A 56,252-nucleotide genomic window follows, 5' to 3' on the forward strand; every position below is an offset into this window, starting at 1 on the left:
CCTTCTCTCCTATTTCCAAAAACAACTCCATCTCTTCCACCATCTTAGAAATCAGTTCATCCTAATTTCAAGGATTGCTCAGATATGCAACAACTACAGAAAATCAACGTTCTAGCCATTCTAGCATTTGTCGACATTTTTCGTCAATCAATTCTCTATTAGCCAGCTGTTGAATCCATTTTTCTGGGATGCCTTCCAGTTGATAGTAGGCACCAGCCAAGGTACCTGTAATGGCACCGATGGTATCGGTATCCCCTCCAAGATTAACGGCTTTTAGAACAGCTTCTTCAAAACTCTTTGTTGTACCCAAACACCAGAGACAAGCCTTCAAGGTATCAACAACATAGCCTGTAGAAGCAATATCTTCCCTAGCTTTTTGATAAAATTCTTTGTCAAATATTTCTCTAAAATGTTCTTGATACTCTTCCCAGTATTCTGGGCTTTTCTTGAAGTAATCTTCAAGATAAGGTTTTGATTGACAAAGTAATTTTTCTAAACGAATGTTAAGAAGAAAACCAATTAAAAGCTGGACATACAGAATAGATGCCACAATAGACCTTGGATGAGCATGGGTCAGTTTAGTATATTGCTCAATTATTTTTGATCTATAACTGAAACCAACATTTTCATATAAGAGCAAAGCTAAGGGAGATATCCTCATCAGAGCTCCATTGCCATTATCTCTCTCACTAGTCCCTCCACATTTCTCTGGAGAGACTCCTGCCAGATACCGTTCAATCGCCTGATTAGTCGCAACACCAATATCAAAACAATATCCAAAAGGGGTGAGGTAGCCCTGACGATAAGCTACAAATTTATCCATCAACCCATTCAAATCAGAATCCTCACAGAGGTGTTCAATAAGTGCTAAGGATAAAGATGTATCGTCTGACCAGGTTCCAGCTGGTTGATTATAGGTTCCATAACCCACCATATCTGAAATATGATAGGTATCTCTAGCCCTGAACTCCACAGGAACTCCCAGTGCATCACCTATAGCTAGACCAAAGATAACCGAATTTATCTTTTGGTTAAGATTATATCTTCTATACTGATTTGAATCATCTTTCCATTTATCTCTTAATCTCACAAGCATTTCCTATTCTATTAAATCCATTTTTAGAATAATATTATCAGCAACCTCTTCCACACCCTTTATCAGGAATGTTGAATCCCTTGTCAACCAACATACTAAAAGAATTGACCCTGACAGCTTCAGAAGCACTGATTTTCCAAGTTATAAATTCGTTAAAATATAGAAATTTAGCAATCAATCCTCTTCATCAAACATAAGGGTATCTAGCTCTTCTATATCAGCCATAATCCCTTCATAACTAGAGATAATATTATGCAATACTCCCAAGGTGATGATGCCTGTTGAGTCCTTTATCGTAACCTCAGTGCCTATGCCGCTTAACTCATAAATTAACTCTCTAACCCTTCGAAGCTCGTCCAGCTTTAAGTCATCTACTACCATCACTGGATCATGATTTTCTATTCTTAGCTTTAGTTGTGAAAAAGGTAAAGCAGAATATTTTCTTAATATCTTGTATGTCATAGACTTAGTATCAATGGTCTCAATACGAATATCTAACACAAGCTCTACCCCTTTCTTTGATAATAACAGTCCAAGTGTTGTCCAATTCAATTATACCATACTGTAAGAGACAAAAAAGAGAGCGGAAATTCGCCCCCTTCATATCACTCCGGCAATTCTATCTTCAAACTCATATCTGTAGGTTGTAACACCTTCTGAACCGCTGCGAGAAAGGCTAGACCGTTGTCAGATGGGGAATACTGGAATGTGATATGAATGACTTTTTTGTCAAACTTATCACCGTATCGTTCCACATATTGCTTGCTTTCGAGGAAGTAGATGTAGTTGTTGAGTTTTTCTTGAAGAATTTCAAGATGGACTGCTTCTATCTCTTCCTGCCAGCCGACTGAATCCACCAGAAGTAGCTCTAAATGATTATCAACTATACCAATTTCATCAAGTTCAGTTGGATTTAGTTTTGAAGATATGGATTTATATAACAATTCTTCAAATTCTTGATCAGAGAATAGCTCTTTAATAGCTGAAGGATTTACTAAAATCCGAACAGGTGATGACCTAAAATAATTTTGTCTAGCTACTTCCTTACTTTTCTTTGTTACCCATTCTCCAGTCTCTAAGAATAGTTCTACCTCATAAGCATCCTGTTCTGACCTTAAAGCCTTGTCCACTAATTCTTTACTAACTGGATAAGTAACTTCTCTATCTTGAAAACCTCCTGTCATCCAGGACATTGTATAATTGCCATTTTCTTCAGTTATAATGAACCCATTTCCTTTTATTTGATTCATTTTGTAACACACCTTTCCCCTTCGTATAAGTATGCTCAGTGAAAAATATATCACTGTTTCTAATCAATTTCTGAAACATCTAACTGAATAAGAGGTTCTTTTATCCAAAATGTTGTTTTTATCAAACGATAAAGTCGATTTATTGCATCACTTTCATTTTTAAATTCGTCTCTTATCCAGATATTTTGTCGCTCATTAACCTCATATACTTTATATTGACTAGATTTCTCATCGTAATAGTATCCTAAGGTAAATGGACCTTCAGATCGTTCATCAAGTACAATATAAAATGTCCCTATTTTATCTCTATATTTATTAATGAAATTTGCTAGTTCTTGTTTCGTCATTTAAATTCCTCCAGAATCTTCTCTACCTTTTCTTTATCACACTGCCTGTATTCTGGGTTACGATCTAATACATTACACAACCCTTCATAGGTATACGTTCGTTTTTGATCATCTGATAGGTGGGAAGTGCTTTCTATAATATTTCTTACCAATTCATCTGTTTCAATAACAAAGGGAATATCATAATAATTCGTTACAAACCACTTTTGATTAGAAATATATTGAGTGACCTTCTTTAATTTCATTAGATCAGTAGATAAGCTAAAATATTTCAAGATTTCAAAAGTTCTTTTTGCTATATCCTCATCACCTTCCACATACAAAGGATATAAGCAATATTCCATTAATACTCCAATATCTGTACTATCCACTTCGTAAGAATCTCGTTGTCGAAAACAATACTTAGTTTCCGTCCCTAGAAAAACTTCAGCTTCTTTCCCCTCCTTCATTATTTCACGATAGTCTTTTACAAAATTTTGATAGTTTTCTTTATTTTTCAGTTTATATATCTGCATTTATTTACTCCATTGGTTAATTCTAAAAATTCCTTCAACTTGCTCAATTTCATTAGTACCAGGCTTATAGACACGTGGATTTTTGATTTCATAATAGCCTGGACGTTCAATCGCAGATAGAAAATCATCGTAGGAATGCCCCCTTGTGCCAATCATTGGCAAAAGTAGTTCGCTATTTTTACCTGTTGAATGAGAGTCTTAATTCTAGTCTCATTATAGCATAAAAAATATAAGTAGAATAAACATGAGAAAAATTTAAAACCATCTGGAAAACGTTTCAGATGGTTTTCTTCACACTATCTACTTCATTCTTTTCTAATCACATTCTAACATCTGAAAAAGCTAACTGAACAAGTATTTTTCTTAAAATCCTCCCTTTTTCAAGACAGCGTGCAGAGTTTCAGGAGAAATTGGGTCCACAAGAACATACTTGGCATCTAGCATATAGATGCCCTCAGTTAGCGATTCCAAGTACTGACGATAAGGAACTTCGGCTAGTTTTTCCCCATCGGCTGTCATGATAAATAGTCGTGCAACTGCAACCTTACTTCCTCTATACTGTTGCAAATATTGAGGTTCTAACTCTGGTTGAGATGGTAAGATTGTTCGTCCTTCACTATTTAGATAGTTGACAGGGATGATGATATCTTCACCATCCTGCTCTACTTTAAAAACTTGCTGCTCAGAGTAATAAGCATTCAGCTGTTGGGTAAAGCGCAAACGCTGGTCATAGCTATTCAAAAGTTGCTCGTCCGGAACATGGATAATCTGCCCTAGGTAGAGTTCATTGATGTAAATGGGACGTTTCACTCCCATAATTTCCACGATGGGATGAACTTTTACTTCCTTAGTCAATTCTGAAAGAGCTGATAAGAAAATATCTGTGAAATGAAATTCTAGAATAGAATCTTTATCATACGCCACACCATCATGTTCACATACAGTTACGTCTAAGAGAATGAGCAAGGTTTTCAAGAACATCAAGGCCCCAGTCCAGTCAGAAGCTGTCGCCAAATCTGGAACAGATACCTGATAAGCTTGACCATCAAAAGATAGACGGAACCCTAAACTAGACTTCTCTTTGACCCCAAACTGAACAGAATGGAAATCCGAAATAAGAGAGTCCGCAGATGGCTTTAATCCTGCATCCTTAGCGGAAACGCTGTAACATTCAAAGAGTTCTGCTTGAAGCACCTCACCAATTCTTAGTGATTGGTTGCTTTTTATTGTAAAAATAACTGATTTCATATTTTTCTCCTTCGGTCTACTGGCAAATCCTTTCTACGACGTAGAATCGTTACTTCGCTGACAGGGATTTTCCCTGATGCATACATGGTCTGGCCATATTTCTCATCCAATAATTCCGCATCATCAGCTAAATTGTTTTCAATTAGAAATTCTTTATCAAAAACCAGGAGTCGCACATAAGAATCGGGTGCTGTAAAATCATCATCCCCATGCTTGTGACCAGCAATTGTAAATTCATGTTCTTTATACAAAACACGATCATAAACCGAATACCTCTGACTAACCTCACTATAAGGCACAAGCTTCCCGTATAGACCTTCTTCTTCACCATCTACATAGGAACTATAGGGGAAATAGCCTTCTTTCAACATTGCCGGATCTTCTGAAAGAAGGATATAGTCATTTATATAATTCACAAAATTAGAGTATACTTTATTTTGGTAAACTAGAAATTCTTTATCCATTTTATCCCTCCACGTATTCCATTATACCACACAAGAAATTATAGGCGGAATGAAGTATACAATAAACTAAAAAAGAAGACAAATGTCTCCTCTGTGCATTGATCTCACTCCGGCAATTCTATCTTCAAATTCATATCCGTATCCTGTAATGTCTTCTGAGCAGCTGCTAGAAAAGCTAATCCATTGTCAGATGGGGAATACTGGAATGTGATATGGATGACTTTTTTATCAAAGTTATCACCGTATCGTGCCACATACTGTTTGCTTTCGAGGAAGTAGATATAGTTATTGAGTTTTTCTTGAAGTTTCAACAAATGTTCCTCCTCCAAAGCTTCTATCCATTTGTTTTCATCAATCAATAACAAATCAAGATGGTCATCTGAAACTCCCATCGCATCTATACTTGTAACATCTAGTACAATTGACCATACTTCTGTAACTGATTTAATTTTTCTTCTATTCTTATTTTCCTCTTTCTTTTGCTCTTTAACAATATATTCTACTTTCTCTTTATCACAGTTTTTGAAAAGCGCCATAGAATCAATTAAATTACAAATATTACGGTAATAATTCACCTTTTTCTCATTAGGAAGATTATAAATACTGTCAAGAACTATAGGTACTATGTTCTCCACATCAACGATAAAAGGTAAAGTATCATATTTTTCCAGTAAATCTTCTTGTTTTTTGATAAATGATACAACTTGATACAAATGTATAGTATCCTGACTAGAAGCCAACTCCTTTAAAATATCTAAAACTCGATCTGGAATATCAAAATCTCCGCCTACATAAATTGGATAAAGGCAATATTCTATCAAAATATGGGTATCCGTAATATCTTGATAATATGAATCTCGATGACCTATTCTATACTCGGGATCAATACCTAAGAAAGCTTCTATTTCTCTGTGATTTTCAATTGCTTTTTTATACCTCATAATATCCCACTCGGTATCTGTTTTTAGTCTATATGTCTTCATTTATTTACTCCATTGGTTAATTCTAAAAATCTCTAAACTTGTCTGATTTTTCAGCCTGATAGAACATCTTTATTGGAATTTAAAATCATATCAAAGAAGACTTCTCAAAAGATTTTTTATCAAACTTTTTAAATTCTGGCTAGTACCTGCTGTAAGGTCTCTGGCGAAATTGGTTCCACAAGAACATATTTGGCATCCAACATATAGCTGCCCTCGATCAACGACTCTAAGAACTGACAATAGGGAATTTTATTTGTTATTCTGTGATATCATCCCAGAGTGGGGAAGAATATTAAGATTCCCAACCATTGGAAATAGGGTAGTTGTTTCTTGAAATAGTATGTTCCAATAACTCTATATTCTTTTGCTTCTTTAAAAGTAAGTATACTCACAAATCCTCCCTTTCCCAGCTCTATCCCTAGTTAGATATACCTCATATTTTTCGGCTTCGTTATTGAACTCAATTCGTATTTCCCATTCTTTTAACTTTTGTTTGCTAAAAATAGGAAATTTTAAAGACTCGTAATATAAATTAGTAATTATTGGCATTAATTCAAAATTTTGTTATTTCCAAGTTTCCCATTGATTATTTCCTTCAATAATCTTATTTATTCTCTACTCCGAGGATACTTGAAAATGGATTTGCATTCATCCTATTTAACTAAACTTTCTTTTTAATCATCAAGAATTGAAAAATTATATTTATTTTTATAACGCTGATTGAACCGAGCAACTACTTTCATAGGTTCTTTTTTTGTCAATCCATTATTAAAAGTAATACTTTTCGTTAACTGTTCCCGAAATTTTTGAACTCCAGATACTATTTCATTTGCTATTTTTAGAGTATCAATTTTAAAGGTAGCAATACTTTTATCTTCCATAAAGAGTATAGAGTCGAAAAATAATATTGAAATGTACAAATCTGTAGCTGAGCTCTTTGTCAATTTCATTAAAGTGTTCTCTAATATTTCTTGGATATTTTTTATATCACTTTGTTTATAAAAATATTCAAACAGTACCTGATTAATATCTGTAGGAAAAACATCTGGAACAAAAGTTGAAGGTTCAATTCGATACTTTTGCCTTCCGCGTAAAATATCTTCAACATTTTCAACTTTTATAGCTTCTAAAAATTTTTTTCTAAAATTCATTGGTTCTCCTTTCAATTTATTTTATTCCTATTCTACTAACTCTTGTCCTATCTAATGGGACAGTATTTAAAATTGCTTCAGGAACTCCACCTGAAGTTTCTCCCTCAGGTATCCACAATGAATTTGCTCCTGTCTCATTCCCACTAGGGAGTCTTAAATTTAAATCACTCAAATCTTCTATATCAATTCTAACTAAACCACCTCCATATTTAAAATAACCTTTAGGAAACCCTAATCTTTAATGTCCTCACTGTCAAGGACAAATGGCTAAATATGACTTCCAGAAAGAGCCCAAAATCCTTTATCTAGAGTGCGCGGGATACAAAACGCTGATTCGCTTAAAGAAACGTCGTTTCCGATGTAGAGTCCTTAGAGATTATCACTTAATGTAAAAACAGGAACTTGCTTACAACTAAAAGTAAATAAACAAGTTCCTTACAAGCTATTTTAATGGCGATACATAATCATCTGGAAGTTTCCCCATTGATTCTAACCATTGCTGTTCGGCTTGGGGAATAAGTATTTCAAGTTCTTTCTTACTAAAAAGCAACTGATTTTTACGGTTGGAAATCAGCACAATTGGTTTTTCTCTAGCTCTATTTTTTCTTATTTCATTCTTTTCTTCTTCCGTTAGAGGCCAGCAATCGTGCTTAACCTTGCAAGATATTTCAAGTAGAGTCCGTTCTCCACTCTCTAGTAAGGTAAATAATTCTTGTGGTAATTCATAGACAACTAACCAAGAAGCTACGGTTCCCTCTTCTAAAACCAAATAATACTTGTCTTCATCTCTCCATATATGCTGACCGTAACCTTTTACTTCTTCGAACTGGATAACATCTTCCCATTGTAGCTTTGTTGGTTTCATTTGTATTCTCCTAGTGCAAGTTCTACTCTCAACATAAAACATCATAAATCAGGCTTCTATTTCTCTTCCTCAATAGGCTACGCCATCTTTTATCCATTTTTTAGTTTCTAAATCCAAATTAAAATAGAAATCTGTTCGACTTTTCCGACACATCAAAAGGTACTAATCGGAAATTTTACCTTTGCTTATTATAACATATTGGGACTTAGGTGGTGCTGAAAAAACAAAGTGCTCTAAAAAAGAGAAGATGATTATTTCCTCTATATTTCGCTAGTCTTTTCACTCCGGCAATTCTATCTTCAAACTCATATCCGTATTCTGCAATGTCTTCTGAGCAGCTGCTAGAAAGGCTAATCCGTTGTCAGAAGGGGAGTATTGAAAGGTGATATTGATGACTTTTTTATCAAAGTTATCTCCATATCGCTCTACATACTGCTTGCTTTCGAGGAAGTAAATATAATTGTTAATTTTTTCCTGCAGAATTTCCAGATGGACTGCCTCTATTTCTTCCTGCCAGTCAACTGGATCCACTAGAAGAAGCTCCAAATGATTATCAACTGTACCAATAGCGTCAAGTTCAGTTGGCTTGAGTTCTGAAGAGATGGCTTGAGTGGCGAGTTGTCTAAATTCTTCAGGAGAAAATATTTTTTATTATCAGATAAATCATTAAAAATTAAATCGGGATTATTTCGTATAAAAATTTTGTCCGACTCTTCTTGTGTAAATTGCTTTTTAGATTTCCAAAAACCATACTGCGCATAATTCATCAACTCTTTGCCAGTATGTTCTCCCGACATGTAACTATCTGCAGCTTCTTTGGGAATTTCTCTAATCACTTCTGGGCAAGTAATATTAAAAGTTGGATAACGCAAGAAATACTTATCACCATCTTGACAAATTTCCAACATGTCTTTTTGACTCACATAAATAGTTTCCATTCTCATCTCCTTTGCCATTTACCAAATGTCTATATTTATTCCCTATTTTGGGGCTGTTCTTATGATGTCATCCACTTTACTATAAAGGCCAGTGCCCTGTTTCAGCATAAATCATGACTTCATATGCTCCCCTAGAAGATTGAAATGCTTTATCCATTAGTTCCTTAGTAATGGGGTAGCATACTTCTGGGCCCATAGCTCCTCCAACTTCTTTAAAGAAGCTAATTTCGTAATAACCATCTGTTTCATATACAACAAATCCATCGCCTCTATGTACAATCGTATTGGAATGATTATAATCATCTAACTCATCTGCCTTTGGCCAACGATTATGTTCACAATAAAACATTACTTCTAAAGCATCTTTTTCTGATTTTGAAACACGATCGGCTAATTTTTGGCTAATGGGAAAGTTAAGCACTTCTTTCCCTCTACTCCACAGGATCTCATAATCATTATTGTTTTTTAATATCGTACAATTTTTGTATTGCTGAATTTCTGTTGTCATACAAACACCTATTCAAATACCTTTATTATTAGTTAAATTAAAATACTCTAAACTTCTGCCCTTTCAGCAACCAAATCATAAGGAAAATACGGAATCTCTTCCAATTCCTTGTAATTCAAACCTTTAATTTTGCAAATAGCCCCTGATTCAAAAGACCAATAACCTACATGATTTTTGACATTCTGCTTATGCAAATCATACCATCCTGCATCTCTACTCCCTTGATACCATTTCTTAGTCAAATATTCTTGCAACCGTTTAAGTGCCTGTTCAGAATTCTCTTCTTCAATAATTTTCCTAGTAAAGCCATAGGGTCTTGGAAAATTATAATTAATCCGAATCTTCCAAGCTGGATGACGATATTGAATCAGGTAGTCAATCAAATAATCCTCTGGATCATCTTTTTTTACCAAATCTACCAGCTGTTCAAAAATCTCCTCATCAATCTCTAACAGAATACCAATAGAAAGCGCCCATACCATTTGTTCATATCCCCATCCCTTATGCCATACTGGAACTAAACAAGCCACAAATGAGATGTATTCCTCTTTAAAAACTAACAAAGAAGCCCCACTAGAATAAGTTGCAAATAAAATATCTCTCTGATAAGACAATATAGTCGCTAAAGTTGAATGATACACTTCTATTGTTGGCTTCTTATAGTTTTCGATTCCATTATCTAAATCAATTTGAAGTTTTATTAATTTCTCTTGAAAATACTGCAATGCCTCTTTATTTGACATTAGGCCATCTTTATAATCCTTTTTTGTACTTAAAGTATCTCGTATTGCCATTTTATATCTCCTTTAATAAGGCCAAACAACCTTTATTTCACTTTACACCTCTTCAGTTGGAAGATGGTCTAGATTGATTGGTTTAGGATTTAAACGTTTCAATACTAATTCATAGAAAAAATTATTATTTAGCCTATTCGGTGAACTTAAAGTAAAGTTATTCATAATTAATAACGGAATAAATTCCGAACCAATTGTATTATAACCCGTCAAATACTCTAATCCATAATTTAAGTTTTTCGGATTCTCAGTGCCAACTTTCCAGTAGGCTCCTTTGGCTTGTAAACGGAAAACCTCACCAAGATAAACCCAGCTATTAAAGAAATCATCAATATTTTCAGGATCATTTTTGACATCATTCTCTCGAACGAATTGCGCCAAATCTTTCAAGCTCTCTAAGCTCATATCCAGATGATAACCTTGTTTACTAGCTTTTTTCTTTATTACATCCAAGGTGTCATCAATATAAAACATAAATTCCTCAAAATTTTTCTGTATTTTTTCTTTATCTAATGTCATGTAAAATCTCTCAATTATTCCAGCATTTAGCTTGCTATTCTCTCAAAACACTTTTCTACTTTAGCTGACAAATTCTCTTACTCTACATCATAAAGGCTTAGACGAGATACAAATGACACTCAATTAACAATTTCTTCGATTGTTGTTTGTCTATCTCTCACCAAATCATAAAATCCTACATGAACGCCTTCCTCATATAGCCAGCATAAGTCTGTACCGCATGGTGCTCCAAAAATTTCCAGCATAACAGGAGCAATTTTTACAATGCTATTTGCTCCTAAAATTGTGAAATTTTTTGAATTAGCTAGGTAAGCTTCATTATCTTCGATTGATAACAGTGTCCAGCCATTTAATTGTGGAATAGCAGATTCCTCGCGATAGGAATAGCGAATAGCTTTTCCATCAAGAATATTGTTTGAAACAACGAAACCACCAAAATCATTGTTATTAATTTCTACCATCTTCATACTCCTTTATTATATCAAGCAGACTACTTCTCCAAGAATATTCTTCCGCATAGTCTAGACACGATTTCCCAGATTTATTTTTTAACTTATAATCCGAACCAGCCTCTAGTAAAAGATTTCGGGATAAAATATTTACAATCTTTTCTCCAACACTTCTAGTTTTCAACAGGATGACCATAAAAATACTTCATGCCTTCTACCCAAAGTTTTTTGATTAGACGATCAATATAACTAATCATTAAATCAATTTCATCTCTTGAAATTACAACATTAGTGTCAACTGGAACTTTTTCGCCCGAATAGATAGACAAAAGTGACGATTGAAGATATAAATGATATTTTTCTTTCTTTTGAGCAGCGATGTGTAGAGCAGTCATAATTTCTTGTGTAAACAAACCAGGAAAAGCAAGAGAAGTATTATAATAATAACAATCTAAGTTTTTAGTTTTTACTACATCTATATATAGATTTCCTACTTCCTCTAACGTTGCGTTCTCTGATAAAACCGAGCGATATTCGAGAAAAGAATCCAACGCATCCTGTATAGCAATTTCTAAATCATTATCAGAATCTTCCCATTCTTGCCACAGCGTCAAAAGATATGGAATAACTTGATATGACATTGTTTCAACTGCACCAGTAACGAATGTAAAAGCTCCAAATTCCGATACAGAATCTAAAAAACGAAAATTATTAACATCTTTTAAATCATCATTTGTACACACTGAGCAAAATAATCTGATACATAAATTTAACACAGCTTCATCTTCTGTTTGATTCATTAAATCAATTAAAAGATTTTTAACGGAAAAATCTCCCTTTTTCATTATTTCAACAATTAACAGTATGCACTCACGCTCGTCTTGTACCGAAAGCAAGCTATTCTTTAATTCATCCAAACTTAATTGGCTTACCTCGCCATACCAAATTCCAGGCAGTAATACTTCACTCATCTATCAAGCTCCTATCTTAAACCTTGCTGTCTTTGCCATCTCAATACTTCATTTTGGAAATTAGTGACTTCAGTATGATTTGGATTATTTCCAAATACATATAGTCCACTTCTCTTTGATGTATTTTCAAAACCTTTGGATCCTTTTTACCATAAACATTTTCATGATAAAAACTAGTATCTAATCCTTCTAATTCTGAATGTCTAATCGTTGTTTCTCCAGTAAATTGAATATTTTCCGGAACATTCTCACCACCAAACGCCAACCCTTGTCTATTGTATCCTTTTGGCAGTTCACCTTTTCTAAGCATCTGTTGATAATGTGAGCGCGCTTTCTTCAACTCTTCTCCAGCGACAATCCTAGATGCATCAGGATCAGCCTACCATTTCGGATTATCTACATGACCTTTAACCGCTTCTTTGTAATACGGAACATAGACTTGTTGGCTTTATCACTGTCAATTTGTGCTTTTAAACTAGCATCACTCATTTTCTCCCCTTCTATTCTGCTTGCTGCTCTCCAGAATTTTGCTGCCTCAAGTCTTGTAAGGATTTATCAACCACCTTCTTAATCGTCTCGTCATCAGCTCCAGGGATATGGTAATGAGAGTTACTATTATCACTACTGGAGCTTTCCGTTTGAGCACTTTCTTCAATGGCAGTTGACGAATTAGACATAGAAGATGTTGATGTGGTAGATGTTCCCTCATTAACCTTGAGTGCATCATTTAGCTCTTTATAATTAATCTTCTGCTGCTCAACAGGTCTATAGAATACTGCAAAGGAGAGAAGCAAAGCTAAAGTTGCACCGATATCTGCTAATGTCCTTTTATTAGCCTCAGCCGTAGGAATCTTTACTCCTTTTGTACTAAGATCTTTCCATTCAGGATGCTCTTCTTCTATCGCTTTTTTCTGTTGCCAAAAAGGAACAAGCAGAAAATGATTGACAGGTATGACAGACGCCATGGCTGTTGCTAAAAATGGGATAAATCTGGAAGAACTAATTATTAGCATACAATCTAGTATGGCAAATAAAATGAAAAGGAAAATCACTAAAGCAAGACGAATTCTATACTCCTTTTAACCTGTAAATATTTCTCTTGGGACATCTTAAAACCTTCCTTATTTTTAGTTTCATTTGTAATTTTTAATAGAGATAGTCAATATTTCTGTAAATCGTTAATGCTATCACTTAATTATCTCTTAGTATACTTTAGACTTCTGCACCTTCAGCAACCAAATCATAGGGGAAATACGGGACACCTTCCAATTCTTTGTAATCCAAGCCCTTGAGTTTGCAGAGAGCACCAGATTCAAAGGACCAGTAACCATAATAATTATCAATATTCTCTTTATGCAGGTCATACCAACCTGTATCCCTATGTCCTGGATACCATTTCTTAGTTACATATTCTTTGAGTAGTTTGAGTGCCTGTTCAGCATTCTCTTCTTCAATAATTTTCCGAGTAAAGCCATAAGGTCTTGGGAAATTATAGTTTATCCGAATTGTCCACTCTGGATGACGAGACTGGATAAGGTAATCGATTAAATAGTCCTCTGGATCATCTTTCCTTACCAAATCTACCAATTTATCAAAAGTAGTTTCATCAATCTCTAACAAAATACCAATGGATAGAGCCCAGAGCATTGCATCATATCCTGAATTACTATACCAAATAGGGAGAAGGCTATCGACATATTTAAGGTACTCTTCTTTGAATCTCTCAATAGAATATCCTGCAGTGTAGGTGGCTATCATATTTTTTTCCTGATAATAAGAGATGTCACTTTGAGTTAGTCTAATAACTTCTTCAATTGGACGTTTATAAGGATTAATCCCTTGCTTAAGTTGGTCTAACTCTTGTAACCATTCCTTAATCATCATTTCATTAAATGTAATTAGTTCATTAATTTTTTCTTCTATAAATATATTATCTCTTTTCACCACTTATCCTCCTATGGCCATAAAGCGCCTTCTTATAGGTTAATGAATTTTCAGCATATTACCAGTTTTATTGATTATTCTGATTTTCTTCCAATCAGGATGTTCCTCTTCTATCGCTTTTTTCTCTTGCCAAACTGGGACCAGTAAAAAATGATTAAAAGGAATAACCGTCCCCATAACTGTTGAGCGGAGTTTCTTCCTTTGTTTATTTCCTTCTATTTCTTTATTTTCTTTACTCTATTCACTTGTTTTATTTTTGTCAAACACATTTTCCCCTATTTCCGTCCAAAACCAATATTCTCTTGGAATTAAATCTAGGAAATATTGATATTCCCCAATCCATGGAGCTGATAGATACTCTTCAAAAGAAATAGACTCTGCGTAATTTGAGTACAACAACAAATTATCCATATCAACAAATAAAGATGGGGCGAAATCATAAATAGCGTTCAGTTTATCCCTTTTATACTCATTAGTAAAGACTTGCCTTAACTCTGAAAGGTCGCAACTATATTTTTGCATATCCTCTAAAAAATAGAGGACATTCTCGGGCAATAAAAACGGGGAGCGCAATCTCTCTTTATCAATATGTTCTACACTATATCCCGCTTCTTCGTAATTAATATACCACAGCTCCAAGTCAGAAATATACCAAGAATACTGATTTTTGTACTTAAAAGCGACAACAATATTTTCACCATATTTTGCTCTAATCATTTTTTCTCCTTATTCAAATAAGTCTAGTTTTATAGCACTCAAGGAAATAGACTTTTGGAGCGCTATTCAAAACTATTTTTTAAAATTTCATATTCATGACATGCCAGTTCTACGAGCAAGATGCTCACGAGTGTTCCATCTTGAGAAAATCCTAATTTTACTCTCCCATTAGTCAGATACATAGTTTCCTTAGGATTAAGCAACTGTATTTTCAAAAAGTCTTTAGACAAAAAGACATCAAAGGACTGCCTCCTACCATGTAGTCCATTTGTAAACATGACAGTATCACGAAAAACAGGAATGCCTTCTATCTCTTCCACTTCTTCTAGACTCATGTCATCCATTAAAGTCACATTTGATACCTGGACAAGTATAATATTCATCAACCGAAAAGAATCTGGATTTATCCCAATCTCAAGTAGGCTATTATCACCTAGTAAACGGAAGTAAGCTTTTCGCATATATGAGGGGAAACTCGAACATTCAATAGTAAGAGGCGTATAATAGTCCACCTCTACATTGTAGGTATCTTCAATCACATGGCTTAATGTTAACATAGTCGACCCTCTCAATTCTAAATGTTATGAACTAAACCGATAGAGTAGTTCTCTTACTATATCAAGTTTTTTAGCCATTAATCAGAAAGCACTTTTTTACATTATACCATATTATAAATCTAGTCCAGAAAAGATTGCAAAGGCTTTTGAAGATTAGAAAAGAGAAGACAAACGCCTTCTCTTTTTCTAACTTACTCTGGCAATTCTACCTTCAAACTCATATCTGTATTCTGCAATACCTTCTGAGCAGCTGCTAAAAAGGCCAATCCATTATCAGATGGAGAATATTGGAAAGTGATATGGATGACTTTTTTATTAAAGCTATCGCCATATCGTGCCACATACTGCTTGCTTTCGAGGAAATAAATATAGTTGTTGAGTTTTTCCTGCAGCATTTCCAGATGAACTGCTTCTATCTCTTCCTGCCATCCAACTGGATCCACCAAAAGAAGCTCTAAATGATTATCAACTGTACCAATAGCGTCAAGTTCGCTAGGTTCCAGTTCTGAAACAATGGCTTGGGTGACGATTTGGTTAAATTCCTCTGCTGTGAAAAGACGACGGCTATTTTCAGGATTTTTCAAAATAAAGGAAGGATGGTCTTCGATGAAGAGCTTACCAGACTCATCTTGTGTATATTGCTTTTTAGATCTCCAAAAACCATATTGCGCATAATTCATCAACTCTTTGCCAGTATGTTCTCCCGACATATAGCTATCTGCAGCTTCTTTGGGGATTTCTTGAACTACTTCTGGCATGGTAATATTAAAAGTTGGATAACGCAAGAAATACTTATCGCCATCTTGACAGATTTCCAACATGTCTTTTTTGCTTAAATAAATTGTTTCCATTTCTATCCTCCGTCAATCGAGCTAGTTGACAAATAAGGGTCTGAGACAAAAAGCCCCAGACCCGTTATCTATATAAATGAGATCCTAAATCTTATTTCAAACTATTAGATCTTTGATTTATCGGAAGATGAAGAGGAGCTTGAGTCAGATTTAGAGCCAGAATCTGTTGATTTGTTTCCTTTACGGGTTTCCGCACCATTTGCTGAATACTCATTTACAAAAATTGATTTACGCAATTCAATAAAGTTTTCGTCATTGAGAATATAGCGACCCTCTTTTGTCTTCGTCAACTCCATTGTAAACTCACGTGGCGCAATGTAGCCAAAGTCTTCATTCATACGGTCAAAAGCGTAATAGAAGAGGAAGTTATTTACCAAAGCCAAACGCTTCTCCAGATCTGGATCCGTTGAGTCTTCCAAGGCTTTTACATCTTCAACCCCATTTTCAAAAAGACTCGCTTTAGTCATATTGATTAGATTGGCCAAATCACGTGTTGCAATCGCACGGCTCTTAAATGTTACAGTTGCAGTTTCTCCATCGTCTTCAACTTTAGTAATTTCAAAATTATCGCCAACCGTAGCTAAGACTTTAAAACGTGCTTGGTCAAATAACTCCAAGATTTTTGATGGAGGGAATTTTTCTGTCTTTAAGTCAAGCGTGTAGTTTTCTTCTGGCGTATATTTAGACAGGTTTTCATCAACGTAAGACTGAGTAATACCTTTCTTCCATTTGTCAACAGAAGTTCCCATCAAGGTCGTGAAACCTGAAGAATGATCTGTAAAGACTGCACGCAAGATAATATCTGCGTCTTTTTCAATCCGCTTTTCATTGGTTTCTTTTTCTGATGTAGAAGATGAAGATTGCTCTGTCTTCACGTTTTCAGCGTTCTTCTTCTGTGGTTTTGGCAGGGCCGAACATGCTCCCAACAAAAGAATACAAGCAGGCAATACGCCAAATTTCATCAATTTTTTCTATTTTTTCTCCTTTATTTATGTAAGAGTATAACCATTATACCAAAATATTATCAATTTGTTACAGTATTTGCTCGTATCGTAATAAAAATGTAATATTTTGAGATTCCTTAAAGAGCTAGAAATTTAAGAAAGGGCAAGTTTTTCTCTAACAACCTAATTTTTCGAGAACAGCCTGATAGTTTTCTTGGACTTGATCCAGTCCAACCAGCACTTCTTGGCGAGTCGCATTATTCTTCACAGTGACTTGGCCGCTCTCGATTTCACTTTCACCTAAAGTAATGATGGTCTTGGCTCCAAAAGCATCTGCTGACTTGAACTGAGCCTTGAGCTTGCGATTCAGATAATCCCGTTCAGCCGCAAATCCTTGATTGCGGAGAGCCTGCACCAGCTCCAAAGCGCTGCGATTAGCAGCCTCACCTAGAACGGCAATATAGGCATCCAAGCCTGTCTCAAATGGCAAAGCTGCTCCCTGTTTTTCCAAAATCAAGAGGAGACGCTCCATTCCCATACCAAAACCAAAGGCAGGGGTTTCTGGTCCACCGAAATAGTCAACCAAGCCATCATAACGGCCACCCGCACAGATAGTCAGTTCGCTGCCTGCCACATCAGTCGTAAACTCAAAAATCGTGTGATTGTAGTAGTCCAGACCGCGCACCATATTGGTGTTAATGACATAAGGAACCCCTAAAGACTCTAGCATTGAGCGGACAGCCGCAAAATGCTCCTGGCTCTCCTCGTCCAGGAAGTCCAAAATCGAAGGAGCCTGCTCAACAGCTGCTTTATCTTCTTTTTCCTTAGAATCCAGTACCCGCAGCGGATTTTCCTCCAGACGACGCTGGCTATCCTTAGAAAGACTGTCTTTCAGCGGAGTCAAATAATCAATCAAGGCCTGACGGTAGGCAGCTCGACTCGCTGCATTGCCCAAACTATTCAGTTGCAGCGTCACCTGTCCAATACCAATTTCCTTGAAGAACTGAGCCGCCATAGCAATCGTTTCTGCATCTGTCGCTGGATTTTCGGAGCCGAAGCACTCCACCCCGATTTGGTGAAATTCACGCAAGCGACCAGCCTGAGGCCGCTCATAGCGGAACATAGATCCCATATAATAAAGCTTAACTGGCTTTTGAACCTCTGGTGCAAAGAGCTTGTTTTCGACATAAGAACGAACGACCGGTGCAGTCCCTTCTGGCCGTAGCGTAATATGACGGTCTCCCTTATCGTAGAAATCATACATTTCCTTGGTCACGATATCTGTCGTATCTCCAACAGAACGACTGATGACCTCATAGTGCTCAAAAATCGGTGTCCGAATTTCCGCATAGTTGTATTTTTTAAACGTCTTACGAGCAAATTCCTCCAGATACTGCCATTTAGCAGATTCCTGAGGGAGGATATCCTGAGTTCCTTTAGGTTTTTGTAATTTCATTTTCTAATCCTCTGCAACTATATAATATCTATTATTTTACCATAAATCAGATATTTTGAGGAGTTAGAGCAAAAAAATTCCCTCCGAGAGACTAAATCCGTTTTCATTCGCCAGAATTTCTTGAAAAATTGTCAGAATTATGAGAAAATAAGACCACTATTCTATAAAGGAAGAAGGACTGAAGATGAGAGACGATATCAAAATCAATGACCGAGCAGCAGCTATCCAAGAAGAATTCATTAAGAAACTCGAAACGATTTACGATCCAGAAGTCGAGCTCGATGTCTACAATCTCGGGCTCATCTATGAAATCAATCTGGACGAAACGGGCCACTGCAAGATTGTCATGACCTTCACAGACACAGCCTGCGACTGTACCGAGACAGTTCCTATTGAAATTGTCGAGTCCCTGAAGCAAATCGAAGGCATCGAAACTGTCTCCGTTGAAGTCACTTGGTCGCCCGCGTGGAAAATCACCCGCATCAGTCGCTTTGGACGGATTGCGTTAGGGATTAGTCCTAGATAAAAAGATGCCTTGTTCATCTGCATTAAATAAATAGTAAACCCGCTAGAAAAACTAGCGGGTTCTTTTGTCATATATAGGCTATTTCTTCCCTGTTTCTTCTGGTTTCCAGAAGTCGGTAACAGCACCTTTAGCGGCAGAAGATACCATGTGGGCATATTTACCAAGTACACCGCGGCTATAAAGCGGTGGAATGGTTGTTTCTGCCTTGCGTTTTTCAAGTTCTTCTTCAGAAACTGCCATGGAAATTTCCTTGGTGTCTTGGTCAACCGTGACTATATCGCCTGTACGAAGGTAGGCAATCGGACCGCCATCCTGAGCTTCTGGAGCAATATGTCCGACAACGAGACCGTAGGTACCACCTGAGAAGCGGCCGTCTGTCAGAAGGGCCACCTTGTCTCCTTGGCCTTTCCCGACGATGATAGAAGAAAGTGACAACATTTCTGGCATACCAGGGCCACCCTTTGGACCAACATAGCGAACTACAACTACATCGCCATCCACTACTTCATCGGCCAACACTGCATCAATAGCAGCTTCTTCTGAGTCAAAGACCTTGGCTGGTCCTACGTGACGACGAACTTTAACACCTGATACCTTGGCAACAGCGCCGTCTGGAGCCAGATTCCCATGCAGGATAATCAGTGGTCCATCCGCACGTTTTGGATTTTCAAGCGGCATGATGACTTTTTGACCTGGTGTCAGATCTGCAAAATCTGCCAGATTTTCCGCGACTGTCTTACCTGTACAAGTGATGCGTTCACCGTGCAAGAATCCATTAGCCAAGAGATATTTCATGACGGCAGGCACACCACCGACATTGTATAGGTCTTGGAAGACATACTGACCGGATGGTTTCAAATCCGCCAAATGCGGCACGCGCTCTTGAATGACATTGAAATCATCCAAGGTCAGCTCCACATTAGCCGCATGAGCAATGGCCAACAAGTGCAGAGTGGCATTGGTAGAACCACCCAGAGCCATGGTCACTGTGATGGCATCTTCAAAGGCTTCGCGAGTCAGAATGTCAGACGGCTTAAGCCCCATTTCCAGCATCCGAACAACTGCTCGGCCAGCTTCCACGATATCGTCTCTTTTATCTTGGGATTCTGCTGGGTGAGAAGAAGAACCAGGCAAGCTCATACCTAGAACTTCAATAGCTGTCGCCATAGTATTAGCCGTGTACATACCACCACAGCCACCAGGGCCAGGGCAGGCATTACATTCGATACGGCGCACTTCCTCAGCAGTCAAATCGCCATGGTTCCACTTCCCGATACCTTCAAAGACAGAAACCAAGTCAATGTCTTTCCCGTCAAGATTTCCCGGTGCAATGGTTCCTCCATAAGCGAAAATAGCTGGGATATCCATGTTAGCGATAGCAATCATGGAGCCAGGCATGTTCTTGTCACAGCCGCCGATAGCGACGAAGGCATCCACATTATGTCCGCCCATGGCAGCTTCGATAGAGTCTGCGATGATGTCACGTGAAGTCAGAGAGAAGCGCATACCCGGTGTTCCCATAGCAATCCCGTCCGCAACCGTAATCGTACCGAACTGAACAGGCCAAGCACCTTGTTCCTTCACTCCTTCTTTGGCCAGTTTCCCAAAATCATGCAGGTGAATATTACAAGGCGTATTTTCAGCCCAAGTCGAAATCACTCCGACAATCGGAGTCTCAAAGTCCTTGTCCGTCATCCCTGTCGCACGAAGCATGGCGCGGTTAGGGGATTTGACCATACTGTCATAAATCTTACTTCTGTGGCGTGTATCTAGCTTATCTGTCATATCTTTCCCTTTCATTGCAGTTATCTTTGTGCTTTATTATACCACACTTAGGCTCTATTGGACAGAAGAAAATTTTTAAATTTTCAGAATTTTTCAAAAAATGAATTTTCCTCAAAAATCCTAAGCAATTAAAACATATCAGCTTAATTCCTGAAACAAATTCTCCTAAAAATAGTAAAACTCTAAAAAGCACTAAAAGTACGAACCAATTTACCCCCACGGATATCCAACACAATCACCTCAGAATTCCCGCCTATACCGCTACCAGAACGCTCTTTCAAATCATAGCCTACTAGGTAATAACCATCCCAAAAATGACTGTAGTCTAACTTTTTAAGCTTCTGGAAAAAGACTCCGGGGTACTTATCTATAGCTTTCTCATCATCATGTAAATCATCAACCAATAGCTCATAGTTCACTCGAAGCTGCAGAGTATGTTTTTGCAGATAAGACTCAATATCAACATTATAATAACCATTGAGAGGTAGGCCTTTCTGCCTGTTCTTTTGGAAATCCTGAACTAGCTCTGCCTGCCCAGCATCCAGCATTTCTAAGGTTATTTGATTGTCATCCTGATGAAGCACTTCCATTGTTTCACCTGAAATTTCTTTTAAAGTCAAATCCTCATCTTCTAGCTTCTTGAAGACCGACTTCATTTTCTTAAACTGCTTCTGAACATAAGGCTGCTGCCACATGGCTTCCAACTGAATGCTATCATCTAAGCCTGTCTCAGTTTCCTCAGGTACGGGACTTAATCTTGAAGCTTCGTATTGCTTGGTTGTCGGATCATAATCCACGTTATCTGAGAAGGTCAAAAGTCTTCCATCAATCTTTTCTTCATAGCTAAAGTCCATGCTCTCCCCATAGCCGGCAGGCCTATCGTAGTTTTTTACCGTCACTTTCCCCTTGTATCCCATGCTTTTGAAATCCGCAGTCAAATGATTTTCTACATCTTTCATAATTTGATAATCACGAAAACTTTTCACTCCCCAAAAGATTAAAACAATACACATGATCCCCAGCCAGAATAGACTAAGTAATTTTAATGCTGCTTTCATAGTTCGCCTCCTTGGTTCTTATTATAGCATACGGAAAAACCCGTTTCTTTTAAAAAAACCTAGGCAGAAAAGATTTTAAAAAATTCTGTCAAGTAACTTTACTTTACAAAAAAGTTTTGTTATACTGTTAAAGTTGATGAAAATCATGAGATTGCATCGAATTACATTCTAAAAGGAGAAACAAACAATGGCAGTACCTGCACGTCGCACTTCAAAAGCGAAGAAAAACAAACGTCGTACACACTACAAAGTAACAGCTCCATCTGTAAACTTTGACGAAACTACTGGAGATTACTCACGTTCTCACCGTGTATCACTTAAAGGATACTACAAAGGACGTAAAATCGCTAAAGCTGCAGCAGCTGAATAATAGAAGGGAGATACCATGCGCGTAAATATTACACTTGAACACAAAGAATCTGGTGAACGCTTGTACCTTACTTCTAAAAACAAACGTAACACTCCAGACCGTCTTCAATTGAAGAAATACTCACCAAAACTTCGCAAACACGTTGTGTTTACAGAAGTGAAATAAGGGTTCACTACGAATCAATACAGAAGAAAAACGCTGAGTTTTAGCGTTTTTTCTTTTTGTTTAATTCAGTACACCGCAATATATATCATTCAAATCACTACCTTTTTCACTATCTTTTATGAAATAAGGAACTGATAGTCTTCTATAAAAGCAATACCATTATCAAGAAAAAGCTTTTTAAACGCTTTCTCACTCAACTTCCCTAAGTACATGTATTTTGGGGCTTCATCTGTACCACCATCATGAAAATCATGCCCTCTAGAAGTGTAATCATGTGATTCCTCAGCATAATTTCTTGTTTCTTCTTTCATCCAATCTTCAATTTTAACAATTAATATGTTGACATAATATTTTATTATTAATATCGTTATTTTCCATTTTGACAAACTAAAAGTTTTCTTTAAACTCTTTAGCTTGTGTTCTTTTTTCGTTAATCAAATCTATTAAAACCATATAAACTTGATCATCCATTTCTAAAAGAGAGTGCAAAAGTAGACTTTTCAGAAATTCAGTTGAGATTCTTTCATTTTCACTTAGTTCTTGTGTATCAGCAATTGATTTAAAATACACTATCATATCACTTTTTGAAAAAGTTTGATTGAACTTAGCTAAGGTATCAATCATACTATTTAATACAGATATTCTTGCAATTTCCGAATAAGACTCGTTTAATTTGTAAACTTCTTCGTAAAAAAATTTCAACTTTTGGTATTGTAAATGTGTGATATCTAATTCCGACTCTGATTTTAAAAAAATATTTGTCACTAAATCCGACGATTTTACATAAATCTTGCAACTTAAATATTTTGATAAATTTATATAATTGAAGTAAGGATTTATTACACCTTGATTCTCTTGTGTTCCCACGGTCGTACTTTTTGAATGATTACATCTATAGCAAGTTGGTACTAAATTTAAAGGGGTCACAGCAAACTGTGGATATTTCGATTCTGGTAATATATGATCAAGAGTATGTGAAGCATATCCCCACTCGGCATCACAAATCGGACAACTTCTAGGAGTTAATTTATATAATTCTTTTCTAAATTTTGAGTCTTTATCATAAAACTTTTTATATAATCCCTTCATCACAACTTTGTCTATTCCATTTACATTGTCCAACACAGAGGAACTACTTAAATTATGAAGCTTATCACCATATTGAATATATTTATTTTCATAAGTACAAAAAATAGGTAATAACTCATTCTTATTATGAACCTGTAAAATTATTGCTCCGTTATTCGATGGATTATTTTGCATATAACGCAACGCCTCACACAAAACCTCATTAACTCCAAAATTTGGTTCATTATTAATCTTTTGCACTCTTAGCCTCTTCAATCTGTCTAATTAATAGAGCCTCACTCCCCAAAATTCCTTCAATACTTTCAAAATTAAATTCTGAATCCACAACCGCATCTATTATGTATTTATAAAAACCAGTGTTCCTTAAATCCATACCGAAAATTGTATCGTTTATAAAACTACTATTTTCTCCAAAAGTTTTAAAATTAATTTTTTCAAGGATACTTCTGTTTCCAATCTCATCATTTCGTTGCACATACCATACATTTGTATGAGGAATTTCCTGTAAAACAATCGCAGAATGTGTAGCAAAAAGGCACACTCCATTTTTTTCTTCAACAATTTCATCTATAGCCCTAATATATGCTTTTAACAATGGTGGATGTAAAAACAATTCTGGTTCGTCAATAATCACCAATGTCCTCTCCGAAACATTAGTGATTAAGTTCAATAGATTCAATAATATGATTTTTTGACCTGAACTCAGTCTCTTAATACTATCTAAGGGGAGCTCCTGCTCATCAACTAATTCATTAAGTGTTGAAAACCAATAATCAAATTCAAATTTTTGCAAAATATCTTTTAGTTGCGTTCGATATCTTTTTCCAGCTTCTCTAAACAATCTAAATATATTTGCCGCAATTTCATCACTTAAATCCGAATCAATACTATAATTTAATCCAATAAATTTGTAATATTCGCTATTTTCACTAGTTCTTGGGGGAAAATCTGAATCAAATGGACTATATGATATAAATATCAAATTTCTAAACTGTTCTGATTCAGTTTCCAAATTGACCTCATCTCCTGCAAGGTTTTTAGCAGTTGATTTTTCAGAAAGATATATTTCCGTAACTTCTTTCAATAATTGTGTTTTACCAGAACCATTCCTCCCTACAATTGTGTATAAAGACGATGGAAAAAAATCATCTGGATTGATATTAAAATTTATTAGTTCTTGGTTATCCTCATCCTTAAAACTTACTTGATATTCTTCTTTGTAGCTTCCGCCCAACGTCATCCGATGAAATTGATTTTTTACTTCATTAAAATTATTATTTCTAAAAAAAGAATCTCTAATCAGGTCTCTCGGCCCAAAAGCTCCCATTCGTACATAGTTAAGATCTTGATATAAGGAAGTCAGTTCTGATGTATCATATGCTAAATCTCCAAGCAACATATAAAAATTTTTTCTATCTTCCTCATAAAAAATATCATTAATAAATCTATAATACTCGATATTTCCTAATGAAATAACTTTTAAAGTAATTGTGCCAGCTTTTAACCTGTCAAAAGGAATCAACTCATCTTTGTATGGATAGTAGCTTACATTAATTGATCCCAAATAATTTATCTTGTTATCAAAATAAGCTACAACTTGATATGAAGTCCTAAACCCAAAATCATTCCAGTTATCTTTTGCAAAATAGAAGCCCTCCATACTATCGATACTAAATTCACTGTCGGCCATCGGCCAGCTTCTTGTAAAAAAATTAACCTTACTAAATTCTCTTCTGTCCAATTTCAATATCCTTATTTAAACCAATTAATTTCTCTATGCTATATTCTTTAATTATAAACAATAATATGAACCTAAAAAAGTATTCTATAAAATACAAATGTTAGATCATCATCCTTTGTTGCATGTACGACATTTCCTTATCAAATATGATAAATCTTCTATATATAGCTCTAAGCACTTTTTTCAAATCGGTCCCCTATCATACATTTTCTTTTATGTACTCTTTTAAAAAAATTCTCAGATTAGTTAGTCCTCACTAAAATGTTTTTTCCGTTCTTCCATAAAAGCAATCAGTTCTTTCCGAAAAATTACTTTTTCATCATCAGTAAGACCTTCTGAGTTTTTACGGAATAGAATTTCAATATCTTCTAATTCTTTATTGGTCATTTCTTCTTCAGAATTACCAACCAAATAATCAATTGTAACATTCAAGACCTGAGCAAGCTTGACAAGATTTTCTTGTGTGGGTTTTTTAGTACCACGTTCCCAAGAAGCATAGGCTGGTTGCGAAATTCCTAGTTTTTCAGCTATTTCAACTTGGGTCAATCTAGCTTGTTTTCGTGATTCTTTTAAGCGTTCTGAGAATCCCATAATATTTCCTCAAAAAATTTAAATTTTTTCAAATAATCTCTCGAAAAATATAGCTAATAGTTATATTGGTTTTAAAAATAATAACGCCAATCAACTTAGGCATTAAGATCATTGAAAATTGAATAAAAAAGCGCGTCTGACAACCAGAGGACTGACTATCAAACTATACTAAACTTCATATCTTTATTGTAATCTATTTGATAAGTAAAGTCAAGTCCGTTTACGGTTGAAGTTGGGATATAAAGCAAAAAATGTATATTTTTGTGGGCCTACACGCATTTCGGACTTTAGCACTTTTCCGAATAGTAAAGTGAACTGGCTTCGCCAAAAGACGTAAGAGAATCTTAAGGGCATGACAATGACTACCTGATGAGATTGGCTGGGCAAGCGATGGGAATTGATACAATGCACCTTGCTAAACGTCACCACCGTGGAAGGTCTCCTTCCAACCAAATAACTTTTCTTTACTGCTGTCTATCTAATATCTGTCAAAGAAGTAGCATCTTCAGAAGAAGTATTTTTAAATATTATTGCAGATGGCACTGCTATGGGATTTGGAGTTAGTGAAGAAGAAGTTAAACAATTTAACAATAATTTAGGAACTACTGTAGTAGATGCTAAAAATAATAAATTGATTGGGATAGAATTCTTCACTTTTTCTGATGATGGCAAGGGATTTACAGTAGCAAATTTTGATTACGGCAAAAAAGAGTTTAACGAACAGAAAAAAGGTAAAAAAGAGTTCTATAAAAAACTATACGAAGCGTTTAAAAAATAATTTATGATGACACGACAAACGCATAAAGAGAAAAGTTCCAATAAATTTTTGAAATACAAAAGATTTGAAAGATTAATTCCATATTTTTCTGAAAGACGCTTTAAGCTGATTCCTTGTTTCCTTAGTTCATAGATTTGAACTTTAGCTTCATAACGCAATTTCATTATAAAACACCCCAATGTTAGATTTTTTCTGTCCAACTTTTCGGGGTCAGTTCATTTCGAGCGTTTTTTTCTTTTTCTTGAATTCAATACATTGCAATATAAATCAATCGAATGACTACATTTTTGACTACATTTATTTGAAATGAGAATATCGATTCGGACAATCAAAAGTAAGAGGAGCTTCATTACGAGGCTCCTCTTTTTTCTATGCTCACTCCAACATGCTATTTTATTATTGTATTATAATAAAACAGCATGTGAGTTAATTGATTCAGCTTTATTCAACTCGACAAGCTGAAATCTGTTTACTTACGGTATGCCTCTAGTTTAGATTCATACTTTTTTAAAAGTTCCCGTGAGTAAGCTTTTTCATGTATCGAGTTTCTAACTTCTTTCCAGAGAATAGCTGCAACTTTTAACTTATTAGAATAACAATCACTCAATTCATCTAAACAAAAGTCTTTTAGAAACTGATTCCATTGGCAAGCCGAACTATCATACTTGGCATAATCTGACTCACCATAATATATTTTAATCATATCTTGAATAGTGAATGTTATATCTTTATCCCTTTTTACTTTTCGCCAAGCCGTTGCCATATCAGCACTAAATTTAAAGGGACCAATCCCTGTTACGGCTGAAAAATAATCTCGAAATTTTTGGTTAAAAGAAAAACCACAGTTAAGTAACGGAGTCTCTAAAGTTATCACTTCGACTTGACTTTTGTTTCCTTTACTCAAAAATTTTTCTACTCTATTTCCCCTAAAATATTGTTCGATAATATAGTTCAATTCTTGCTTCGTGCATCTATACTCTAATCCAAGAGACTTACAAATTTGTGAAAGTTCTTCTCGATACCAATAGTATCTATTAAATTCTTCAAATGATTTTATATCTCCAAAATCAGGTCTTTTTTCTTTCATATGCACACCTTAATAAATTCAAATTTGTCATACAATCAATCTACTTGCCAACTTGTCAACCTGTCTTAATCTCTTTACTTTCTAATTTCCAGCTATCAAACTCAATTTTAATCAACCAAAAATCTATCCGAAGTTTTTATGATATGTGCTGTTTCTTTGACGTCCAAATCATCTGTATACAGCAAATGATTTTTCTCAATATTTTTAGTTAAAAACTCATTTCTTGACTGGATAGATAAATCGCCTGTTCTTTCAATTTCTTCTCTAGAAGAATCTCGGTCTCTAAGCGTTTCTTCTTCTGCTAGCAAGACACAGTATTTTAAGTTTATCTGTTTTGCCTTTAAGAACTCCGCAATTTTCTTAAGTTGTTCCTCAAATATGACGTATTCTATGATGACTGTAATGCCTCGGGCCATGAAATTATTGGTCAGACTGATGACATTATCCCAAAACAAGTCCATGTAATAACCATCATCCTCCCAAGGTGCTACTAGGCCGCTTTTAATCATTAAGTAGATCATGTCGCCTTCTATCACCGCACTTTTGTCAAAAGAGTAAGCTAATTCTTTGCTGACCGTGCTTTTTCCAACACCTGGAGGTCCAGAAACAATATAAACACAATTTTCCAACCTAATACCTCTATCAATTCTAACGGTTCTGATAATAACTGCTCATATTATATCATTATTTCTATCGACTTCAAATCCTTCAAAAAGAGTGTGAAAATGGGTAAAATTTGGAAAAAAGTTCTCAGAAAGCAGCAAGAAAACCCTTTCTTTTGGAAATTTTCATTTTAATGCAATAAATTTTGACAGATGGTCTGATAGCCTTTATAATAGTATTATTATTAGAATTAGGGAGAGTATGTCCATGCCAAGCAATGAAGAGAACAAAGGTATGTTGCGTAATTTTTTAGGGGGCTTTAAGCGTCTTATAAAAGGAGAAGAGCAAGAGGAAGAATCGTCTGCTTCCAATAATAATCAAGGAAGCACCCCGCAGGTCAATATGACCCAAGAAGATAGAGAGAATTTCCTCATTGAGAAAGCTTTGGAATCTATCCAATACTACGACCGCTTAGATGTTATGAATATCGGCGGAGAAGAAGATCCAGACGAATCTCAAGCTGTAGAAAGTGAATCTAGTCTGGCTCAAGAAAAAGTGACAGTCAAGGGTCCATCAACTAGCGAGGCAGATTCTGCTGAAACAAGCCTCTCAACAGCGGTAGATTCTCGGAAAAAGCGGGGCTTGAAGAGCGCTGCAGACTCAATATCCTTATCATTGAGTATTGAAAGCAAAAAAGCGTCTCGGAGCTTATCCGTCTCCAAATCACAAACACAAAGTTTGGCAGTTGGCCAATCTGACAGCAAGGAAGCTGATACTTCTTCCAGCTTATCGGTGGCTGAGTCGATTGCACAAAGTTATGCCATCGAACAATCGATCTTTGAAGAAAATAGAGCATCGTTAAGCCTATCTATTTTTGAGTCGGTATCGCAAAGCATGGCCGCTGAAGAGTCTATCAGTTCAGATAACGAAGCATCGCTTAGCCTGTCCGTAGCTGAGTCTATTTCACAAAGTATCGCGATTCAAGAATCAATCAGCGCGGAAACAGAAGCATCGCTTAGCCTGTCCGTAGCTGAATCTATTTCTCAAAGTATAGCCATCCAAGAATCAATCAGTGCAGAAACGGAAGCATCGCTTAGCCTGTCCGTAGCTGAATCTATTTCGCAAAGCATCGCGATCCAAGAATCGATCAGCGCGAAAGCGGAAGCATCTCTTAGCCTGTCGGTGGCGGAATCTATTTCTCAAAGTATAGCCATCCAAGAATCAATCAGTGCAGAAACGGAAGCATCGCTTAGCCTGTCCGTAGCTGAATCTATTTCTCAAAGCATTGCCGTCCAAGAATCAATCAGCGCGAAAGCGGAAGCTTCTCTGAGCCTGTCGGTGGCGGAATCTATTTCTCAAAGCATCGCCATTCAAGAATCAATCAGCGCGGAAACGGAAGCTTCTCTGAGCCTGTCTGTAGCTGAGTCTGTTTCCCAAAGCATCGCCATCCAAGAATCAATCAGCGCAGAAACGGAAGCTTCTCTGAGCCTGTCCGTAGCCGAGTCTATTTCGCAAAGCATTGCGATCCAAGAATCGATCAGTGCAGAAATGGAAGCTTCTCTGAGCCTGTCGGTGGCAGAGTCTGTTTCCCAAAGCATTGCCATCCAAGAATCGATCAGCGCAGAAATCGAAGCGTCTACCAGCTTGTCCGTAGCTGAATCTATTTCTCAAAGCATTGCCATCCAAGAATCGATCAGCGCAGAAATCGAAGCGTCTACCAGCTTGTCCGTAGCTGAATCTATTTCTCAAAGCATTGCCATCCAAGAATCGATCAGCGCAGAAATCGAAGCGTCTACCAGCTTGTCCGTAGCAGAGTCTATTTCGCAAAGCATCGCGATTCAAGAATCAATCAGCGCGGAAATCGAAGCGTCTACTAGTCTATCTGTAGCTGAGTCTATTTCTCAAAGCATCGCGATCCAAGAATCAATCAGTGCAGAAACGGAAGCATCCCTTAGCCTGTCTGTGGCCGAGTCTATTTCTCAAAGCATTGCCATCCAAGAATCGATCAGCGCGGAAACGGAAGCATCTCTTAGCTTGTCTGTGGCGGAAGCCATTTCTCAAAGCATTGCCATCCAAGAATCGATCAGCGTAGAAAGCGAAGCGTCTACTAGCTTGTCTGTGGCCGAGTCTGTCTCGCAAAACATCGCCATCCAAGAATCAATCAGTGCAGAGAACGAAGCGTCCACTAGCTTGACTGTCGAGGAAGCTGAAGTCTTAGATAGAGCTATTGAACAGTCTATTATCACGGAAAACGAAGTGTCTACTAGCTTATCTATCGTAGAGTCTGAAGCACTAAGTAAAGCGATCGAGTTATCAATTAGCGCAGAAAATGAAGCGTCCATCAGCCTATCTGTAGCGGAATCTGAAGCCTTAAGTCGGGCAATTGAACAGTCTATCAGTGCTGAAAACCAGGCATCGCTAAGCTTATCTATTACAGAAAATGAAATACAAAGTATCGCGATTGAACAATCTATCAGCCTAGAAAATGAAGTGTCTTCTAATCTATCTATGGCAGAAGCTGAAGCGAAAAGCGTGGCCATTGAGCAATCTATCAGCTTAGAAAAAGAAGCATCTACGAGCCTATCTATCGCTGAATCACAATCACAATACACAGCGATAGAACAATCCCGCAACTTGGAACAAGAATATTCATACAGTCTGGCAGCTGCGGAATCTAGAGCCAAAAGAGATACTATTGAGCAATCTATCAGCCTAGAGCAAGAACAGTCATTCAGCCTATCTATCGCTGAATCCAAGGTACAAAGCAAAGCCATTGAGAAATCACTCAGCATAGAACAGGATCATTCATTCAGCATTTACCTTGCCCAATCTGAAGCCCAAAGTAAGATCATTGAGCAGTCTATCAGCCTAGAGCAAGAACAGTCACGCAGCCTGTCTATTGCTGAATCACAATCACAAAGTATCGCCATTGAGCAATCAATGAGCGTGGAAAGAGAGCGTTCAATCAGTCTATCTATCGCTGAATCGCAATCACAAAGAATGATCATTGAACAATCAATCAGTGCAGAGAGAGCCCATTCGATCAGTCTGTCTGCTGCCGTATATCAATCGCAAAGCATGGCTTCTGAGTTCACTACTGTCACACAGAATTTATCAACCTTGGCCATGATTACTAAGAGACATAAAAAATAAGCTCAGAACAAACAGCGAATGAATACTGAAAGGAACTAATATGATTAGAAATATTCTATCAAGTAATGGTAAAAGTCTAGGAATCACCGACATTCTACCCCAGTATGGTGAAGACTATCGTCTCTCTGTCATGGACGGAACAGTTGACTATCGAACAATCCCCCTAGGAGCCTACGATTTGTTCAAACAAGGCTCCAGTAAACAGGATTATCTGGCAGACATTGAAAAAATTAAAACAATGGGCTTCAATACCTACCAGTTAGCCTTTTCATGGACTCGCCTCTTTCCGACTGGAGAAGAGCGGAGACCCGATGCTAAGGTCCTTGCCTTCTATGAGTCAATTATCGATGCACTTCTCGAAAATGACATCGAACCAATTGTAAGCCTGTCTCATTTTGACTTCCCGCTTCATTTGTATGAAAAATACGGAGCATGGAAAAGTCGGCAAATGATTGCTATGTATGAAAAGTATTGTGAAGCCGTTTTGACCCACTTTAAAGAAAAAGTCACTTACTGGATTACCTTTAAAGAAATGAGCGCTCTGTCTTATTTGCCATTCTTGGGCGCTGGGCTACACTTTGACAGCACAGAAAATCAAGAACAACAAATTTGGCTGGCTGCCCACCATCAGCTCATCGCATCCGCAAATGTGGTTAAGCTCGGTCAAACCATCAATCCAACCTTCCAATTTGGTAGTTTGATTACCATCAATAGTGATTCCCACCAAGAAAATCACTCAGCTACCGATGCCTTAGGCCATGAGCTGAACAGACGCAAAAACTACATTTTTACAGATGTGCAGACCAAGGGCCACTATCCAAACCACTTCCTTCGCTACATTGAGCGAAATCAGCTGGATCTGGGCATTACGGAAGAGGATGTCTTCGCCTTAAGAGAAGGAGTCGTGGACTTCATCGCCTTCTCACACTATGCGGCAGAAAATATCCAAGATTTGTTTACCAGCAAATATGTCCGCAAAAATGTAGAAACTTGCCTTGCACAACCTGTCCTTCTTCGGATTGCCATGTCTGAGCTATACGAGCGCTACCACAAGCCTCTGTTGGTCATTGAGACTTGTTCTGAAGTTTCTGACCATCCGCAATTAGCTAAGAACATTCAAGACAACGTTCAAGAAATTATTAAATCCGTTGAAATTGACGGGATTGAGTTGCTTGGCTACACGCCATTTAGCTGGAGCGATGTAAACATCTAGGATTCAGCCCCAAGTTCAAAACATAGAAAAAATCTCCCTGCAAAAGTGGACAGCCACTTATGGGGAGATTTTTGATGTTTTAAAATAGAAAGCAAAGCCTTAATCTTTTCCTTTGCTATCTCTAAAAATCCGATAGCTGGTCTCAGCGACAGGCAGGCCGATGATGGTGTGCATATCGCCTGTAATTGAGCGGATAAAGCGAGGATCCAGCTCCTGAAAACCGTAAGCACCAGCCTTATCCAGCGGACGCTTGTCATGCAGATAGGCCTCGATGACAGGCTCTAATTCTGGGTAATAATCTACAAAGTCCACCTGAGCCACGGTGTAAAAAACTTCTAAAAAACCCTGCATACGTAGGCAGACCGAAGTCACTACATGGTGGCTCTTGCCAAAGTAAGAGCGAAACATCCGACTAGCTTCGGCTAAATCCTGTGGTTTATTGTAAATCTGACCATCCACTACGACGATGGTATCAGCTGAAATATAAAGGGTTTCAGCTTCCAAGTCCAAATCGGACTTGGCCTTGGAAATCTCACAACAAATCTTGGCTGCCTTGGTCAGAAAATCCTGTTCATCGATGGTTGCCATGCAATGCTCTTCGATAGCTCGCTCGTCCACTTCTACAGACTGAATATCTGGATTCAAAAAACTCAGCAATTCCTTGCGTCTGGGCGACGTAGATAGGAGTACAAAGCGACGAATCCTTCCTTTTTCACCTTCCCTTTGGTAGTCAAAAACCGTCTTCATAATTGTCCTCCTATGTCCTTTAATTGAAAGAGCTCTTCCACCCGCAAATCAAAAACCTGAGCGATTTTTAAAGCCATCTCTAGCGAGGGATTGTAGCGGTTATTTTCCAAGTGTAAGATTGTCTCGCGTCGCATGCCGATGCGGTCAGCCAATTCCTGCTGGGTCATGCCTCTGGTTTCACGGACAGATTTGAGTTTGGTGATAATATTGCTTTCCTTGGCCATTTTTAACCCCTCTTTCAAATAAAAAGAAGACAAAGCCAAAGAGCAAAATCAAGACACCAATCATAATGAAGAATATTCCGGCATTGACTGTGATGGAACCTACATTAGCGCTAAGCCCTGCAAGCACCAGTAAAATTGCTATACAAATAGCAAACATCAAAGTCGCTGCTTTTGCTAGATTGGCATAAAAGCGCTCGTCTGCTTTCTCATTGACCTTTTTTAAGGCAAAAAATAAAAGAAAGAGAAGCTGGATAGCGAGGAGCCCTCCCAAGGCAATGTACTTTATAATGGACGGATTGGTGCTCGGAGTCCACAACCAAATTCCGACAGTATAGATAGAGGTTGCCGTAAGATTCAACAGATTATAAAATTTCATAGTCAGATCATAGACCTGCTTTTCTTGAATCTCTTTCATCTTCTTAGACCATGGTTTCATGTGAAACCAAGACCAGATGCTTATAAGCTGACCTATACTTACCAAACCGACAATCATCCACTTGGCTGACCAGCTGAGATTGCTGGGAGCAAGGAAAACAGTAAAATCAATAAAGAGAGCGGTGGCGACTAAAATGAGGCCACCCATTTTTTGACTTTTTTTCATGATAGACTCCTTTCGTAGTGTTAGAAATATTTAACACTCTTTATGTTATAAATATATCACATATAAGAATAAAAGACAAGCATTTATGTGCTACTTTGGAATTTTTTATTTCCGCAAACAAAAACCCCAGAATTTCTCTGGGGAGCTGGCTTATTCTTTACCAATACAATATTCTTGGTGCTCTTGCAAGCTTTCATCGGTCTGAATGGTCACTTTGGAAATGCCATAAGCTAAAAGCTTTTGGCGCAGGACAACCTGCGTTTCAGCCAGCAAATTAGGATTTTCCAGACAGATATGAAGCATGGCATATTTTTCCAAACCATCCGTTGTCCAAACATTGAGCTGGGTGATGGCTCGCACATTTTCCAGCGCTGCTATTTCCTGATAAAGCTGACTGAGGTCCACATCGCTGGGCACATGGTCTAGGAAAATCTGGATATTTTCCCAAAATTTTGGCAGAGCCTGACTGAGAATAAAGCCTGCGATGATGAGAGAAAGAAGCGGATCTAGGAAGTACCAGTCGGTGAAGCGCAAGATGAGGGAAACTACGATAACTGCTACCCAACCCAAGATATCCTCAAGAAAATGCAGGCTGAGAATGGATTCGTTGTGGCTGTGTCCATGACTGACCACTCGGCTGGCCGCTGTATTGACGACAATGGCGACAATCCCCAAAACTAACATGCCATCATAATTCACCTTCTCAGGCGCAAATAATTTAGGGACATTTTCCACGATCACCAAGGTTGATCCAACCAGCAAAATCACCGAGGTCAACAGGGCTCCCAGCAAGCTGTATCGTTTATAACCCAAGGTATATTCTCGGTCTTCTTTTTTTGTGGAAACCTTTTCAAAAAGAGTCGATAGACCAATAGCCAAAGCATCTCCGGTATCATGAACCGCATCGGCTAAGACAGCGCTGGAATGAAAGAGAAGGCCAAAGATAAACTCAATAATAGCAAAAGAAAAGTTTAACAGAAAGGCAATTGTCATATTTTTACTGGATTTCATGCGAACCTCCTTGTTTATTTTCCTAAGTAGATAATACTTATGGTATAATGTAATCAATACCGAACACTATGTTCAATTATATTATCTCCTATTATTAGAAAGGAAACAAGAGCCAGTTCATGTCCTTTGTCTCTTAGCAGACAAAAAGCTCTTTTTGTACGGAATTTCCATGGATAGACGAGTAAAAAAATCACGCGCAGCTATTTACCAAGCCTTTATCAGCCTGCTCAATCAGAAAAGCTACGAAAACATCACCGTTCAGGAAATCATTGATATGGCAGATGTAGGCCGCTCTACCTTCTATAGCCACTTTGAGACCAAAGAAACCCTGCTGGAGGAACTCTGCCAAGACCTCTTTCAGCATACCTTTATCGAGCGATCTGAAGGACGCGATTTATTTGAAGCGACAGCCCATATTTTCCATCACTTTCGGAAAAATCAGGATCGGATAGCCACCCTCCTCTTGGCTAAAAATACTTATTTCATCAACCGCCTGAAAATCGAGCTAGAGCGCTATCTCTTTCCCATGATTGAGCAGACATTATTGCAGAAAAAGGGCCATCTGCCTGAACATTTTCTCAAAAATTATGTGACGTCAACTTTTGTGGAGACGGTCAGCTGGTGGCTACAGCAAAGAAAGCAGGTCGATGAAGACACGATTTCCCACTATTTTCTAGACTTGATGAACTAATCTGCAATTTACCTGTCATTTTCAGGAAAGATGTGGTATAATCGTTCCTTGACGCACGAAAGGAGATTGATAACTCATGAAAAAAGAACACTCACCATTTTTAATTCCAGGTATTATCATGATTGGGGTTGCCTTGCGGGCACCTTTTACTGTTTTGCCTGTCGTTTTGACGGACATTGCTGATGGACTTCAGGTTCCAGTCAGTTCTCTAGGTCTCTTGACTAGTCTGCCTTTGATTATGTTTGCTCTCTGCTCAGTCTTTGCTCCGCGCTTGGCGCAAAAGATGAGCTTGGAAAAGCTGTTTGCACTTGTGCTAGTCGTCCTAACTCTAGGCTCACTGATTCGCGTGTTTAATCTTCCCTTACTCTATACGGGAACTATTATTTTAGGAGCGGCTATTGCTGTCTTAAATGTCCTTCTTCCGAGCTTGATTCAGGCCAATCAGCCACATCGAATCGGATTTTTGACAACCCTTTACATCACATCTATGGGGCTGTCGATTACGATTCTTTCTGCTCTAGCTGTTCCCATCGTTCAAATGAGCTCTTGGCGAGGTCTCATCTGGGTGTCGACTCTGATTTGCTTTGTGATTCTCTTGGTTTGGCTACCCAATGTCAAATATAGCCATCGCTTGGCTAGTAAGCAGCAAGGAAAACAAGAGCAAGGAGCTCTTCTGAAAAATCCAAGAGTCTGGGCCTTAATTTTATTTGGTGGTTTACAGTCACTACTCTTTTATACCAGTATGACCTGGTTGCCGACTTTAGGACAACAAGCCGGCCTTTCTACTGATACGACAGGCTTACTAGCAGCCATCTTTTCTCTGATTAGCCTGCCCTTTTCAATGACAATTCCTAGCTTGACAGCGCGCTTGAAGGCTCGTCAACGTCTGGTCATGATTAGCTTGGTTTCTGCGGCAGGTCTGATCGGCATTACCATGCTCTTGATTCGGACAAATTCCTTTGCTTATTGGCTGATTCTTAATCTCCTCATTGGTATGTCTGTCAGCGCCCTCTTCCCCTATCTCATGGTGACCTTCTCCCTCAAGACCTCTACGCCTGCGCAAACGGCTCAGCTATCTGGACTGGCTCAAACTGGAGGATACATCCTAGCCGCCTTCGGACCTAGTCTCTTTGGCTACAGTTTTGATCTGTTCCATTCTTGGATGCCAGCCATCCTCATCCTCCTCGGTCTGACCGTCATCATGACCATGAGCCTCTTTTACATAGAAAAATTTGACAAGATTCTATAAAACTTCTGATTCTCCATCAGGAGTTTTTTGTTGCCAAGTTTCTTGGTCGGATAGTAGCTTTTTCTTGGAAATCAGCAAAAAAGAGGCTGGGACAAAAAGATTTCAATTTTTAAAAATCTTAATTATTAAGCCCTTCAAATATATAATTAAATGCGAAAAGCGAACAAAGCAGAATTCTGATTACCAGAAAACTAGTTTTGTTCGCTTTTTATATTTGAGGTCGGACCTTTGTCCCACTCTCTTCATTGGTGATAATCGTAGGCAAGCCGAGGGCTGCCATCTGACAAATAAATCGTACCACACTGGCTGAAGCCGTAGCGGAGAATGGCTGCTTGCATCGGATGGTTATCCGCATGCGTATCGATTCGGAGATAGGAAATTTGCTGCAGGCAAAAGTCAAAACACTGGTAAGCCAGACCCTTGACTTGTCCATTTGAAGCCATACGGTGGATTGTACCGTAAGGCTCTGAAAAATGCCAAGCACCTTCAATCTCTTGGTAGGTCGGATCTGGTCCGATGATGAACGCAAAGATTCCAACAACTTGTCCAGCCTCTTCAAAGACATAGCAGTGACCTGCCCGAATATCTTCCTCTACCAGCTGACGATTCGGATAGGAAGCTGACCACTGATTTGGATTCCCCGTATTCCGCATAAACTCCCTAGCCTGACCAAAAATTGCTAAAATCGCTGGTATATCCTGCATTTCCGCCAAGCGAATCATGTCGCCTCCTTCCAGCCTATTACCTTATTTGACAAATTCCTCGTAGTTACCCGTGTAATTAGCCCACTCCTTACTGAAGAATTTTTCATTGATCTGATAATTCGGAGCAGGTTGAGGGTTAGAGACAAAAGGATCGACAGCCTTGTCGAAAGCCAGCCAGCCATTCCAACCCATGTGGATCGTGTCCTGCATAAAGTAAGGCTTATCGCCGTCCTTAGAAAAGTCAGCAATATTTGTAAAGCCTTGACTCTCCAGCTGGAACTTAATCTTCTCAACTGTACGCTGGTACATCTCTTCACTCAATCCAGTATAGGCCATCCATTTGGCATTGACTGGTGGAATGACAAAGATGACATTCGTATGAGATTTGGCAAATTGTTCCAAAACTAGCTGCAAATCATTGTACTCAGGAGACTTTTCGTAAGACTGTTTGGATTGGAATCCTTTGAACTTCTTGATTTTTCTAGCCAAACGCTTCTTATAAAAGTCGTTATCGATCCCTAAATCATTGTTATTAGTCTGCTTGACAGCATCTGCCGTAGCCAGTTTTTCCAATTCTTCATAGGAGAATTCATCTGGAAGGCGGGAAAGCTGAGGTAAAACCTTCGTGTCATAGTTGCCATTATTACCAGCAGCAAACGTGCTGAAAAAAGCATCCTCCCGCTGATAAATACGGCTCATAGTATGGATATACTGCTGCTCAAAAGAAGTCAGTTGGCTTCCATCGGCCACTTTCCTGACAATATCCCCCATAGCAATGTTGGGATAGAGCTGCAAAAGCCGCTGAGCTGCATACTGAGCGCCTACGCCACCGTCCTGAAAGCTAAGAAAACCAGCTAGCTGGTCGCTATTGAAATACTGCTGAAAAGCCGCCGCGTCATAGCCCTTTTTAGTAAACCATTGCGGAGAAACGACATAGACAGCCGTCTTATTTTCCAGCTCAGAGGTCATCTGCTGCATCCCAAAATATTGGTTGAGCGAAGCCGCCCCCCGCTGTCCTAGAAAATAAGGTCGGTAATTGCGGTCATACTTCTCAGCCAAAACAGCTGGGTGCATACTGTCAAAGCGCAGCCATTCGCTGGAGCCAAAGTAGGGCACAAAACGGGTATCTTGATCTGTCAGGGCCGTCATTTTTTTGCTACGGCTTTTGAACGTTTCTGCTGTAAGAGTCACAGCTGCCCGCTTCTCTGCTTCCACATCATGCTTTTTCTCAAGCGGATAGAAGAAAAAGAGTAGGGCGACCATGACCAAGGCGCAGAAGACCGGCCCCAGAATCAGCCAGAGTCGTTTAAGCATTACGAAGCTCCGTTACACCTTCAACGATTTTATTGGCTGTATTCCAGTCATCGCGGCCAAATTCTGATACTGGCACACGGATATCAAAACGGTTTTCCAGCTCAACAATCAGCTCGACCGTTCCCATACTGTCCAAAACACCGGCATCAAACAAATCCTCGTCCATCATGTCCGAAACATCTTCCATAAATAATTCGTCAATAATTTCAATTACTTCTGCTTTTACATCCATTATAGTTTCCTCGTTTACATTTTATTTTTTAAACCAAAGGTCATTCAAAAATCCTGAGAAGATCAAGAATGAGAACATGACAACATGGAAGGTGATAACAACCCCCAGCGCTTGGGTCCACTTGTTGTCAGGCAGGGCTGGCAGTCCCTTACTTTTACGCTCTTTATTGATGGTCTTTTTCTTACGGAGCCAAGCGTCATTGACCACCAAGCCCAGACCGTGGAAAAGACCATAGGCGATATAGTACCAGGTCACACCATGCCAGAAGCCCATGACCAACATATTGATCAGATAGGCCACACTGGAAGTCGTATTGCGGTTTTTAAAGACCTTGTTGCGCATGAGCACCATGACCAGCCGCATAAAGACAAAGTCGCGGAACCAGAAGGACAGGCTCATGTGCCAGCGATTCCAGAATTCCTTCAAATCGCGTGAAACAAAAGGCTTGTCAAAGTTGATAGGGCTCTTGATGCCCATGAGATTGGAAATGGCCACCGCAAACATCGAATAACCGGCAAAGTCAAAGAAGAGATCCAGACCAAAGACATACATGACGCCTAGCGTTCCTAGATTGAAGAAACCGCCAGTATAGAGGGCATAGGTCTTGACATGCCCTAAAATCATGTGGCCAAAGATATGGGCGAGGACAAACTTATAAAGAAAGCCCAGCATAATATACTTGACCGACTGCTCCAGCATATCCAAAAGCTCATCTCGCTCTGGTATTTGGAGATAATTTTCATTGAAACGCTTGAAACGATCAATGGGACCACTCGAAAAAGTGGGCATAAAGAGCATAAAGCGGAGAAATTCCCAGAGGCTGAAATCAGTCAGCACGCCATCCCTCAGCTCAATGATCATACCAACTGAGCGGAAGGTCAGATAGGAAATTCCCAGAAAGCCAAAGAGTGATTGGTGGCCGCTGATAGCCGGCTCAACCTTGACCCAGAATAGGGGCAGAACCGCCAATACTGTATGCAAATAAAATATCCACTTGCTGTCCCGCTTTTTGCGGTAGAATTTATAAGAATAAACCCAGACCGTCTGCCAGACGACATAAAAGAGCAGGGCATAAAGCTGCGCCAGACTAGGGCCGGTCAACATCAAGACGATAAAGGCCAAGCTGACCAAGGCTTCGTAGACTGGGAAGCGTTTTTTAAAGAAAAGTCCGATAAAGATTGGCAAAACAGCCAAGATAAGATAGAGGAAATACTGTGGGTCTCCGTAAGGCTCCAGATGAGGAAGCTGTTTCAAGAAATCCATCATGACTTGTTGACCTCACTAATTAGCCCCTTGATATCAATCTTACCGTTTGGTGTTAGGGGCAGAGATTCCCGATAGAGGAACTTAGACGGCATCATATAAGACATCATGATATCCTGTAGATCCTCCTTGATAGCCTTGGTAATATCGATTTCGCGGTCAAATTGCTCTGCAACACCGTCTTTCAAAATAACGTAGGCCAATAAGTTTTGAACCTTATGGTCCTTGTTGTAGCGTGGCACTGCTACTGCCGCCTCGATATACTTGGATTTGTTGAGGTTTTGAGATACGTCCTCTAGCTCGATGCGATAGCCGTTAAACTTAATCTGGAAGTCCATACGACCGCCATAGAGTAAGAGACCTTCATCAGTCATCGTACCCACATCACCTGTATGATAGGCTGGCAGCCCTTCAAATTCAAAGAAGGCTTCAGCTGTCTTTTCAGGATTATTGAGGTAGCCCTTAGATACAGCTGGTCCGCAGACAATGATTTCCCCCTGCTGACCATTCGGCAATTTTTGCCCATTCTCATCAATGACAAAGGTTGGAGAATCCGCCTTGGTATAGCCGATTGGCAGACGCTTGAGGGTCGCTAGCATCTCATCTGTGATTGCAACTGCAGACAGAGCCACCGTTGCCTCAGTCGGACCATAGGCATTGATAATACGAGCCTCAGGGAAACGCTCCCGCAATTTCTGGGCTGTCTTGACCGTCAGCTCCTCTCCATCAAAGTAAAAATGCGTAATGCCTGGCATCTTCTGGCTGTTAAAATCCTCCGAAAGCATGGCCATATCCGCAAAGGACGGTGTAGAAGTCCAGATTGCTACAGGGAGGCTGAGAATCGCTTCAAATAGCTGCTTGAAGTCCTGAGTCAGACTAGAAGGTAGGGCATAGAGAGTGCCTCCCAGCGCCAAAGTCGGTGCCCAGTACATAACTGACAAGTCGAAAGAATAAGGCGGTTGCGCCAGCATTTGCGGACGGCTTGGTGTCGCAAATTCCTTATCTGTAATCATCCAGTTGGTAAAGCTGAGCAAATTATCATGAGAAATTTGCACACCTTTAGGTTTACCAGTCGTACCAGAAGTAAAGATAATGTAGTAATTATCATCTCCCTTGACTGGATGACTAATCTCATAGGCAGTCTTCTCTGCGTAAGCCGCTCGAACCTGATCCAGACTGAGAATAGCTGCATCTGTATCAGCCAGCGGAAAATCTGCAATGGCGATAATCAGGCTTGGTTCAGCTACTTCCACAATAGCAGTCACGCGCTCCAAGGCTGAATGACTATCAATAGGAATATAGGCATGACCTGCCTTAGTCAAGGCCACAAAAGTAGCCAACATTTCATACTCCTGACCACCGTAAACAACGACTGGTGACTTGGGAGCCAGCCCCAAGCTATCAATCTTTGCGGCCAGTGCATCGGAATCGGCCTTTAGATCTCCGTAGGTATGAACTTGTCCGAGGACATTGTAGACAGGGAAATCTGGCTGCGTCTGAGCAAAGTGCTCAATTGCTTCAATCATATCTGTAATTGCTGTATTTGACATGTGTATAGTACTCTCTTACATTAAAATTCATTGTAGATAAAGCCACCTTGACCTTGACCAAGGTAACTAAAGAAATAAAGCAGGGCTACGAAAATCACAAAGTATAGCAATGTCTGCCCTACAAACTTATAAATCGTCTTATATTTCGTCATTTCATTCACTCTTATCTTTTTTTAGATAGACATAGATTATTTTACCATTTTATAGAGAAAGATTTCAATATAAAAGCTATCAATTGTGTAAAGTTCTTGTAAGGAAATAAAGCGGAAAAGAGTCACTTCCCTTATCTTTCAAGGATGAAATCCTTTTCAAAATCTATAAGTAAAATTTCTATATATTGCTTGACTTTCAGTACAAAGGGTGTTATCCTATGTATAGAAAATTTATATATAATATTTTTATATATAGGAGGTAGTACATGTATTTCCCTACATCTTCTACCCTGATAGAATTTCTGATTTTAGCGATTTTAGATAAAGAAGATTCCTACGGCTACGAGATTAGCCAGACCATCAAGCTCATTGCAGATATCAAGGAGTCCACGCTTTATCCTATCCTGAAAAAATTGGAAAAGAGTCAGTATTTAGAGACTTACTCTCAGGAATATCAAGGTCGAAAACGAAAATATTACTCTCTGACCCCAAGAGGTCAGAAACAACTGGTCAGCCTCAAAAAGGAATGGGAGCTTTATACCAGCACGATTAAGGGCATTATCGAAGGGAGTGTTCGCCATGACAAGAACTGAATATCTAGCCCAACTAGATAACTATTTGAAAAAGTTGCCAGCAAAAGACTATCAAGAAGCCATGGACTACTTCACCGAGTACTTTGACGAGGTCGGTCCAGAGGGCGAGGCAGCGGCTATGGCTGAGCTGGGCAGTCCAAAAGAAGCCGCTCACGAGATTATCATCAATCTTTTGGACAAAAAAATAGAAGAAGACAACCAAGAAACTGGCTCTGTCAAAAATAGCAAGCAGATCATCCAGATTGCTATTCTGTCCATTTTGGCAGCACCGCTGGCAATTCCCCTCCTGATTTTAGCTTTGACCTTGGTCTTTACTTTCTTCCTCCTCATCAGTGTCTTTGCTTTTGTTATGGCCGTCTTTGCTTTTGCTATGTTTGCCATAGGGGCGAGTCTGATTTGGGACAGCCTGACTCTCGGCATGACCACTTCTCTTCCTGCTTTTGCCCTCAGTTTGGGAATGAGCCTCTTAGCCTTGGGGCTGGCTGGACTCTTCTATCTCAGCATTGGTCCTATCCTTCGCTTTATTAAACTGAGCTTTGTCAAACTCGCTCAAGCCTTGGCACGGAAAGGAGGCCGTCATGTCTAAAGTAAGAAAAAATATATTCCGCTTTGCTATTGCTGCCTGTCTGCTGGGTATAGGTCTGATACTCGTAGGGCTAGCAAGTGGTGGTCTGCAGGATCTGATGAGGGGTTCAGCCGCTAGCACCAAGATGGCCAAGCAAGAAGAAACCTATGATAATATCCATTCCTTAAATCTAGAGCTCAACAACCGCTCGGTTGTAATTGGAGAATCGCCCGATGATAAGGTTCATTTGACCTATTATCAAGGAGACGGCAAGACAACTGAAAAAATCAGTACCAAGGCCGAAAATGGTAGTTTATACATTAAGGAATCCAGCTTTTTTATCAACATTAGCAGCAGTCTGCGCTCTTTACTGGGCTTGATAAATGGAGATTTGGAAAGGACTCAACAAGTTATCTTATCCCTGCCTAAGGGAAGGAACTTGGAAGAGGTTAAGGCCAGTTTGGCTAACGGCAGCCTATCAATCAATGACCTGACAATCAAAAAATTAAAAGCCGATCTCAGCAATGGTTCGATCGAACTCAGTCACAGCCAGATTCAGACCGGCAGCATTGAAAGTGCTAATGGCAGCATCGAGCTAGTCCAAACCAACCTGACCGATACTCAAATCAGTCTCGCCAACGGGAGTATCACTAGTGATAAACTAACCCTCAAGGGCAATATCAACATGTCCAGTGGCAATGGCTCCATCGATCTCCATCTCGCCGAAGAGACCTACAAAGCCATCTCACTGGATCTGCAGACAGATATAGGTGACATTGAACTACCCAAGGACATGCAGACCAGCCACGACCAAGAGGACTTCATAGGCGACCGGGTCATTCATACCAATGAACAGGCCCAAGCCAAGCTGTCCGCCCGCACCAGCACCGGCAGTATTGAGATAAGTCATTAAAAATAGAACGGAGCCTGATTGGTTCCGTTTTTATGGTCCAAATGGTAAAATAAGATAAAGAGGTGTTTCGAATGACAAACTATAAATGGCTATTTTTTGATATTGGTTCTACTTTAATCAATGAAGAGAAAGCTTATCAGGATAGGATTGAACAAGCAATCGCAGAAACAAATATCACTTATGATACATTTTATCAAAGAATGCTAGTCTTATTTCAAGAGGGGCTAAAGGGGGATTTAATAGCGCTACAAGAGTATAGTTTAGAACGACCAAAGTGGAAATCTGAGCTAGAAATACTTTATCCAGATGCAAAAATAGTTTTAGAAACTTTGCATAATCGCTATAAAATAGGTGTTATTGCTAATCAGCTACCTAACTTAGAAAAGCGGTTAGAAAACTTTGGTATCAGACAATGGATTGACCTGATTATCTCATCAGCTGATTGTGGATTTTCTAAACCTAGTTCTAAAATTTTTCAACTAGCCCTTCAACAAGCTTCATGTTCTGCTTCATCTGCTACTATGATTGGTGACAGACTTGATAATGATATTGCGCCAGCTAAGGCATTGGGCATGAAAACTATTTGGATAAAACAAGGATTTAGTGCATATAGTCCAATCCAATCACCATCAGAAGAACCTGATTTTACTGTAAATTCCTTATCGGACCTGCTAAAAATTCTCTAACCCCACCTTTACTTCCTATAGCCTTTATGTTATGATACTCTATAAAATTTCCCACAAGGAGGTCCCTATGAAAAAACTCACATCTGGCATGCACATTCGGGTCGTTAGCCCCTCATCGTCAATCGAACGCCTTGGTGGCTTTGAGGCCAATCTAGCCGCCAAGGAGCGCTTGGAAAAGCTAGGATTTACCGTGTCTTTTTCGGAGCATTATCTGGAAAATGATATACTAGGCTCTGCCTCCATCGAAAGTCGGGTGGCAGACATTCATGCTGCCTTTTCAGATGACTCCGTTGATGCTATTCTGGCCACCATCGGCGGTTTCAACTGTAATGAGCTCCTGCCCTATCTAGACTTTGATTTAATTGCTAGAAATCCTAAGATTTTCTGTGGCTACTCGGACACAACAGCCTTGCTTAACGCCATCTATAGTAAGACTGGCATGCAAACCTATATGGGTCCCTCCTACTCCAGCTTTAAGATGGATGCCCTGCAGGACTATCAGACCGATAGCTGGCTCAAGGCCGTCAGCCAGACTTCTTATGAATTGACTCCTAGTGAAAAATGGGGCAGTAATGCTTGGTATCTGCCAGATGCGCCACTGACCTTCCATGAGACAGAGTGGAAAGTCTACAACCATGGAAAAGCCCAAGCCACTGCTATCGGCGGCAATCTCTCCACCTTCTCACTCCTACGCGGCACCCCCTATGCCCCGACAGATGAAAACTATGTCCTCTTTGTTGAAGAGGCGGAGGAAGATGATTATGTGGAGTTTGACCGCAATCTAGCTGCCCTCCTTCAAGCCTATCCTAATCCACAGGCCCTTCTCATCGGCCGCTTTCCCAAAGAATGTCAGATGACAGAGGAACTCCTCCTTTATATCTTAGACAAACATCCAATTCTCAAACAAATTCCTGTCCTCTATGACTTGGACTTTGCTCATACTCAGCCACTCTTTACCATTACCATCGGTGCTCAGGTGACCGTAAATACGGAGAAGATGTCTATCAAAATTGACGAATAAACAAGAATCCCTCCTTCCAGCTGGAAGGAGGGAGATTTCTTTTTTGATTCTATTCAATTAAACTGTCATGATTAAGCTTAATGTCTACCAGGACCGCCACCTTGTCCGCCTGGGGCACCGCCACCACCAGGGCCATCTGCCGTGATTTCGGTTCGGCTTTGTCCATTAACTGTGATAGTCCCGCCCGTATAGGTAGCCTTGCCATCAAAGTCAAAGGCAGATACCGTGGACGTGATAGCTAGGTTTCCGCCTGTCATGATGATATCGCCGTTAGAGTCAAGGGCGTCTGTATCGCCTTGGCCGACCTCAACCTTGATATCACCACCAGTAATCTTGATGAAAATCTCAGCCCCCGTCGCCGTACTAGCTGCATTGATTCCATCATCCGTCGCATAAAGATCAAGTGTACCGCCGTTAATCGTGACATTTGTTCCCTCTAAAGCTTCGACACTGGACTTAACTGTGATAGTTCCACCGTCAATCACCGCTGCATTGCTGGCATGAAGACCATCATCTCCGGCATTAATCGTAATGGTCCCAGACTGGATATAGAGATTTCCGAGCGAAATGTCCTCGTCATTATCTGCGTGGATGGCATCTTCTGTCGCGGTAATATCCAGACTAGCCTCCTTGATGTTGATGGCATCATTGGCTGACAAGCCATTCTTGTAGCCTTTAATCGTATAAGTCCCGCCTGTGATACGCAGGTCATCATTAGATTCGACCGCGTTACCGTATTTTCCTTCGATGGTCAGACTGCCTGATCCGTTAAAGGTCAAGTCATCCTTACTATAAATGGCCGCATCATAGTCAGTATTAGTGTGATTGGCTGAGTCAGAAATGCTATTCTTGCTTCCTTCAGCTAGGGTAATAAAGGTTTTATCCGCATTTTCTACCACAATGGCTGCATCCGTCCCTGTTATAGTCACACCATCTAGGACGATTTGTACCTTGTCTTGATCGCCAGCCTTGACGACAATCTGCACATTTTCACTGCTGCCAGAGAGGACATAAGTCCCAGCTGCCGTAATGGTCACCGTGGATCCAGAAACGCTGGCTCCGTCACCAGATGTCTTGGCTGTGGAGCCGCTCAAGCTAATCTTGGTCGCTGTCGACTCATCATAAGAAGCATCCTGATCACGATCCGTGAAATGGCTAGATGTGTCTGTCTTTGTCGTACTGGTAGCCGTTTGAGTGGTCGTGGTACTAGCACTCGTAGGAGTGCTGGACTGGCTGGTCAAGCTACAAGCTCCCAAGATAACACTCATTAGCGCTAGGGGCACCATTAGTTTTATTTTCTGAACTTATTTTTTTCTTGCCTGTTTTCATGATTGGCCTCTTTCTAGATATTATAATTCATTTTCTTTCGTAATATAGCGGCTGATAGCAATCTCTAGATTTCCATTGCGCGTGCGCAAGGCATCGATGAGTTCTTTTTCGGTCATTCGACCATTCAGCTGAATGATGTATTTAAGCTTGAACAAGCTCCCCATATCAGAGGTTTTGACATTGGCTAGCTCAATATGATTTGCAGCTTTGTTAAAAATATCATCAAAAATGCTCTCATAATCCAGACTCTCTGGTATGACAATGGTCAGCTGGCGCATGGAATGCTTCATCTGCCCGAAATTGACCACCTCAAGCAGCAACATGACGAGCGACATGATGAGGGTAAAGACGGTCGCAAAGACCAGATAGCCCATTCCGATGGCAATCCCGATTGTCATGACCAGAAAAATGGACACCAGCTCCTTGGCCCCTCCCGGTGCGGAACGGAAACGAATCAAGCTGAAGGCCCCCATGACGGCAACCCCTGCTCCCAGACTTCCATTGACCAAGAAGATGACAATTGCAATCAAGGTCGGCAAAAGCGCCAAACTCATCACAAAGGATTTGCTGTAAACCGTCTTAAACTGGTAAACCTTGGCAACGACCAAGCCCAAAAGCAAGGACACTCCGATTGCCAGCATCATCATAGCCGGATCTACGGCCGTATCGGTAAAAATATCATAAAATAAGTGACTAAGCATGATTTACAACTCCTTTATAGTCTGTCGTTTTCTTGTAAGCAACCCCGTATTTGGAAAAGGAGCTTGGGAAGACCTGATGGCGATCCAAAATCTCACTCAGCCAGAGCGGATAGGCTCCTGGCACCTTGACTTCCATAATCACATGATGATCCGGCAGAAGATTTTCCCCGTAATGGCCATGCAAAAGGCTCAAATCATAGTTGCGGTAGGTCAAATCGTGGTCAATGGTAATCCGAACATTGGGATCCTCAATCCCCTTCATAGAATAGCGATTGTAGTAGATATACATCATGGGCTGCAGGCCACCGTAGCGCTGACTCAGCCAGTCGATTTCCTCACGAATCTGACAATCTTCAATCTTACTGTGATCGCCCTCCAAGTAAGCCTCGGCAGCCACTAGATCTGTCGAAATGCGGCGTTTGTAGACAATCTTACGCACTTTTTTCTTGATTTCCAAAAAGACTTGACTGTCTTCTCTCGGCTTTTCATCGTAGGTCCGCACGCGCAATTTTTCTTTAAAATAGGGCTTTTCTAAGGACTCACGAATCATTTGGTAGGTCGGGGTATCATAGTAAAGATTATTAATGGTCGAATAAGCATGCTCATCCTCCACCAGATGACCTTCAAGCTCGGTCAATAAATCGTACAAAGTTTCTTTGGAAATAATATATTTGGTTTCAAAGCGTTGAAATTTATCTTTAAATGTTTTTTTAGCCATGGATTCTCCCCTTGTCTTTCTTGTAACTAGAGCCATTTTACGGATGAAAACTTAAAGGAAGGCTAAAGAAAACTTAAAGAAAACAAAACATTCATATTTTCATACCGAATAAAATAGACTTGTGGAGAACATCTATACAATAAAATTCTCTGCTGTTTCACGTGAAACAAAAAAACTTGGTTCTGTTCACAAAACCAAGTTATTCCTTTCGAAGAGAAAATAGTCTGCACTCTTCTCTATCTTAAATGATTTTCTTCTTATCAGGGCGATAAGCTATTGTACCTAAAACCATGAAAAGCAGTAAAGTTGCGGTCAGGAAGGCCAGTTGACCACCGATTTGTCCATTCATTGAGATCGTTTCCCGCAGTCCTGACACCGCATAGCTCATCGGTAAGATTGGATTGAGCTTTTGGAAGATTTCTGCCGTTAGGGGCAGCGGATAAGTACCAGCGCTGGAAGCCAACTGCAAGAGTAAGAGGATTAAGGAGATAAAGGCCCCGACCTTACTATCCCAAGTGACCAGAGTCGTCACAACCGCCATAAAGGCCATGCTGGCTAAAACAGTCAAGGCCAGCGTCGTCCATTCATAGTTGGCCTCAAGACCAATCAAATGAACCGCTCCATAAACTAAGATACCAGCTAAAACAGAAATCAAGCCATTGACCTCCAGACGAGCCTTGAGCCAAGCTTTGCGAGAAGCTGGAACTTGGCCAGAAGGGAGCGTGCCGAAAATAACATTGGTCGAAATCGCTGCTACAAAAAGAGCAACAGAAATCATGTAGGGAGCCATACCAACACCATTTTTACCAACTTGATCTTTATCTATCTTTTTCAGCTCGACAGGACCAGCCAAGGCAGCTGCATTGTCCTCTGTCACTGAAAGATCGGACAATTGACCCTTGGCATCCGTCAACCCTGTATTTAGAGTCTGAGCACCGATTGATAAATCTCCCAGCCCACTAGTTAAAGTGAGACCACCAGTCGCTAACTGCTGAGAACCATCCGCCATTTGAGTGGCACCCGTAGATAATGTTTGCATCCCTGTGACCAAAGTTGAGGATTTATCATTTAATTGAGAGAGGCCTGAGCTGATTTGACCGATTCCTGAAGTCACTTGGTCATTATGGCTCGCTAGATTAGCCGCTCCTTGAGAAAGCTGATCAACCCCTGCAGTATAAGCTGCTACTCCCTGAGCTACTTGAGAAAGGCCACCTGTATAAGCCGTAATGCCTTGAGAAAGGGTCGCTGAACCAGTGCTGGCAGAGGACAGAGCTTCATTTACCTGACCTAGACCACCGTAGAGACCATTAATCATAGCTGAAGCACCTGGCAGGACTTGATTGGCTGCTGCCGACAGCTGACTTGCCTGACTGCTAGCTGTTTGCAAACCTTGGAGATTTGTTTGGATAGCTTGGACTTCCTGTACAATGGCTGCCGCCGCACTGCTGCTAGAATCCGTGCCACCTGCTAGAGCTGCTTTTAGTTCTTCTTGCTCACTGGCAGAGAGTTTCTGGTAAGCAGCTGTGCCTTCTAAAGCGGCCACGGCTGCCGCCCGATCACTTTGCGCACTACTTGCCAAAGACTGGGCATTGGTCGCAATAGTCGTGAGAGAAGCCGCAATTGTTTCCGTTGGCAAGCTCGTTCCCGATGTGGCATTCTGAATAGCTGTATTGAGCTGATCTAGACCTGTCGTCAACTGAGCAACCTTTTCTTGATTAGCAGTAACACTGCTATTAACGGACGATTGCAGTTCTGACAAACCACTATTTAGACGCTCCACACCAGCGACTAATTCCTGTGAATTGCCTGTCAGTTGGTTGGTTCCATTCAGTAATGTTTGTGACTGAGCGGTTAACTGACTGGCACCAGCTGAAAGCTGCCCAACTCCATCTGTATATTCTGTCATCTTGCTAGTAAAAGTCGGCAAGCCGGCATTGATCTGAGCCACTCCATTTGTGTATGCTACCAGACCAGTTGACAGCGCTGTGGCTCCATCTGAGAAGGTTAGGCTGGACTGAGCTAGACTTTCCAAGTTAGTAGACAGTTTTTGGCTGCCGTTTGCTAATTTCTGACTGCCTTCAGCCAATTTAGCTGTGCCATCCGCGGCTGTTCCAAGTCCACCTTTTAGCTTGTCCATACTCGCAAAAATGCTTGTCACATAGCTGTTCGTGATCTTCTGACTGACCGACTGCTTCATCGAAGTCATGGCAGAATCGCTCATTTTACTAGCGATAAAACTATGGCCACTGGATGTTTGATAATTAATCGTGACCTGCTTAGGCTGATTGTTCAAGATACTAGCCGCATTGGCTGACAGATCCTTGGGAAGAGTCACAACCATATAATAGTCGCCCTTTTCCAGTCCCTTCTCTGCCTGATCCGCATCCACAAAATGAAAATCCAATGCTGCATTTTTCTTCATATCTTGGATCATGTCTGAACCAATGGACAGGTCTTGTCCATATAGGCTCGCTTTTTGATCCTGATTGACCACCGCTACTGGCAAATCAGAAAGTTTGCCATACGGATCCCACATGGAACTCAAAAAAATCACATTATACAAGGCTGGAATCAAGGCAACTCCCAGCATGACCACTATAATCTTCGGTTTTTTGAAGATAGCTTTCCATTCTTTAAACATCTTTTCTCCTTTTTTATACACCTTGTCTAAAAATTTGATATAATAGATTATACACAATAAAAAAATTAAGGCAAGCAGAAAATTCTGTTTTTGTACATCTTGTCTAATTTTGTGCAATTCAATCATAAAGGAAAGATTAAAATGACAGAAAGTAATAAACGTAAAAAAACCAAGGCCATCATTGAGAAGGCCATGGTTGAATTATTGCAGAAGGAGTCTTTTGACCACATCACAACAGTCGAATTGGCCCGAGCTGCTGGCATCAGTCGCAGTAGCTTTTATACCCACTACAAGGATAAATATGATATGATTGAGCGCTATCAGCAAGGGCTCTTTCATCAACTAGAATACATCTTTGAGCACAATCGTGAAGATGTTGCAGTCGCTATCACAGAGGTCTTTCAGTTCTTGACCCAAGAGCCCCTTCTGGCTGCCCTCTTGACGGAAAACGGCACTAGAGAGATCCAAAATTTCCTCCGCCATAAGCTCCAATCCTTGCTTTCCCAAATCCTACAAGAACGGTTTCGAAACAAAGCTTTCAATCAAATCGAAAAGGAATACGGCATCGTCTACCTCGTTAATGCTTTCTTTGGCGTCTACCAAATGTGGATCTCCCGAGGCAGTAAAGAAAGCCCTGAACAAATGGCTGATCTCCTTTTAAAGATGCTATAAAATTTAACAACTAAAGAGAGAGTGGGACAGAAATCGGTAATTCGTTAGAATTCGATTTCGTTGTCCCACCTCCGCACAGTTGAGTAGGGCTGTAAAAGCTGATGAAATCAGCCTAGTAGAGCCCACTCAACCACTGCGTCTTGCTCGACAATCCAAAGACAATCGAGAGGCTGGGACAAGATGTCCCAGCCTCCTTTTTCTTAATCGGATAAAAAAGAAACCGAAAACGGCTTCTGAATAAATTTCCAATAGAAATTAAAGCATTTTGTTATCTTGCTAGATTTAGATAGAGAAAAGTAGGCCTAAGCCTGCTCTAAATCTAACTTGATTTTCTCAAAAACTATTAAATTTAAATAAGCTGAGAAAACATAAAGGGTAACAAAAAGGGGACTTAAATTGATGAGTTCAGTAAGCAAGTAAATTGCACCTGTCAAAGGTGCTTTTTATTTTACTTTTCTGTCTAAGGCCTAGATTGTTCTAAGCGCTATGAGATTGCTTTAATTGAGATAATTTCACTCTCAAAGAGAGAAATCTCAGTTGGTTCATCAGGGCTAGGATTGTCAATGAGGATAGTGATTTCATCTTGCTCATCATTGTCCATTTCGTCAATAAAATCTGTGACAAGTCCATTTATGATTTTACCATCACTATTTACTACCCGAACCCTTAAGTGTAAGTAGTTCCAAAGTTGTTTTCTCATTTTCATCCCTCTATCACTTGCTAAAATTCTAAAAAAGAGGCTTATAGCCTCAATAGGAAATGGCGGGACGGACATTCCCCACCTCTCAGATACCCTTTCGGGTGCGTGTGCGTCCGATATTTTTCTACTTCATTTCCTCAGTAATATTATATCAAAATGTTACAAAAAAAGCGCCTAATGGCGCTTTCCCATCTGAGTGCGACGTACTTAACATACGCTTAATTGCTTTAATCACAATCCAGATGTTTAAACAGTGTACTTATACCTGTAGTTCTATTCTATACCACGCGCGCGCTTTTGGCAAGTAAAAACTACGGTAAATTTAAAAAAGTATGATTCGGTATGTCTCGTAACTCACTGACCTGCTTTTCATATGAGTTCCATATTCTATTGGCTAAAATATCTGCAGCCTGTATTAAATAGTCATTCTCAGAAACACATGATTTAGTATGGACAACAAAATCACCTTCTAAAATAGGAGGATAAAACTTTCCGTAGTTAAAGTTTGTGATCCCATGCTTCAACTCCTCCAGGATCCCCTCGCCCAAACCATATAAACCATTCGTAGCAAAGCCTTGCTGATCAATATTCACAAAAAGCTCAATATCATCATTCTTGTTAATCAAGCCTTGCTCTATTAGCTTTTTGAACAGATTTTTTACCACCCTCTTTAAGGCATAATCTTTAAATCGCTGACGTGATTTTTTATCTCCCATGACACTTGCGTGAACGTTTGGTAAATTAACCGACACAGAAAAACTAATCTCATCTTTAAGAACCTTAAAGAGGGCATTTTTGTGCTTTCTTTCAATATTCGCCGCTTTGAGTTCTCCCTCTATAGCTTTAGCTTTTTTTATTTTTGTATTAAGGGAGCGATAGCGTTTTTTAGCAGATATTTTGTCCTCGTCAGAAATAAAGCAAAAACCTGCGTACACAAAGTAGTTATGATTTGAGTGAAAGACCCCTGAGTCATCTATAAAAATTGAAATTTTTTTCAACTGTTCTTCCTCATTAGTTACTAGCTAGAATTATACCACAACAATATCTTAATTCATAGCTTTTATAGTATCTCCTTAACTTTGATTTCAAAATAGCCCTTTTATCTCCGTCTTATCCACTAAGTGTTCTATGGCTTTTTGCCTTACTCGATATACCGAGGCTGTAGATACACCTATTTCCTCAGCAACCTGCCAAGCGTCGAGAACATTCAAGTAGAACAACCTGAGAACAGAACGCTCAAGCGGATTGGCCAGCTTATCGATCAGCCTAGATATTTCCATTCTCTCTTCAGTAAGTCGCTCAATTCTCTGTAAAGTGTCCTCTTTTAGTTTTAGAACACTTATAAGGTTATTCTCGGCCGTATTTACCCGACTTGTTTGTACTCTGGTAGTGCTCAGTTCTTGCTTTTTGATAATACCACTTTCTAAAGCTGCAAGCTCTAAATATAAGCCCTCTATTTCTTTATTGATCCACTTAACGCCCTCTAGTTTTTCTTTTACCTGCTCTGGTGTCATGCCTTGGCCTCCTCTATGATATAATAATATTGTTGTGATTTTAGCTGGGGCGGAGCGCCTTGGCTTTTTTTGCATTTTCTCGGGCTTCGCTCTAGCTTCAAGTTCGTAGGTAAGGGATAGCCCCCCGTATCTCCTTATGGTTTGATAGGCAATTAAGGTAAGTTATTTCTTTCCTTATCTGCTTGTCGTTTCTCAGGGAGTTAAGGAGGGTTATTATTCTTCTTATCTGCTTGATAAATGATAGGGGGATATATCCCACTTTCTCGAGGTTTGCTCGAGGTTCAAGCTATATAATCTTCTCTGTTCAAGAGCTATTTTCTCGGCGTTCGCTCGGAGTTCAACACACATAATCCTGCCATTTGTCAGGCATATTTTTTGCCACTACCTTACCAAAACCTTATGATTGATCCCGTTACTTAAATCATTTTCTTTTATTACTTGGTCCAAGAAATTGAATAGCAACCAGTCAGGAGCTTTTCCATGTCTTTCTGTACATTCTTCGTCATATCTTTTTAATTCTCCAAGCAAATTCTCAACATTCCTATTAAAGAAATCCTCATGACTTGCCTCTTGTTTTCTATACGCCTCAGATAATTTGTAAAACTGAGTCCATAGCTGACTAATAGTTGATCTACAATCTTCAGCAATCTCTGTCGCTCCATCATGATTTTTAGCTATATGCCACTCTGATAGAATATCTAGTTTTTCCTCAACAAGTTGTAACCCTTTTTCAAATTCTTCAAAGTATGTGTTCATGTTTTTTCCTCGATCATATTTTATTTTCTACAGTTGCTCCAGGACTTTCTCCCAAATTTGGGAAAGGTTCCACCAGCTTTTTAATGTCTTTCTTGCAATTGCTCACTGCCTCACGCTCTCGGTCGCCAATATCTGAAAGCGTGAGAAAGTACCAGTTTAAAGAGTTAGCGCTCTCTCGTTTGGGCACAAATCACTATTTTGTGATATAATTAAATAAATACCTAACTAAATCCCATACTTGCTATTTGTGGTTTTAGTTGTTTAAGTGAAAAGCCTTGCTGATTTGGTCGTCGGTTAAGGCTTTTTGTTTTAAGTAACTTTTCGTAACTTTATTTGTGAAAAAATATTTCTTCTAGGGTCACTTGAGGAAATAATGGAAGTATCATTTCTTTAATAACAATTTTTTCATTATCTCGGAATTCAACCTTGCCATTCTCCTTGTTACGGTATGCGTTGATAGAGATCCCCAACTTATTAGCCATTTCTTTTTGGCTTAAATCTAGCATATTACGATAACCTTTTACTTTGTTTATCGATGACATCTTTTCACCTCCCTTCGTCACTTTTCGTAACCATTTTACTCTTTGTCGGATAAATTGTCAACAAATAAGTGTAACTTTTCGTAACTTTATTTTGTTAAATCTACAAGAAAGTGGTATAATTTGATACGAAAGGACTTAAACTTATGACACAAGAAGTTGATAAAAAAATCCTTGGGCAGCGTATCAAAGCTATTCGTTTAGATAAAGGAATGACTTTAGAGGAATTTGGAAAACTTTTCGGAACGTCCAAAAGCATTGTCTCTAGGTGGGAAAGTGGTATCTCTTCACCAAATCCTGAACGTCTAAAAACGATTGCTAAAGTTGGCGATATGACTGTTAGCCAACTGTTACACGGTGAACTAGGAAGGAGTCATTATAACTGGGAAGCTGTAGAAGAACTTTTTAAAAAAATTTTTAATGGTGCCCCTATTGATAAA

The 56,252-nt window shown here is 39.3% G+C and carries 65 protein-coding genes and 6 pseudogenes (1 of these 71 running past the window's edge); 16 read left to right on the forward strand and 55 right to left on the reverse strand.

Annotation, left to right across the window (positions count from 1 at the left end; genetic code table 11):
* Positions 1–103: 103 nt before the first annotated feature.
* The 12 genes and pseudogenes from I872_RS10110 to I872_RS10155 form a co-directional block, all read right to left on the reverse strand.
* Positions 104–1,090 (reverse strand): ADP-ribosylglycohydrolase family protein, encoded by a 987-nt coding sequence (locus I872_RS10110; RefSeq protein ID WP_015605992.1) that lies wholly within the window; start codon positions 1,088–1,090, stop codon positions 104–106.
* A 180-nt stretch (positions 1,091–1,270) separates the two neighbouring features.
* Positions 1,271–1,597, reverse strand: coding sequence for a hypothetical protein (locus I872_RS10115; RefSeq protein WP_015605993.1), 327 nt, complete (start codon positions 1,595–1,597; stop codon positions 1,271–1,273).
* A gap of 104 nt (positions 1,598–1,701) precedes the next feature.
* Positions 1,702–2,346, reverse strand: coding sequence for a DUF6572 domain-containing protein (locus I872_RS10120; protein ID WP_015605994.1), 645 nt, complete (start codon positions 2,344–2,346; stop codon positions 1,702–1,704).
* Positions 2,347–2,405: 59 nt separating this feature from the next.
* Positions 2,406–2,693 (reverse strand): hypothetical protein, encoded by a 288-nt coding sequence (locus I872_RS10125; protein WP_015605995.1) that lies wholly within the window; start codon positions 2,691–2,693, stop codon positions 2,406–2,408.
* Positions 2,693–3,208: pseudogene (locus tag I872_RS10130) on the reverse strand (NAD glycohydrolase inhibitor); the annotation flags it as partial. The pseudogene I872_RS10130 and the gene I872_RS10125, both read right to left, overlap by 1 nt.
* Positions 3,209–3,370 carry a hypothetical protein gene (locus I872_RS12055; RefSeq protein WP_167320512.1) on the reverse strand — a complete coding sequence of 54 codons (162 nt, stop codon included), beginning with the start codon at positions 3,368–3,370 and terminating at the stop codon, positions 3,209–3,211.
* Positions 3,371–3,571: 201 nt separating this feature from the next.
* Positions 3,572–4,456 carry a DUF4299 family protein gene (locus I872_RS10135; RefSeq protein WP_015605997.1) on the reverse strand — a complete coding sequence of 295 codons (885 nt, stop codon included), beginning with the start codon at positions 4,454–4,456 and terminating at the stop codon, positions 3,572–3,574.
* Entirely contained in the window at positions 4,453–4,920 is a 468-nt protein-coding gene (locus tag I872_RS10140; protein WP_002920984.1) for a hypothetical protein, read from the reverse strand. The genes I872_RS10135 and I872_RS10140 overlap by 4 nt, the downstream gene beginning before the upstream one ends.
* Before the next feature lie 104 nt (positions 4,921–5,024).
* Positions 5,025–5,903 carry an NAD glycohydrolase inhibitor gene (gene ifs / locus I872_RS10145; protein WP_015605998.1) on the reverse strand — a complete coding sequence of 293 codons (879 nt, stop codon included), beginning with the start codon at positions 5,901–5,903 and terminating at the stop codon, positions 5,025–5,027.
* 128 nt (positions 5,904–6,031) lie between these two features.
* Positions 6,032–6,154: pseudogene (locus I872_RS12440) on the reverse strand (DUF4299 family protein); the annotation flags it as partial.
* Between the two features lie 121 nt (positions 6,155–6,275).
* Positions 6,276–6,452 (reverse strand): Imm59 family immunity protein, encoded by a 177-nt coding sequence (locus tag I872_RS10150; protein WP_015605999.1) that lies wholly within the window; start codon positions 6,450–6,452, stop codon positions 6,276–6,278.
* A 125-nt stretch (positions 6,453–6,577) separates the two neighbouring features.
* Complete coding sequence (locus I872_RS10155; RefSeq protein ID WP_015606000.1) at positions 6,578–7,054, reverse strand: hypothetical protein; 477 nt, start codon at positions 7,052–7,054, stop codon at positions 6,578–6,580.
* A gap of 242 nt (positions 7,055–7,296) precedes the next feature.
* On the opposite strand from I872_RS10155, the pseudogene I872_RS11220 reads away from it, so the two are divergent.
* Positions 7,297–7,419: pseudogene (locus I872_RS11220) on the forward strand (transposase family protein); the annotation flags it as partial.
* A 77-nt stretch (positions 7,420–7,496) separates the two neighbouring features.
* On the opposite strand, the gene I872_RS10160 reads toward I872_RS11220, so the two are convergent.
* The 16 genes and pseudogenes from I872_RS10160 to hisS form a co-directional block, all read right to left on the reverse strand.
* Positions 7,497–7,919 (reverse strand): hypothetical protein, encoded by a 423-nt coding sequence (locus I872_RS10160; protein WP_015606002.1) that lies wholly within the window; start codon positions 7,917–7,919, stop codon positions 7,497–7,499.
* A 279-nt stretch (positions 7,920–8,198) separates the two neighbouring features.
* A pseudogene (locus I872_RS10165) lies at positions 8,199–8,857 on the reverse strand (DUF6572 domain-containing protein).
* 79 nt (positions 8,858–8,936) lie between these two features.
* Positions 8,937–9,365, reverse strand: coding sequence for a hypothetical protein (locus I872_RS10170; RefSeq protein ID WP_015606003.1), 429 nt, complete (start codon positions 9,363–9,365; stop codon positions 8,937–8,939).
* Positions 9,366–9,412: 47 nt separating this feature from the next.
* Positions 9,413–10,159 carry a PoNe immunity protein domain-containing protein gene (locus I872_RS10175; protein WP_015606004.1) on the reverse strand — a complete coding sequence of 249 codons (747 nt, stop codon included), beginning with the start codon at positions 10,157–10,159 and terminating at the stop codon, positions 9,413–9,415.
* A 42-nt stretch (positions 10,160–10,201) separates the two neighbouring features.
* A complete protein-coding gene (locus I872_RS10180; protein WP_015606005.1) occupies positions 10,202–10,678 on the reverse strand; it encodes a hypothetical protein in 477 nt (158 codons plus the stop codon).
* A 119-nt stretch (positions 10,679–10,797) separates the two neighbouring features.
* The gene (locus tag I872_RS10185; protein ID WP_015606006.1) at positions 10,798–11,139 is read right to left on the reverse strand and encodes a DUF2185 domain-containing protein; all 342 of its coding nucleotides are present in this window, start codon (positions 11,137–11,139) and stop codon (positions 10,798–10,800) included.
* A pseudogene (locus I872_RS12445) lies at positions 11,126–11,260 on the reverse strand (ankyrin repeat domain-containing protein); the annotation flags it as partial. The pseudogene I872_RS12445 and the gene I872_RS10185, both read right to left, overlap by 14 nt.
* A 40-nt stretch (positions 11,261–11,300) precedes the next feature.
* Entirely contained in the window at positions 11,301–12,098 is a 798-nt protein-coding gene (imm47, locus tag I872_RS10195) for an Imm47 family immunity protein (RefSeq protein ID WP_015606008.1), read from the reverse strand.
* A gap of 40 nt (positions 12,099–12,138) precedes the next feature.
* Complete coding sequence (locus I872_RS10200) at positions 12,139–12,438, reverse strand: hypothetical protein (protein WP_015606009.1); 300 nt, start codon at positions 12,436–12,438, stop codon at positions 12,139–12,141.
* A 160-nt stretch (positions 12,439–12,598) separates the two neighbouring features.
* Positions 12,599–13,111, reverse strand: coding sequence for a hypothetical protein (locus I872_RS10205; protein WP_306416506.1), 513 nt, complete (start codon positions 13,109–13,111; stop codon positions 12,599–12,601).
* Between the two features lie 199 nt (positions 13,112–13,310).
* Complete coding sequence (locus tag I872_RS10210; protein WP_231914086.1) at positions 13,311–13,982, reverse strand: PoNe immunity protein domain-containing protein; 672 nt, start codon at positions 13,980–13,982, stop codon at positions 13,311–13,313.
* 297 nt (positions 13,983–14,279) lie between these two features.
* Positions 14,280–14,759 carry a hypothetical protein gene (locus tag I872_RS10215; RefSeq protein WP_015606013.1) on the reverse strand — a complete coding sequence of 160 codons (480 nt, stop codon included), beginning with the start codon at positions 14,757–14,759 and terminating at the stop codon, positions 14,280–14,282.
* A gap of 62 nt (positions 14,760–14,821) precedes the next feature.
* On the reverse strand, positions 14,822–15,316 hold the full coding sequence (locus I872_RS10220) for a hypothetical protein (protein ID WP_015606014.1): 495 nt from the start codon (positions 15,314–15,316) through the stop codon (positions 14,822–14,824).
* Between the two features lie 191 nt (positions 15,317–15,507).
* Complete coding sequence (locus I872_RS10225; RefSeq protein WP_015606015.1) at positions 15,508–16,167, reverse strand: DUF6572 domain-containing protein; 660 nt, start codon at positions 16,165–16,167, stop codon at positions 15,508–15,510.
* Positions 16,168–16,271: 104 nt separating this feature from the next.
* Entirely contained in the window at positions 16,272–17,129 is an 858-nt protein-coding gene (locus I872_RS10230) for a hypothetical protein (protein ID WP_015606016.1), read from the reverse strand.
* Between the two features lie 157 nt (positions 17,130–17,286).
* A complete protein-coding gene (hisS, locus tag I872_RS10235) occupies positions 17,287–18,567 on the reverse strand; it encodes a histidine--tRNA ligase (protein ID WP_015606017.1) in 1,281 nt (426 codons plus the stop codon).
* A gap of 184 nt (positions 18,568–18,751) precedes the next feature.
* On the opposite strand from hisS, the gene I872_RS10240 reads away from it, so the two are divergent.
* On the forward strand, positions 18,752–19,093 hold the full coding sequence (locus I872_RS10240) for a metal-sulfur cluster assembly factor (protein ID WP_015606018.1): 342 nt from the start codon (positions 18,752–18,754) through the stop codon (positions 19,091–19,093).
* A 78-nt stretch (positions 19,094–19,171) separates the two neighbouring features.
* On the opposite strand, the gene ilvD is transcribed toward I872_RS10240, so the two are convergent.
* Positions 19,172–20,893, reverse strand: coding sequence for a dihydroxy-acid dehydratase (gene ilvD / locus I872_RS10245; RefSeq protein ID WP_015606019.1), 1,722 nt, complete (start codon positions 20,891–20,893; stop codon positions 19,172–19,174).
* Between the two features lie 167 nt (positions 20,894–21,060).
* A complete protein-coding gene (locus tag I872_RS10250) occupies positions 21,061–21,936 on the reverse strand; it encodes a hypothetical protein (RefSeq protein ID WP_015606020.1) in 876 nt (291 codons plus the stop codon).
* Between the two features lie 187 nt (positions 21,937–22,123).
* Between I872_RS10250 and rpmF the strand changes: the two genes are divergently transcribed.
* A complete protein-coding gene (gene rpmF / locus I872_RS10255) occupies positions 22,124–22,306 on the forward strand; it encodes a 50S ribosomal protein L32 (protein ID WP_000290416.1) in 183 nt (60 codons plus the stop codon).
* A gap of 15 nt (positions 22,307–22,321) precedes the next feature.
* A complete protein-coding gene (rpmG, locus tag I872_RS11225; protein ID WP_001265622.1) occupies positions 22,322–22,471 on the forward strand; it encodes a 50S ribosomal protein L33 in 150 nt (49 codons plus the stop codon).
* Between the two features lie 116 nt (positions 22,472–22,587).
* Here the strand turns inward: rpmG and I872_RS10260 are convergent, their stop codons facing one another.
* The 4 genes from I872_RS10260 to I872_RS10275 all read right to left on the reverse strand — a co-directional run bounded on the left by I872_RS10260 (position 22,588) and on the right by I872_RS10275 (position 25,892).
* Positions 22,588–22,782 carry a hypothetical protein gene (locus tag I872_RS10260; protein ID WP_145980505.1) on the reverse strand — a complete coding sequence of 65 codons (195 nt, stop codon included), beginning with the start codon at positions 22,780–22,782 and terminating at the stop codon, positions 22,588–22,590.
* A gap of 76 nt (positions 22,783–22,858) precedes the next feature.
* Entirely contained in the window at positions 22,859–23,800 is a 942-nt protein-coding gene (locus tag I872_RS10265) for an HNH endonuclease (RefSeq protein WP_015606022.1), read from the reverse strand.
* On the reverse strand, positions 23,787–25,301 hold the full coding sequence (locus I872_RS10270; RefSeq protein ID WP_145980506.1) for an AAA family ATPase: 1,515 nt from the start codon (positions 25,299–25,301) through the stop codon (positions 23,787–23,789). Before I872_RS10270 ends, I872_RS10265 begins: the two co-directional genes overlap by 14 nt.
* Positions 25,302–25,547: 246 nt before the next feature.
* On the reverse strand, positions 25,548–25,892 hold the full coding sequence (locus I872_RS10275) for a helix-turn-helix domain-containing protein (protein ID WP_015606024.1): 345 nt from the start codon (positions 25,890–25,892) through the stop codon (positions 25,548–25,550).
* 469 nt (positions 25,893–26,361) lie between these two features.
* On the opposite strand from I872_RS10275, the pseudogene I872_RS10280 reads away from it, so the two are divergent.
* Positions 26,362–26,670: pseudogene (locus tag I872_RS10280) on the forward strand (hypothetical protein); the annotation flags it as partial.
* 469 nt (positions 26,671–27,139) lie between these two features.
* Here the strand turns inward: I872_RS10280 and I872_RS10285 are convergent.
* Both I872_RS10285 and I872_RS10290 read right to left on the reverse strand, forming a co-directional pair.
* Complete coding sequence (locus tag I872_RS10285) at positions 27,140–27,757, reverse strand: SAP domain-containing protein (RefSeq protein ID WP_015606027.1); 618 nt, start codon at positions 27,755–27,757, stop codon at positions 27,140–27,142.
* 107 nt (positions 27,758–27,864) lie between these two features.
* The gene (locus I872_RS10290) at positions 27,865–28,386 is read right to left on the reverse strand and encodes an AAA family ATPase (RefSeq protein ID WP_015606028.1); all 522 of its coding nucleotides are present in this window, start codon (positions 28,384–28,386) and stop codon (positions 27,865–27,867) included.
* A gap of 241 nt (positions 28,387–28,627) precedes the next feature.
* On the opposite strand from I872_RS10290, the gene I872_RS10295 reads away from it, so the two are divergent.
* The gene (locus tag I872_RS10295; protein ID WP_015606029.1) at positions 28,628–31,513 is read left to right on the forward strand and encodes a serine-rich family protein; all 2,886 of its coding nucleotides are present in this window, start codon (positions 28,628–28,630) and stop codon (positions 31,511–31,513) included.
* A 40-nt stretch (positions 31,514–31,553) separates the two neighbouring features.
* Positions 31,554–32,726, forward strand: a complete 1,173-nt coding sequence (locus I872_RS10300; protein ID WP_015606030.1) for a family 1 glycosylhydrolase — start codon at positions 31,554–31,556, stop codon at positions 32,724–32,726.
* 99 nt (positions 32,727–32,825) lie between these two features.
* Here the strand turns inward: I872_RS10300 and I872_RS10305 are convergent, their stop codons facing one another.
* The 4 genes from I872_RS10305 to I872_RS10320 form a co-directional block, all read right to left on the reverse strand.
* The gene (locus tag I872_RS10305) at positions 32,826–33,473 is read right to left on the reverse strand and encodes a Maf family protein (protein WP_015606031.1); all 648 of its coding nucleotides are present in this window, start codon (positions 33,471–33,473) and stop codon (positions 32,826–32,828) included.
* A complete protein-coding gene (locus I872_RS10310; protein WP_015606032.1) occupies positions 33,470–33,697 on the reverse strand; it encodes a helix-turn-helix transcriptional regulator in 228 nt (75 codons plus the stop codon). Before I872_RS10310 ends, I872_RS10305 begins: the two co-directional genes overlap by 4 nt.
* A complete protein-coding gene (locus I872_RS10315; RefSeq protein ID WP_015606033.1) occupies positions 33,651–34,298 on the reverse strand; it encodes a DUF3796 domain-containing protein in 648 nt (215 codons plus the stop codon). Before I872_RS10315 ends, I872_RS10310 begins: the two co-directional genes overlap by 47 nt.
* Positions 34,299–34,448: 150 nt before the next feature.
* Positions 34,449–35,309 (reverse strand): cation diffusion facilitator family transporter, encoded by an 861-nt coding sequence (locus I872_RS10320; protein WP_015606034.1) that lies wholly within the window; start codon positions 35,307–35,309, stop codon positions 34,449–34,451.
* A gap of 169 nt (positions 35,310–35,478) precedes the next feature.
* Here I872_RS10320 and I872_RS10325 point away from each other — a divergent pair, with 169 nt between their 5' ends.
* The gene (locus I872_RS10325; protein WP_015606035.1) at positions 35,479–36,000 is read left to right on the forward strand and encodes a TetR/AcrR family transcriptional regulator; all 522 of its coding nucleotides are present in this window, start codon (positions 35,479–35,481) and stop codon (positions 35,998–36,000) included.
* A 76-nt stretch (positions 36,001–36,076) separates the two neighbouring features.
* Positions 36,077–37,249, forward strand: coding sequence for a CynX/NimT family MFS transporter (locus I872_RS10330; RefSeq protein WP_015606036.1), 1,173 nt, complete (start codon positions 36,077–36,079; stop codon positions 37,247–37,249).
* Between the two features lie 242 nt (positions 37,250–37,491).
* Here I872_RS10330 and I872_RS10335 read toward each other — a convergent pair whose 3' ends face one another.
* The 6 genes from I872_RS10335 to I872_RS10360 are packed head-to-tail and all read right to left on the reverse strand — an operon-like array spanning position 37,492 to position 42,464.
* On the reverse strand, positions 37,492–37,971 hold the full coding sequence (locus I872_RS10335) for a GNAT family N-acetyltransferase (protein ID WP_015606037.1): 480 nt from the start codon (positions 37,969–37,971) through the stop codon (positions 37,492–37,494).
* Positions 37,972–37,995: 24 nt separating this feature from the next.
* Positions 37,996–39,267, reverse strand: coding sequence for a D-alanyl-lipoteichoic acid biosynthesis protein DltD (gene dltD, locus I872_RS10340; RefSeq protein WP_015606038.1), 1,272 nt, complete (start codon positions 39,265–39,267; stop codon positions 37,996–37,998).
* On the reverse strand, positions 39,260–39,499 hold the full coding sequence (dltC, locus tag I872_RS10345; protein WP_005591431.1) for a D-alanine--poly(phosphoribitol) ligase subunit DltC: 240 nt from the start codon (positions 39,497–39,499) through the stop codon (positions 39,260–39,262). The genes dltD and dltC overlap by 8 nt, the downstream gene beginning before the upstream one ends.
* A 21-nt stretch (positions 39,500–39,520) precedes the next feature.
* A complete protein-coding gene (dltB, locus tag I872_RS10350; RefSeq protein WP_015606039.1) occupies positions 39,521–40,765 on the reverse strand; it encodes a D-alanyl-lipoteichoic acid biosynthesis protein DltB in 1,245 nt (414 codons plus the stop codon).
* Positions 40,762–42,312: a D-alanine--poly(phosphoribitol) ligase subunit DltA gene (gene dltA / locus I872_RS10355; RefSeq protein ID WP_015606040.1), complete on the reverse strand. Its 1,551-nt coding sequence runs from the start codon at positions 42,310–42,312 to the stop codon at positions 40,762–40,764. The genes dltB and dltA overlap by 4 nt, the downstream gene beginning before the upstream one ends.
* Before the next feature lie 20 nt (positions 42,313–42,332).
* On the reverse strand, positions 42,333–42,464 hold the full coding sequence (locus tag I872_RS10360; RefSeq protein WP_005591428.1) for a teichoic acid D-Ala incorporation-associated protein DltX: 132 nt from the start codon (positions 42,462–42,464) through the stop codon (positions 42,333–42,335).
* Positions 42,465–42,730: 266 nt separating this feature from the next.
* On the opposite strand from I872_RS10360, the gene I872_RS10365 reads away from it, so the two are divergent.
* From I872_RS10365 to I872_RS10385, 5 genes are all read left to right on the forward strand, one after another.
* Entirely contained in the window at positions 42,731–43,057 is a 327-nt protein-coding gene (locus I872_RS10365) for a PadR family transcriptional regulator (RefSeq protein WP_015606041.1), read from the forward strand.
* Positions 43,044–43,643, forward strand: a complete 600-nt coding sequence (locus I872_RS10370) for a DUF1700 domain-containing protein (RefSeq protein ID WP_015606042.1) — start codon at positions 43,044–43,046, stop codon at positions 43,641–43,643. Before I872_RS10365 ends, I872_RS10370 begins: the two co-directional genes overlap by 14 nt.
* Positions 43,636–44,535, forward strand: coding sequence for a DUF4097 family beta strand repeat-containing protein (locus tag I872_RS10375; protein ID WP_015606043.1), 900 nt, complete (start codon positions 43,636–43,638; stop codon positions 44,533–44,535). The genes I872_RS10370 and I872_RS10375 overlap by 8 nt, the downstream gene beginning before the upstream one ends.
* A gap of 71 nt (positions 44,536–44,606) precedes the next feature.
* Positions 44,607–45,221 carry an HAD family hydrolase gene (locus I872_RS10380; RefSeq protein WP_015606044.1) on the forward strand — a complete coding sequence of 205 codons (615 nt, stop codon included), beginning with the start codon at positions 44,607–44,609 and terminating at the stop codon, positions 45,219–45,221.
* A gap of 67 nt (positions 45,222–45,288) precedes the next feature.
* Entirely contained in the window at positions 45,289–46,242 is a 954-nt protein-coding gene (locus I872_RS10385; protein WP_015606045.1) for a S66 family peptidase, read from the forward strand.
* Positions 46,243–46,319: 77 nt separating this feature from the next.
* Here the strand turns inward: I872_RS10385 and I872_RS10390 are convergent, their stop codons facing one another.
* From I872_RS10390 to I872_RS10405, 4 genes are all read right to left on the reverse strand, one after another.
* Positions 46,320–47,528 (reverse strand): carbohydrate-binding domain-containing protein, encoded by a 1,209-nt coding sequence (locus I872_RS10390; protein ID WP_015606046.1) that lies wholly within the window; start codon positions 47,526–47,528, stop codon positions 46,320–46,322.
* 63 nt (positions 47,529–47,591) lie between these two features.
* Positions 47,592–48,272, reverse strand: coding sequence for a DUF4956 domain-containing protein (locus tag I872_RS10395; RefSeq protein ID WP_015606047.1), 681 nt, complete (start codon positions 48,270–48,272; stop codon positions 47,592–47,594).
* Positions 48,265–48,990, reverse strand: coding sequence for a polyphosphate polymerase domain-containing protein (locus I872_RS10400; RefSeq protein ID WP_015606048.1), 726 nt, complete (start codon positions 48,988–48,990; stop codon positions 48,265–48,267). The genes I872_RS10395 and I872_RS10400 overlap by 8 nt, the downstream gene beginning before the upstream one ends.
* Positions 48,991–49,231: 241 nt before the next feature.
* Positions 49,232–51,631 (reverse strand): YhgE/Pip domain-containing protein, encoded by a 2,400-nt coding sequence (locus I872_RS10405; protein WP_015606049.1) that lies wholly within the window; start codon positions 51,629–51,631, stop codon positions 49,232–49,234.
* Positions 51,632–51,772: 141 nt separating this feature from the next.
* Here I872_RS10405 and I872_RS10410 point away from each other — a divergent pair, with 141 nt between their 5' ends.
* Positions 51,773–52,303, forward strand: a complete 531-nt coding sequence (locus I872_RS10410; protein WP_015606050.1) for a TetR/AcrR family transcriptional regulator — start codon at positions 51,773–51,775, stop codon at positions 52,301–52,303.
* 484 nt (positions 52,304–52,787) lie between these two features.
* Here I872_RS10410 and I872_RS10415 read toward each other — a convergent pair whose 3' ends face one another.
* The 5 genes from I872_RS10415 to I872_RS10435 form a co-directional block, all read right to left on the reverse strand.
* Positions 52,788–53,003, reverse strand: coding sequence for a hypothetical protein (locus I872_RS10415; protein WP_041826933.1), 216 nt, complete (start codon positions 53,001–53,003; stop codon positions 52,788–52,790).
* A gap of 311 nt (positions 53,004–53,314) precedes the next feature.
* Positions 53,315–54,001: a DUF3800 domain-containing protein gene (locus I872_RS10420; RefSeq protein WP_015606052.1), complete on the reverse strand. Its 687-nt coding sequence runs from the start codon at positions 53,999–54,001 to the stop codon at positions 53,315–53,317.
* An 87-nt stretch (positions 54,002–54,088) separates the two neighbouring features.
* Positions 54,089–54,517, reverse strand: a complete 429-nt coding sequence (locus I872_RS10425; protein WP_015606053.1) for a DUF1492 domain-containing protein — start codon at positions 54,515–54,517, stop codon at positions 54,089–54,091.
* Positions 54,518–54,898: 381 nt separating this feature from the next.
* Positions 54,899–55,273: a hypothetical protein gene (locus I872_RS10430; protein WP_015606054.1), complete on the reverse strand. Its 375-nt coding sequence runs from the start codon at positions 55,271–55,273 to the stop codon at positions 54,899–54,901.
* Positions 55,274–55,602: 329 nt separating this feature from the next.
* The gene (locus I872_RS10435; RefSeq protein WP_015606055.1) at positions 55,603–55,815 is read right to left on the reverse strand and encodes a helix-turn-helix transcriptional regulator; all 213 of its coding nucleotides are present in this window, start codon (positions 55,813–55,815) and stop codon (positions 55,603–55,605) included.
* Positions 55,816–55,958: 143 nt separating this feature from the next.
* On the opposite strand from I872_RS10435, the gene I872_RS10440 reads away from it, so the two are divergent.
* Positions 55,959–56,252: the beginning of a helix-turn-helix domain-containing protein gene (locus I872_RS10440; RefSeq protein WP_015606056.1), read on the forward strand. Its footprint extends 324 nt past the window's final position; 294 of the gene's 618 nt are visible here — the first part of the coding sequence; its start codon is at positions 55,959–55,961; its stop codon lies beyond the right edge, outside the window.

It is taken from the genome of Streptococcus cristatus AS 1.3089 (assembly GCF_000385925.1).
GTDB lineage: Bacteria > Bacillota > Bacilli > Lactobacillales > Streptococcaceae > Streptococcus > Streptococcus cristatus_B.

Bases quoted from the DNA above. Each gene is read 5' to 3' on its own strand.
- hisS (WP_015606017.1), bottom strand. From the start codon at position 18,567: ATGAAATTACAAAAACCTAAAGGAACTCAGGATATCCTCCCTCAGGAA.
- I872_RS10295 (WP_015606029.1), top strand. From the start codon at position 28,628: ATGCCAAGCAATGAAGAGAACAAAGGTATGTTGCGTAATTTTTTAGGG.
- I872_RS10120 (WP_015605994.1), bottom strand. From the start codon at position 2,346: ATGAATCAAATAAAAGGAAATGGGTTCATTATAACTGAAGAAAATGGC.
- I872_RS10315 (WP_015606033.1), bottom strand. From the start codon at position 34,298: ATGAAAAAAAGTCAAAAAATGGGTGGCCTCATTTTAGTCGCCACCGCT.
- I872_RS10180 (WP_015606005.1), bottom strand. From the start codon at position 10,678: ATGACATTAGATAAAGAAAAAATACAGAAAAATTTTGAGGAATTTATG.
- I872_RS10135 (WP_015605997.1), bottom strand. From the start codon at position 4,456: ATGAAATCAGTTATTTTTACAATAAAAAGCAACCAATCACTAAGAATT.
- I872_RS10230 (WP_015606016.1), bottom strand. From the start codon at position 17,129: ATGAAATTTGGCGTATTGCCTGCTTGTATTCTTTTGTTGGGAGCATGT.
- I872_RS10325 (WP_015606035.1), top strand. From the start codon at position 35,479: ATGGATAGACGAGTAAAAAAATCACGCGCAGCTATTTACCAAGCCTTT.
- dltA (WP_015606040.1), bottom strand. From the start codon at position 42,312: ATGTCAAATACAGCAATTACAGATATGATTGAAGCAATTGAGCACTTT.
- I872_RS10170 (WP_015606003.1), bottom strand. From the start codon at position 9,365: ATGACAACAGAAATTCAGCAATACAAAAATTGTACGATATTAAAAAAC.
- I872_RS10415 (WP_041826933.1), bottom strand. From the start codon at position 53,003: ATGAGAAAACAACTTTGGAACTACTTACACTTAAGGGTTCGGGTAGTA.
- ifs (WP_015605998.1), bottom strand. From the start codon at position 5,903: ATGAAGACATATAGACTAAAAACAGATACCGAGTGGGATATTATGAGG.
- I872_RS10240 (WP_015606018.1), top strand. From the start codon at position 18,752: ATGAGAGACGATATCAAAATCAATGACCGAGCAGCAGCTATCCAAGAA.
- ilvD (WP_015606019.1), bottom strand. From the start codon at position 20,893: ATGAAAGGGAAAGATATGACAGATAAGCTAGATACACGCCACAGAAGT.
- I872_RS10205 (WP_306416506.1), bottom strand. From the start codon at position 13,111: ATGCTAATAATTAGTTCTTCCAGATTTATCCCATTTTTAGCAACAGCC.
- I872_RS10125 (WP_015605995.1), bottom strand. From the start codon at position 2,693: ATGACGAAACAAGAACTAGCAAATTTCATTAATAAATATAGAGATAAA.
- I872_RS10390 (WP_015606046.1), bottom strand. From the start codon at position 47,528: ATGGTGCCCCTAGCGCTAATGAGTGTTATCTTGGGAGCTTGTAGCTTG.
- I872_RS10405 (WP_015606049.1), bottom strand. From the start codon at position 51,631: ATGTTTAAAGAATGGAAAGCTATCTTCAAAAAACCGAAGATTATAGTG.
- I872_RS10330 (WP_015606036.1), top strand. From the start codon at position 36,077: ATGAAAAAAGAACACTCACCATTTTTAATTCCAGGTATTATCATGATT.
- dltD (WP_015606038.1), bottom strand. From the start codon at position 39,267: ATGCTTAAACGACTCTGGCTGATTCTGGGGCCGGTCTTCTGCGCCTTG.
- I872_RS10370 (WP_015606042.1), top strand. From the start codon at position 43,044: ATGACAAGAACTGAATATCTAGCCCAACTAGATAACTATTTGAAAAAG.
- I872_RS10285 (WP_015606027.1), bottom strand. From the start codon at position 27,757: ATGAAAGAAAAAAGACCTGATTTTGGAGATATAAAATCATTTGAAGAA.
- I872_RS10400 (WP_015606048.1), bottom strand. From the start codon at position 48,990: ATGGCTAAAAAAACATTTAAAGATAAATTTCAACGCTTTGAAACCAAA.
- rpmF (WP_000290416.1), top strand. From the start codon at position 22,124: ATGGCAGTACCTGCACGTCGCACTTCAAAAGCGAAGAAAAACAAACGT.
- I872_RS10260 (WP_145980505.1), bottom strand. From the start codon at position 22,782: ATGAAAGAAGAAACAAGAAATTATGCTGAGGAATCACATGATTACACT.
- dltC (WP_005591431.1), bottom strand. From the start codon at position 39,499: ATGGATGTAAAAGCAGAAGTAATTGAAATTATTGACGAATTATTTATG.
- I872_RS10250 (WP_015606020.1), bottom strand. From the start codon at position 21,936: ATGAAAGCAGCATTAAAATTACTTAGTCTATTCTGGCTGGGGATCATG.
- I872_RS10215 (WP_015606013.1), bottom strand. From the start codon at position 14,759: ATGATTAGAGCAAAATATGGTGAAAATATTGTTGTCGCTTTTAAGTAC.
- I872_RS10335 (WP_015606037.1), bottom strand. From the start codon at position 37,971: ATGATTCGCTTGGCGGAAATGCAGGATATACCAGCGATTTTAGCAATT.
- I872_RS10430 (WP_015606054.1), bottom strand. From the start codon at position 55,273: ATGAACACATACTTTGAAGAATTTGAAAAAGGGTTACAACTTGTTGAG.
- I872_RS10305 (WP_015606031.1), bottom strand. From the start codon at position 33,473: ATGAAGACGGTTTTTGACTACCAAAGGGAAGGTGAAAAAGGAAGGATT.
- I872_RS10175 (WP_015606004.1), bottom strand. From the start codon at position 10,159: ATGGCAATACGAGATACTTTAAGTACAAAAAAGGATTATAAAGATGGC.
- I872_RS10365 (WP_015606041.1), top strand. From the start codon at position 42,731: ATGTATTTCCCTACATCTTCTACCCTGATAGAATTTCTGATTTTAGCG.
- I872_RS10310 (WP_015606032.1), bottom strand. From the start codon at position 33,697: ATGGCCAAGGAAAGCAATATTATCACCAAACTCAAATCTGTCCGTGAA.
- I872_RS10395 (WP_015606047.1), bottom strand. From the start codon at position 48,272: ATGCTTAGTCACTTATTTTATGATATTTTTACCGATACGGCCGTAGAT.
- I872_RS10140 (WP_002920984.1), bottom strand. From the start codon at position 4,920: ATGGATAAAGAATTTCTAGTTTACCAAAATAAAGTATACTCTAATTTT.
- I872_RS10360 (WP_005591428.1), bottom strand. From the start codon at position 42,464: ATGACGAAATATAAGACGATTTATAAGTTTGTAGGGCAGACATTGCTA.
- rpmG (WP_001265622.1), top strand. From the start codon at position 22,322: ATGCGCGTAAATATTACACTTGAACACAAAGAATCTGGTGAACGCTTG.
- imm47 (WP_015606008.1), bottom strand. From the start codon at position 12,098: ATGAGTGAAGTATTACTGCCTGGAATTTGGTATGGCGAGGTAAGCCAA.
- I872_RS10160 (WP_015606002.1), bottom strand. From the start codon at position 7,919: ATGAAACCAACAAAGCTACAATGGGAAGATGTTATCCAGTTCGAAGAA.
- I872_RS10380 (WP_015606044.1), top strand. From the start codon at position 44,607: ATGACAAACTATAAATGGCTATTTTTTGATATTGGTTCTACTTTAATC.
- I872_RS10225 (WP_015606015.1), bottom strand. From the start codon at position 16,167: ATGGAAACAATTTATTTAAGCAAAAAAGACATGTTGGAAATCTGTCAA.
- I872_RS10220 (WP_015606014.1), bottom strand. From the start codon at position 15,316: ATGTTAACATTAAGCCATGTGATTGAAGATACCTACAATGTAGAGGTG.
- dltB (WP_015606039.1), bottom strand. From the start codon at position 40,765: ATGATGGATTTCTTGAAACAGCTTCCTCATCTGGAGCCTTACGGAGAC.
- I872_RS10375 (WP_015606043.1), top strand. From the start codon at position 43,636: ATGTCTAAAGTAAGAAAAAATATATTCCGCTTTGCTATTGCTGCCTGT.
- I872_RS10435 (WP_015606055.1), bottom strand. From the start codon at position 55,815: ATGTCATCGATAAACAAAGTAAAAGGTTATCGTAATATGCTAGATTTA.
- I872_RS10185 (WP_015606006.1), bottom strand. From the start codon at position 11,139: ATGGTAGAAATTAATAACAATGATTTTGGTGGTTTCGTTGTTTCAAAC.
- I872_RS10410 (WP_015606050.1), top strand. From the start codon at position 51,773: ATGACAGAAAGTAATAAACGTAAAAAAACCAAGGCCATCATTGAGAAG.
- I872_RS10425 (WP_015606053.1), bottom strand. From the start codon at position 54,517: ATGACACCAGAGCAGGTAAAAGAAAAACTAGAGGGCGTTAAGTGGATC.
- I872_RS10210 (WP_231914086.1), bottom strand. From the start codon at position 13,982: ATGATGATTAAGGAATGGTTACAAGAGTTAGACCAACTTAAGCAAGGG.
- I872_RS10275 (WP_015606024.1), bottom strand. From the start codon at position 25,892: ATGGGATTCTCAGAACGCTTAAAAGAATCACGAAAACAAGCTAGATTG.
- I872_RS10300 (WP_015606030.1), top strand. From the start codon at position 31,554: ATGATTAGAAATATTCTATCAAGTAATGGTAAAAGTCTAGGAATCACC.
- I872_RS10385 (WP_015606045.1), top strand. From the start codon at position 45,289: ATGAAAAAACTCACATCTGGCATGCACATTCGGGTCGTTAGCCCCTCA.
- I872_RS10320 (WP_015606034.1), bottom strand. From the start codon at position 35,309: ATGAAATCCAGTAAAAATATGACAATTGCCTTTCTGTTAAACTTTTCT.
- I872_RS10155 (WP_015606000.1), bottom strand. From the start codon at position 7,054: ATGAATTTTAGAAAAAAATTTTTAGAAGCTATAAAAGTTGAAAATGTT.
- I872_RS10150 (WP_015605999.1), bottom strand. From the start codon at position 6,452: ATGCCAATAATTACTAATTTATATTACGAGTCTTTAAAATTTCCTATT.